The organism is Brachybacterium alimentarium (assembly GCF_002332425.1).
Classification (GTDB): Bacteria; Actinomycetota; Actinomycetes; order Actinomycetales; family Dermabacteraceae; genus Brachybacterium; species Brachybacterium alimentarium.
The window spans coordinates 1-56,885 of sequence record NZ_NRGS01000018.1; the positions used below are offsets into that span (position 1 = coordinate 1).

49 protein-coding genes (1 of these 49 running past the window's edge) are annotated in these 56,885 nt (G+C 70.1%); 29 read left to right on the top strand and 20 right to left on the bottom strand.

Translation table 11 applies throughout. From position 1 onward, the window contains the following. From CIK71_RS11045 to CIK71_RS11055, 3 genes are all read left to right on the top strand, one after another. A partial coding sequence (locus CIK71_RS11045) for a Fe-Mn family superoxide dismutase (RefSeq protein WP_217990167.1) occupies positions 1-145 on the top strand: 145 nt, incomplete at its 5' end. A 98-nt stretch (positions 146-243) separates the two neighbouring features. Beyond that, the gene (locus tag CIK71_RS11050) at positions 244-1,200 is read left to right on the top strand and encodes a sigma-70 family RNA polymerase sigma factor (RefSeq protein ID WP_096165736.1); all 957 of its coding nucleotides are present in this window, start codon (positions 244-246) and stop codon (positions 1,198-1,200) included. An 85-nt stretch (positions 1,201-1,285) separates the two neighbouring features. Beyond that, positions 1,286-2,437, top strand: coding sequence for an NAD(P)/FAD-dependent oxidoreductase (locus tag CIK71_RS11055; protein WP_096165737.1), 1,152 nt, complete (start codon positions 1,286-1,288; stop codon positions 2,435-2,437). A 186-nt stretch (positions 2,438-2,623) separates the two neighbouring features. Here the strand turns inward: CIK71_RS11055 and CIK71_RS11060 are convergent, their stop codons facing one another. After that, complete coding sequence (locus tag CIK71_RS11060; RefSeq protein WP_096165738.1) at positions 2,624-4,108, bottom strand: helix-turn-helix transcriptional regulator; 1,485 nt, start codon at positions 4,106-4,108, stop codon at positions 2,624-2,626. Positions 4,109-4,278: 170 nt separating this feature from the next. On the opposite strand from CIK71_RS11060, the gene aceA reads away from it, so the two are divergent. Together aceA and aceB are read left to right on the top strand one after the other, a co-directional pair. Then, positions 4,279-5,595, top strand: a complete 1,317-nt coding sequence (aceA, locus tag CIK71_RS11065) for an isocitrate lyase (RefSeq protein ID WP_096165739.1) — start codon at positions 4,279-4,281, stop codon at positions 5,593-5,595. Positions 5,596-5,684: 89 nt separating this feature from the next. Beyond that, entirely contained in the window at positions 5,685-7,388 is a 1,704-nt protein-coding gene (gene aceB, locus CIK71_RS11070; RefSeq protein ID WP_096165740.1) for a malate synthase A, read from the top strand. 102 nt (positions 7,389-7,490) lie between these two features. Here the strand turns inward: aceB and pdxT are convergent, their stop codons facing one another. Further along, on the bottom strand, positions 7,491-8,093 hold the full coding sequence (gene pdxT, locus CIK71_RS17875) for a pyridoxal 5'-phosphate synthase glutaminase subunit PdxT (protein ID WP_245857501.1): 603 nt from the start codon (positions 8,091-8,093) through the stop codon (positions 7,491-7,493). Next, a complete protein-coding gene (pdxS, locus tag CIK71_RS17880; protein WP_217990168.1) occupies positions 8,090-9,022 on the bottom strand; it encodes a pyridoxal 5'-phosphate synthase lyase subunit PdxS in 933 nt (310 codons plus the stop codon). The genes pdxT and pdxS overlap by 4 nt, the downstream gene beginning before the upstream one ends. Before the next feature lie 177 nt (positions 9,023-9,199). Between pdxS and CIK71_RS11080 the strand changes: the two genes are divergently transcribed. Further along, the gene (locus CIK71_RS11080) at positions 9,200-10,570 is read left to right on the top strand and encodes an aminotransferase class I/II-fold pyridoxal phosphate-dependent enzyme (RefSeq protein WP_096165741.1); all 1,371 of its coding nucleotides are present in this window, start codon (positions 9,200-9,202) and stop codon (positions 10,568-10,570) included. Positions 10,571-10,583: 13 nt separating this feature from the next. On the opposite strand, the gene CIK71_RS11085 is transcribed toward CIK71_RS11080, so the two are convergent. From CIK71_RS11085 to arfA, 3 genes are read right to left on the bottom strand one after another with little or no spacing between them, the layout of a single operon-like run. Continuing rightward, positions 10,584-11,162: a sugar O-acetyltransferase gene (locus tag CIK71_RS11085; protein ID WP_096165742.1), complete on the bottom strand. Its 579-nt coding sequence runs from the start codon at positions 11,160-11,162 to the stop codon at positions 10,584-10,586. A 30-nt stretch (positions 11,163-11,192) separates the two neighbouring features. Further along, on the bottom strand, positions 11,193-12,380 hold the full coding sequence (locus tag CIK71_RS11090) for a sialidase/neuraminidase family protein (RefSeq protein WP_096165743.1): 1,188 nt from the start codon (positions 12,378-12,380) through the stop codon (positions 11,193-11,195). Positions 12,381-12,386: 6 nt separating this feature from the next. Then, positions 12,387-13,904, bottom strand: a complete 1,518-nt coding sequence (gene arfA / locus CIK71_RS11095; protein ID WP_096165744.1) for an arabinosylfuranosidase ArfA — start codon at positions 13,902-13,904, stop codon at positions 12,387-12,389. Between the two features lie 205 nt (positions 13,905-14,109). Here arfA and CIK71_RS11100 point away from each other — a divergent pair, with 205 nt between their 5' ends. The 8 genes from CIK71_RS11100 (at position 14,110) to CIK71_RS11135 (ending at position 22,129) form a co-directional block, all read left to right on the top strand. Continuing rightward, a complete protein-coding gene (locus CIK71_RS11100) occupies positions 14,110-15,462 on the top strand; it encodes an ABC transporter substrate-binding protein (protein WP_245857504.1) in 1,353 nt (450 codons plus the stop codon). After that, positions 15,459-16,364: a carbohydrate ABC transporter permease gene (locus CIK71_RS11105; protein ID WP_096165745.1), complete on the top strand. Its 906-nt coding sequence runs from the start codon at positions 15,459-15,461 to the stop codon at positions 16,362-16,364. Before CIK71_RS11100 ends, CIK71_RS11105 begins: the two co-directional genes overlap by 4 nt. Positions 16,365-16,374: 10 nt before the next feature. Beyond that, positions 16,375-17,298 carry a carbohydrate ABC transporter permease gene (locus CIK71_RS11110; RefSeq protein WP_096165746.1) on the top strand — a complete coding sequence of 308 codons (924 nt, stop codon included), beginning with the start codon at positions 16,375-16,377 and terminating at the stop codon, positions 17,296-17,298. Between the two features lie 106 nt (positions 17,299-17,404). Then, entirely contained in the window at positions 17,405-18,034 is a 630-nt protein-coding gene (locus CIK71_RS11115) for a DUF624 domain-containing protein (RefSeq protein ID WP_096165747.1), read from the top strand. Beyond that, complete coding sequence (locus CIK71_RS11120) at positions 18,031-19,080, top strand: LacI family DNA-binding transcriptional regulator (protein ID WP_096165748.1); 1,050 nt, start codon at positions 18,031-18,033, stop codon at positions 19,078-19,080. Before CIK71_RS11115 ends, CIK71_RS11120 begins: the two co-directional genes overlap by 4 nt. 102 nt (positions 19,081-19,182) lie before the next feature. Next, on the top strand, positions 19,183-20,178 hold the full coding sequence (locus CIK71_RS11125; RefSeq protein WP_096165749.1) for a Gfo/Idh/MocA family protein: 996 nt from the start codon (positions 19,183-19,185) through the stop codon (positions 20,176-20,178). Then, a complete protein-coding gene (locus CIK71_RS11130; protein ID WP_096165750.1) occupies positions 20,172-21,173 on the top strand; it encodes a Gfo/Idh/MocA family protein in 1,002 nt (333 codons plus the stop codon). Before CIK71_RS11125 ends, CIK71_RS11130 begins: the two co-directional genes overlap by 7 nt. A 260-nt stretch (positions 21,174-21,433) precedes the next feature. Further along, positions 21,434-22,129 carry a GntR family transcriptional regulator gene (locus tag CIK71_RS11135; RefSeq protein WP_096165751.1) on the top strand — a complete coding sequence of 232 codons (696 nt, stop codon included), beginning with the start codon at positions 21,434-21,436 and terminating at the stop codon, positions 22,127-22,129. 22 nt (positions 22,130-22,151) lie between these two features. On the opposite strand, the gene CIK71_RS11140 is transcribed toward CIK71_RS11135, so the two are convergent. The 7 genes from CIK71_RS11140 to CIK71_RS11170 all read right to left on the bottom strand — a co-directional run bounded on the left by CIK71_RS11140 (position 22,152) and on the right by CIK71_RS11170 (position 30,005). Then, entirely contained in the window at positions 22,152-22,985 is an 834-nt protein-coding gene (locus CIK71_RS11140) for a hypothetical protein (RefSeq protein ID WP_158541890.1), read from the bottom strand. Between the two features lie 197 nt (positions 22,986-23,182). Then, positions 23,183-23,953, bottom strand: a complete 771-nt coding sequence (locus CIK71_RS11145) for a triose-phosphate isomerase (protein WP_096165752.1) — start codon at positions 23,951-23,953, stop codon at positions 23,183-23,185. A 92-nt stretch (positions 23,954-24,045) separates the two neighbouring features. After that, positions 24,046-24,516 carry a ribose-5-phosphate isomerase gene (locus CIK71_RS11150; protein WP_096165753.1) on the bottom strand — a complete coding sequence of 157 codons (471 nt, stop codon included), beginning with the start codon at positions 24,514-24,516 and terminating at the stop codon, positions 24,046-24,048. Positions 24,517-24,643: 127 nt separating this feature from the next. Further along, positions 24,644-26,359, bottom strand: a complete 1,716-nt coding sequence (locus CIK71_RS11155; RefSeq protein WP_096165754.1) for a dihydroxyacetone kinase family protein — start codon at positions 26,357-26,359, stop codon at positions 24,644-24,646. A 235-nt stretch (positions 26,360-26,594) separates the two neighbouring features. Next, on the bottom strand, positions 26,595-28,103 hold the full coding sequence (locus CIK71_RS11160; RefSeq protein WP_245857507.1) for a GntT/GntP/DsdX family permease: 1,509 nt from the start codon (positions 28,101-28,103) through the stop codon (positions 26,595-26,597). Between the two features lie 64 nt (positions 28,104-28,167). Next, a complete protein-coding gene (locus CIK71_RS11165) occupies positions 28,168-29,070 on the bottom strand; it encodes a phosphogluconate dehydrogenase C-terminal domain-containing protein (protein ID WP_096165755.1) in 903 nt (300 codons plus the stop codon). 110 nt (positions 29,071-29,180) lie between these two features. Then, on the bottom strand, positions 29,181-30,005 hold the full coding sequence (locus CIK71_RS11170) for a sugar phosphate isomerase/epimerase family protein (RefSeq protein ID WP_096165756.1): 825 nt from the start codon (positions 30,003-30,005) through the stop codon (positions 29,181-29,183). A gap of 326 nt (positions 30,006-30,331) precedes the next feature. Between CIK71_RS11170 and CIK71_RS11175 the strand changes: the two genes are divergently transcribed. From CIK71_RS11175 to CIK71_RS11200, 6 genes are all read left to right on the top strand, one after another. Beyond that, positions 30,332-31,111 (top strand): FadR/GntR family transcriptional regulator, encoded by a 780-nt coding sequence (locus CIK71_RS11175; RefSeq protein WP_096165757.1) that lies wholly within the window; start codon positions 30,332-30,334, stop codon positions 31,109-31,111. A 315-nt stretch (positions 31,112-31,426) separates the two neighbouring features. Further along, complete coding sequence (locus CIK71_RS11180; RefSeq protein ID WP_096165758.1) at positions 31,427-32,347, top strand: sugar phosphate isomerase/epimerase family protein; 921 nt, start codon at positions 31,427-31,429, stop codon at positions 32,345-32,347. Positions 32,348-32,379: 32 nt separating this feature from the next. After that, positions 32,380-33,171 carry an SDR family NAD(P)-dependent oxidoreductase gene (locus CIK71_RS11185; protein ID WP_096165759.1) on the top strand — a complete coding sequence of 264 codons (792 nt, stop codon included), beginning with the start codon at positions 32,380-32,382 and terminating at the stop codon, positions 33,169-33,171. A 95-nt stretch (positions 33,172-33,266) separates the two neighbouring features. Further along, a complete protein-coding gene (locus CIK71_RS11190; RefSeq protein WP_096165760.1) occupies positions 33,267-34,595 on the top strand; it encodes an alpha-hydroxy acid oxidase in 1,329 nt (442 codons plus the stop codon). Next, positions 34,592-35,596 (top strand): NAD(P)-dependent oxidoreductase, encoded by a 1,005-nt coding sequence (locus tag CIK71_RS11195; RefSeq protein WP_096165761.1) that lies wholly within the window; start codon positions 34,592-34,594, stop codon positions 35,594-35,596. The genes CIK71_RS11190 and CIK71_RS11195 overlap by 4 nt, the downstream gene beginning before the upstream one ends. After that, positions 35,593-36,387, top strand: a complete 795-nt coding sequence (locus CIK71_RS11200) for an SDR family NAD(P)-dependent oxidoreductase (protein ID WP_096165762.1) — start codon at positions 35,593-35,595, stop codon at positions 36,385-36,387. Before CIK71_RS11195 ends, CIK71_RS11200 begins: the two co-directional genes overlap by 4 nt. A 569-nt stretch (positions 36,388-36,956) precedes the next feature. On the opposite strand, the gene CIK71_RS11205 is transcribed toward CIK71_RS11200, so the two are convergent. From CIK71_RS11205 to CIK71_RS11230, 6 genes are all read right to left on the bottom strand, one after another. Beyond that, positions 36,957-38,240 carry a TRAP transporter large permease gene (locus CIK71_RS11205; protein WP_096165763.1) on the bottom strand — a complete coding sequence of 428 codons (1,284 nt, stop codon included), beginning with the start codon at positions 38,238-38,240 and terminating at the stop codon, positions 36,957-36,959. A 4-nt stretch (positions 38,241-38,244) separates the two neighbouring features. Next, positions 38,245-38,844 (bottom strand): TRAP transporter small permease, encoded by a 600-nt coding sequence (locus CIK71_RS11210; RefSeq protein ID WP_096165764.1) that lies wholly within the window; start codon positions 38,842-38,844, stop codon positions 38,245-38,247. 2 nt (positions 38,845-38,846) lie between these two features. Continuing rightward, complete coding sequence (locus tag CIK71_RS11215; protein ID WP_096165765.1) at positions 38,847-39,905, bottom strand: DctP family TRAP transporter solute-binding subunit; 1,059 nt, start codon at positions 39,903-39,905, stop codon at positions 38,847-38,849. Between the two features lie 471 nt (positions 39,906-40,376). Further along, positions 40,377-41,624, bottom strand: coding sequence for an MFS transporter (locus tag CIK71_RS11220; RefSeq protein ID WP_096165766.1), 1,248 nt, complete (start codon positions 41,622-41,624; stop codon positions 40,377-40,379). A gap of 10 nt (positions 41,625-41,634) precedes the next feature. Continuing rightward, positions 41,635-42,789 (bottom strand): 2-keto-3-deoxygluconate permease, encoded by a 1,155-nt coding sequence (locus CIK71_RS11225; protein WP_096165767.1) that lies wholly within the window; start codon positions 42,787-42,789, stop codon positions 41,635-41,637. Positions 42,790-42,956: 167 nt separating this feature from the next. Next, a complete protein-coding gene (locus tag CIK71_RS11230) occupies positions 42,957-43,997 on the bottom strand; it encodes a LysR family transcriptional regulator (RefSeq protein ID WP_158542038.1) in 1,041 nt (346 codons plus the stop codon). Positions 43,998-44,347: 350 nt separating this feature from the next. Here CIK71_RS11230 and CIK71_RS11235 point away from each other — a divergent pair, with 350 nt between their 5' ends. From CIK71_RS11235 to CIK71_RS11250, 4 genes are all read left to right on the top strand, one after another. Beyond that, entirely contained in the window at positions 44,348-45,415 is a 1,068-nt protein-coding gene (locus tag CIK71_RS11235; RefSeq protein WP_096165769.1) for a tripartite tricarboxylate transporter substrate binding protein, read from the top strand. Beyond that, positions 45,412-46,062: a tripartite tricarboxylate transporter TctB family protein gene (locus tag CIK71_RS11240; protein WP_096165770.1), complete on the top strand. Its 651-nt coding sequence runs from the start codon at positions 45,412-45,414 to the stop codon at positions 46,060-46,062. The genes CIK71_RS11235 and CIK71_RS11240 overlap by 4 nt, the downstream gene beginning before the upstream one ends. 1 nt (position 46,063) lies before the next feature. Continuing rightward, positions 46,064-47,620: a tripartite tricarboxylate transporter permease gene (locus CIK71_RS11245; protein ID WP_096165771.1), complete on the top strand. Its 1,557-nt coding sequence runs from the start codon at positions 46,064-46,066 to the stop codon at positions 47,618-47,620. A gap of 235 nt (positions 47,621-47,855) precedes the next feature. Beyond that, on the top strand, positions 47,856-49,187 hold the full coding sequence (locus CIK71_RS11250; protein WP_096165772.1) for an ABC transporter substrate-binding protein: 1,332 nt from the start codon (positions 47,856-47,858) through the stop codon (positions 49,185-49,187). Positions 49,188-49,310: 123 nt separating this feature from the next. Here CIK71_RS11250 and CIK71_RS11255 read toward each other — a convergent pair whose 3' ends face one another. Then, positions 49,311-50,099, bottom strand: coding sequence for an SDR family NAD(P)-dependent oxidoreductase (locus CIK71_RS11255; RefSeq protein ID WP_241964169.1), 789 nt, complete (start codon positions 50,097-50,099; stop codon positions 49,311-49,313). Positions 50,100-50,390: 291 nt separating this feature from the next. On the opposite strand from CIK71_RS11255, the gene CIK71_RS11260 reads away from it, so the two are divergent. From CIK71_RS11260 to CIK71_RS11280, 5 genes are all read left to right on the top strand, one after another. Continuing rightward, positions 50,391-51,761 carry an MFS transporter gene (locus CIK71_RS11260; RefSeq protein WP_217990169.1) on the top strand — a complete coding sequence of 457 codons (1,371 nt, stop codon included), beginning with the start codon at positions 50,391-50,393 and terminating at the stop codon, positions 51,759-51,761. 124 nt (positions 51,762-51,885) lie between these two features. Beyond that, complete coding sequence (locus CIK71_RS11265) at positions 51,886-52,932, top strand: zinc-dependent alcohol dehydrogenase (RefSeq protein ID WP_096165774.1); 1,047 nt, start codon at positions 51,886-51,888, stop codon at positions 52,930-52,932. After that, positions 52,929-54,113 carry an L-rhamnonate dehydratase gene (gene rhmD, locus CIK71_RS11270; protein WP_096165775.1) on the top strand — a complete coding sequence of 395 codons (1,185 nt, stop codon included), beginning with the start codon at positions 52,929-52,931 and terminating at the stop codon, positions 54,111-54,113. The genes CIK71_RS11265 and rhmD overlap by 4 nt, the downstream gene beginning before the upstream one ends. 231 nt (positions 54,114-54,344) lie before the next feature. Further along, positions 54,345-55,196 (top strand): fumarylacetoacetate hydrolase family protein, encoded by an 852-nt coding sequence (locus CIK71_RS11275; RefSeq protein ID WP_096165776.1) that lies wholly within the window; start codon positions 54,345-54,347, stop codon positions 55,194-55,196. Positions 55,197-56,056: 860 nt separating this feature from the next. Next, a protein-coding gene (locus CIK71_RS11280; RefSeq protein ID WP_096165777.1) for a 3-hydroxyacyl-CoA dehydrogenase family protein crosses the window boundary here: on the top strand, positions 56,057-56,885 show its 5' portion. It continues 143 nt past the right edge of the window; 829 of the gene's 972 nt are visible here — the first part of the coding sequence; the start codon lies at positions 56,057-56,059; the stop codon falls past the right edge of the window.

Below are 56,885 nucleotides of genomic sequence, written 5' to 3' on the forward strand. Positions count from 1 at the left end.
GGAGCACGCGTTCTACCTGGACTACCAGAACGTGAAGGCCGATTACGTGAAGGCGATCTGGAACATCGTGAACTGGGCGGATGTCCAGGCACGGTTCGAGGCCGCCCGCGCGACGGGCTCCGGTCTGGTCATTCCCCAGGCCTGATCCCTCCGCGACGGACACAGTGATGGACGGCCGGTCCCCCGACGGGGACCGGCCGTTTTTCGCTATCGGAATCGGGCCGCCCTGGTTACGCTCGCCGCGTGAGCGTTCCCCCGGAGGATCTCGACCGGTTCGAAGCAGCCAGGTCCCACCTGGGTGCCGTCGCGTACCGCCTGCTCGGCTCGGCCGGTGACGCCGAGGACGCCGTGCAGGAGACCTATCTGCGTTGGGCCGCCGAGAGACGTGACGACATCGAGGTCCCTCGAGCCTGGCTCACCAGGGTCCTGACCAACCTGTGCCTGGATCAGCTGTCCTCCGCCCGCGCGCGCCGCGAGGACTACGTCGGTCAGTGGCTCCCCGAGCCGCTGCTGGACGGCGACCCTCTGCTGGGACCGGCGGAGACGACGGAGCAGCGCGACTCCGTCTCCCTCGCGCTCCTCGGGCTGCTCGAGGACCTCGCTCCCCAGGAGCGGGCTGTCTTCGTGCTCAAGGAGGCGTTCACCTACCCCCACGCCGAGATCGTCGAGATCCTCGGCACGACGGTCGCCGGCAGCCAGCAGGCCCTCGCGCGTGCGAGGAAGCGCCTCCGCCGGGGAGAACTCGAGGGAGAGCATGGCGCGAGCACCGATCCCGAGTCCGCTCGGGAGCTCGTCGAGGCCTTCCTCGAGGCCGCCACCGGCGGGGACCTCGACCCGCTCATCGGGTTGCTCAGCGAGAACGCGGTGAGCATCGCGGACGGCGGCGGGAAGGTCCCGGCGGCTCGTCGGCCGATCCTCGGGGCGCCGGCGATCGCCAAGCTGCTGCGCGGCGCCTTCCGTCCCACCCTGGCCAAACGGAACTTCCTCGGAGGTCCTCTCGAGCTCTACGCCGACGTCGTCAACGCCAGCCCAGCACTCATCGCCGCGAGCGGCGAACGGCTCGTCGGCATCATCGTCCTGAATCAGGTCGACGGGCTGATCCGGGACATCCGCATCCAGGCGAACCCGGCCAAGCTCGGGCGTGCGAGCGAGCGCTGGGAAACGGCACACCGCGGCGAGCCGCTCTCCAGCGCCTGGTGAGAGACCGGTTCACGCGATCACGTCAGGTTCTGGCGGGCTGTGTCGTCAAGCAGGCACACCCCTCAGGACAGCCAGGAGGCCCGTCATGTCGTATCGCATCCTCATCCTCGGCGCCGGATACGCCGGCGCCATCACCGACGGCATGCTGGCGCGCCGGCTCCGCCCCTCCGACGCGGAGATCACGCTCGTCAATGCCGCACCGCACTTCGTCGAGCGGGTGCGCATGCATCAGCTCGCCGTCGGCCAGCAGATCCCTGAGCGGCCGCTGCACGAGATGTTCGCCAGGACCCACCTGACCGTGGTCATCGACCGGGTGACCGCCCTCGACGTCGACGCCCACCAGGTGTCCCTCGCAGGGGGAGGGGTGCTCGAGTACGACTCCCTGGTGGTGGGGCTGGGCAGCACGCAGGCCCCGCCGGATGTCGAGGTCGCGGGCGACACGGTGCACACCGTCGCCGGCCGCGAGGAGGCCCTGCGGCTGCGTGGCGGCCTGCGCGCCCTCGGGCCCGGTCGCTCCGTGGTCGTCGTCGGCGGCGGGCTGACCGGGCTCGAGACCGCCACCGAGATCGCCGAGTCCCGCCCTGACCTCGACGTCTCCCTGCTGTCGCGGGGAGTGATCGGAAGCGACCTCGTCCCGAGAGGAGCACGGCACGTCCGCCGAGCACTTGATCGCCTCGGCATCACCGTCCGGGAGGGCGTGCGCGCCCAGGAGGTCACTCCCGACGCCGTGGTCACCGCTGATGGTCGCGCCCTGCCGGCGGATCTCGTGGTGTGGACGACGGGCTACGTCACCAACCCGCTCGCGGGGGCGAGCGCGCTGCAGACTCACGCGGACGGCCGCATCGTCGTCGACCGGGCGATGCGCTCGGTCTCCCACCCGGGCGTCTATGCCGTCGGCGACGCGGCACGCGCGATCGGCCACGGCGACAAGCCCCTGCGCATGTCCTGCGCTTCCGGGACCGCCATGGGCTGGCAGGCGGGCGAAGGGCTGCTCGCCGATCTGCGCGGGAAGCGCGCCCCGAAGTTCCCTCTCGCCTACGTCACCCGGTGCATCAGCCTGGGCCGACGGGACGGCCTGATCCAGGTGGTGCGCCCCGATGACACCCCGATCCCCGTGGTGCTGACGGGCCGGATCGGCGCCTGGGACAAGGAGCTCGTGTGCAAGGGCGCCGCGTTCGGGGCCGCGAACCCGACGCTCGGGATACCGATCCCCGCACGCCCCGTGCGATCCTCCTGAACCGCTCATTCCGCGCTGGCCGAATCGGGCGTGCGTTCGAGCGCGGAGCGGAGAGGAGACGAATCTGTGCAGAACCATTGCGCACGACGGAAATGATTCACCGAGAACGCCTCCGGGCCGCCGGGTTATCCCCAGGTGGGGATCGATAGGTGGATAACCGCCCCGGTGGAGACGAGATGACGCCGCTCAGTGCGGGAGCGCCTGATCCGTCGGCTGCTCCTGGGGTGCATGACGGTCGAGGAATTCGAGCATCGCCACCCGGTCGACGCCGGTGAAGGTGCCCGAGGGCATCGCCGCGAGCAGCGAGGCATGCAGTCGCGCCACCGGCCACACGGAGCCTTGCCAACGCTGCTCCTGTGCCGGCTCGGCCTGACGGCAGCAGTCCGGATCAGGGCATGACGAGGCGAAGCGCCGTGTGGTCTCGCGCCCGCGGAACCAGCGGGTGTGCTCGAACCGCGTGCCCACCGAGATGGAGAACTCGCCGCCCGGGCCGGACTCGATGTGGGAGGTGCACCAGTAGGTGCCGCCGGGCTTGTCGGTGTACTGGCAGTAGGGGCTCATGCGGTCCTCGCTCGTGAACACCTGCCGGGCGCTCCACCAGCGGCACACGATCTGGCCCTCCACCGCGCCCAGGGCATCTGTCGGGAAGCGCACCTCGTCGTTCTGATAGGCCTTGACGATTGCTCCGCTGAAATGCGTCTTCAGGAAATGGACGGGCAGCTCGAGATGGCGGGTCACCAGGTTCGTGAAGCGATGGGCGGCGATCTCGTAGCTCACGGAGAACTCGTCGCGCAGGTCCTCCACGGAGAGCTCGCGCTGGGTCTTCGCGGCCCGCAGGAACTGCACGGCGCCCGCCTCGGGCAGGAGCATGGCGCTGGCGAGGTAGTTGACCTCCACGCGCTGCCGCAGCAGGTCGCCGTAGTCGGCGGGCTCCTTCTCCCCGAGCACGTGGGCGGCGATCGCCTGCAGCACCGTCGTGCGCGGATCAGTGGTGCTGCGCTCACGCGGCAGGTAGATCCGCATGTTCTCGGCGTCGGTGATGCTGCGGGTGGAGTGGGGGAGATCCGCGACCGAGTGCAGCGTGAAGCCCAGCTCCGCGGCCAGCAGCGAGACCTTGCGGTGGGACAGCGGCCCGCCGGTGTGGTCGATCCGCGCGAGCAGCTCCTGAGCGGTCGCCTCGAGCTCGGGGTAGTAGTTGCCCGACCGGGCCTGCTCCTCGCGCAGCTGCCCGTTCACGCGCCGCGCCTCCTCGGGGGTCGCGGCCCGCTCGTGGTGCAGGCGCCCCAGCTCGTCGTGGAGGCGCAGGATCGTCTCGATCGCGGCATCGCTGAGAGAGCGGCGCACGGGAAGGTCCGGCAGGTCCAGGCCCTGGTAGAGCGCGCCGGCCTGGGCCTTCTCCAGGGCGATCTCGAGCGCGGCGCGGCGCGAGGGCGGCTCCTGGCGCAACAGATCCTCCTCGGCGACGTCGAGCACGCGGGCGATGCGCCGCAGCTCGCCCAGCCGCAGGTCGCGCCGCCCGTTCTCGATGACGGAGAGCTGGGAGGGGGCACGATCCAGGGCGGCGGCGAGCTCGCGCAGCGACATGCCGCGCTCGAGCCGCCGGGCACGGATGCGCCGGCCGATGGTGAGGCGGTCGGAGGAGTCGTCGGGGTCCACGTCGTCGTGTGCCATGGCGACAGCGTGCCATGCCGGAAGTTCCTCGCGCCAGAAATATGGCCGAAGTTCTCCCGTCGGACCCCTTCGACAGGGGGTTCTGCGCCTCCAGAGTGTGAGGACCCGACGAAGTTCGCCGGCAGCGTTCGATCCCGGAGGTCGGGCGCGGAGCAGCAGAGGAGTCCACCATGGAGCAGTTCATCCCCCGACCCGGTGACCAGAGCGTCACCGCCGACGAGCTCGCCGCCGCGTGGGATCTCGACCCGCGATGGAGCAGCGTGCGCCGTGACCACACCGCGGAGGACGTCGTCGCCCTCGCCGGTCCGGTCCGCGAGGAGCACACCCTCGCCCGGCGCGGATCCGAGACGCTCTGGGACCTCATCCAGCAGAACACCGAGGACCCCACCAGCTGGGTGCGGGCCCTGGGCGCCCTCACCGGCAACCAGGCCGTGCAGCAGGTGCGGGCCGGGCTGAAGGCCATCTACCTCTCCGGCTGGCAGGTCGCAGCGGACGCGAATCTCTCGGGCAAGACCTACCCCGACCAGTCGCTCTACCCGGTCAACTCGGTGCCCTCCGTCGTGCGGCGCATCAACAACGCGCTGCTGCGCGCCGCGCAGATCGAGCACGCCGAGACCGGCACCACCAGCCGGGACTGGACCGCACCGATCGTCGCGGATGCCGAGGCCGGCTTCGGCGGCCCGCTGAACGCCTACGAGCTGATGCTCTCGATGATCGAGGCGGGAGCCGCCGGCGTGCACTGGGAGGACCAGCTGGCCAGCGAGAAGAAGTGCGGCCACATGGGCGGCAAGGTGCTCGTGCCCACCTCGCAGCACGTGCGGACCCTCGGAGCAGCACGGCTAGCGGCCGACGTCGCCGGCGTCCCCTCGGTGATCATCGCCCGCACGGATGCCCTGGCGGCGACCCTGCTGACCAGCGACATCGATGAGCGGGACCGGGTGTTCCTCACCGGTGAGCGCACGGCGGAGGGCTTCTACGAGGTGCGGCCGGGCATCGACGCGGTGATCTCGCGCGGCCTGGCCTACGCGGAGTACGCGGATCTGCTGTGGGTCGAATCCGCGGAGCCGGACCTGGAGCTGGCCCGTGCGTTCGCCGAGCGCATCCACCAGGACTTCCCCGACCAGAAGCTCGCCTACAACTGCTCGCCGAGCTTCAACTGGAAGCGCCACCTCGACGATGCGCAGATCGCCGCGTTCCAGCGGGAGCTCGCCGCGATGGGCTACGCCTTCCAGTTCATCACCCTGGCCGGATTCCACTCCCTCAACCACGCGATGTTCGAGCTGGCGCACGGGTACGAGGAGAGCCAGATGTCGGCCTTCGTCGAACTGCAGGAGGCGGAGTTCGCGGCCGAGGCCTCCGGCTTCACCGCCCATCGCCACCAGGCCGAGGTGGGCACGGGGTACTTCGATCGGGTCTCGACGGCGCTGAACCCCAGCAGCAGCACCCTCGCCCTCGCGGGCTCCACCGAGACGGCACAGTTCCACTGATCCCCGTCCCCACCTCGCCCGTTTCACCGAACCCGCTGAACGCACTGAACCCACTGAACGCACTGAACTCACCGAGCCAGGAGCATCTGATGACTCTCACCCAGTCCACCCAGTCCACCCAGTCCACCCAGTCCGCCCAGTCCGCACGGACCTCGCGATCCGTCCCGGCCGGCCGGGACGGCTCACCGGATCAGAGCATGCGCGGCATGCTCGAGGTCGTCGGCCCGATGCAGGAGCGGTTCGACGAGATCCTCACGCCCGAGGCGCTGGACTTCGTCGCCGGCCTGCACGATCTCTTCGAGCACGACCGCTACCGGCTGCTGCGGGCCCGCAGCATGCGCCGCGAGTCGATCGGCGCCGGGGCGATGTTCGACTTCCTGCCCGAGACCGCCGCGATCCGGGAGGATCCGCACTGGCGGGTCGCCGGCGGCGGGCCCGGTCTGGAGGACCGTCGGGTCGAGATCACCGGTCCCACCGACCGCAAGATGACCGTCAATGCGATGAACTCCGGAGCCCGGGTGTGGCTCGCCGACCACGAGGATGCGCTCAGCCCCACCTGGGACAACATCATCGGCGGGCAGCTGAACCTGCACGACGCGATCCGTCGGCAGATCGACTTCGTCTCCGACCAGGGCAAGGAGTACCGCTTGGGGGAGGAGACCCCGACGATCGTGCTGCGCCCCCGCGGCTGGCACCTCAGCGAGTCCCATCTGCGCTACACCTGCCCGAGCGGACGCAGCGGCCGCGCGGTCGCCGCGCTGGTGGACTTCGGGCTCTACGCCTTCCACAACACCCAGGAGCTGATCGAGCGCGGCGTCGGTCCCTACTTCTACCTGCCGAAGCTCGAGTCCCATCTCGAGGCTCGGCTGTGGGACCAGGTGTTCACCGAGGCCGAGCGGCAGCTGGGCCTCGCCCACGGGACCATCCGCGCCACGGTGCTCATCGAGACCCTGCCCGCGGCGTTCGAGATGGAGGAGATCCTCTACGAGCTGCGCGACCACTGCGCCGGGCTCAATGCCGGGCGCTGGGACTACCTGTTCAGCATCATCAAGATGTTCCGCGACCGGGGCCGGCGGCGGGTGCTGCCGGACCGCTCGGAGCTGACGATGACCGTCCCGTTCATGCGGGCGTACACCGAGCTGCTGGTGAGCACGTGCCACCGTCGCGGCGCCCATGCGATCGGAGGGATGAGCGCCTTCATCCCCGATCGACGCGATCCGGAGGTGACGCGACAGGCGCTCGAGATGGTCTCGGACGACAAGCGCCGCGAGGCGACCGACGGCTTCGACGGCACCTGGGTGGCACACCCCGACCTGGTCCCTGCGGCGCAGGCCGAGTTCGACGCCGTGATGGGCGGATCCCCGCATCAGCTGCACCGACAGCGGGAGGACGTCCGCGTGACCGCCGAGGACCTGCTGGACATGCGGGTCGAGGGCGGGCAGATCACCGAGGCCGGAGTCCGACAGAACGTGCGCGTGGCCATGCGCTACCTGGACAGCTGGCTGCGTGGACAGGGCGCCGCGGCGATCGACCACCTCATGGAGGATGCCGCGACCGCCGAGATCTCCCGCTCCCAGCTGTGGCAGTGGATCAACCAGGGCGTGACCACGCAGGAGGGCATGCCGGTGGTCGCCGAGAAGGTCGAGTACCTGATCGAGCGGTGCGCCGAGGAGATGTCCCGTGAGGAGGGCAGCCGAGCGGAGGACGCCGCGGACCTGCTGAGCGAGGCGGTGCTCGGCGAGGTCTTCCCGGCCTTCCTCACCAATGCCGCCTACGACCGCCACCTCGGGTGAGAGCCAGGGGCGATCAGCGCAGACGGACCGTCGGGGCGAGTGCCCGGGCGGTCCGTCTGCTGTCGCCCCCGTGCCCTGGGGCGAAGGGGACGGAGGCTCGGTTCAGCGGCTCGCGACGCGATCCAGGAAGCGGCGGTGGAAGCGGATCTCGCCGGTGGACTCCGGATGGAAGGCCACCCCCAGCAGGTTCCCCTGCTCGGCGGCGACCACCCGCCCGTCCGCGAGGACGGCGAGGGCCGACGCCCCGGGGCCGACCTGCTCGATCAGCGGAGCGCGGATGAAGGCCGCGCGCACGGGCGGCGGTCCCAGCGCGGGCACCTCGAGATCGGTCTCGAAGGAGGCGATCTGCGCCCCGAAGGCGTTGCGCCGCACCGTCACGTCGAGACCGCCGATCGTCTCCTGACCAGCGGCGCCGTCCGCCAGATGGTCTGCGAGCAGGATCAGTCCGGCGCAGGTGCCCAGCACCGGAAGCCCGTCCGCGATCGCCGCGCGCAGCGGGTCCAGGAGGCCGACGGTGCGGGCGAGCCGGGTGATCGCGGTCGACTCCCCGCCGGGCAAGACGAGTCCGTCGAGCCCGTCGAGCTCCGTCGGCCGCCTCACGAGCGTGACCTGCGCGTCCAGCACCGCGAGCACGTGGGCGTGCTCGCGCACGTCGCCCTGCAGGGACAGGATCCCGATCAGCGGGGAGGCCCCGCCGGAGCTCACCAGCCGCGCTCGGCGAGCCGGTGCGGGGCGGGGAGGTCGGCCACGTTGATGCCGACCATCGCCTCGCCGAGCCCGCGCGAGACCTCGGCGATCACGGACGGATCGTCGTAGAAGGTCGTCGCCCTGACGATCGCGGCGGCGCGCTCGGCCGGGTTGCCGGACTTGAAGATGCCGGAGCCGACGAAGACCCCGTCGGCCCCCAGCTGCATCATCATCGCGGCATCGGCGGGAGTGGCCACGCCACCGGCGGTGAACAGCACCACGGGCAGCGTGCCGGTCTCGGCGACCTCCTTGACCAGCGCGTACGGGGCCTGCAGGTCCTTCGCGGCGAGGTACAGCTCGTCCTCGCTCTTGGCCGCGAGCGCCCGGATCTCCGCGGTGATCGTACGGATGTGCTTGGTGGCCTCGGAGACGTCGCCGGTGCCGGCCTCGCCCTTGGAGCGGATCATGGCCGCCCCCTCGGTGAGGCGCCGCAGGGCCTCGCCGAGGTTCGTCGCGCCGCACACGAAGGGCACGGTGAAGCGGTGCTTGTCGATGTGGTGGACGTAGTCCGCCGGGGAGAGCACCTCGGACTCGTCGATGTAGTCCACGCCCAGCTCCTGCAGCACCTGGGCCTCGACGAAGTGGCCGATCCGGGCCTTGGCCATCACCGGGATCGAGACCGCGTCGATGATCCCGTCGATCATGTCGGGGTCGCTCATGCGGGAGACGCCGCCCTGGGCGCGGATGTCGGCCGGGACGCGCTCGAGGGCCATGACGGCGACCGCGCCGGCGTCCTCGGCGATCTTGGCCTGTTCCGCCGTGACGACGTCCATGATGACGCCGCCCTTCAGCATCTCGGCCATGCCGCGCTTGACCGTGCCCGTCCCGGTGTCCGTGACGGTGCCGGTGGTCGCCGGGGTGCTGGGGGTCTCGGTGGTGGTGTTCATAAGGGTGTCCTTGTCGCTCGCGCGGCGCGGGCCGACGGCATCCGACGCGTCGACCCTCCCTGCACCACATTGGCCTAGGCCAAAAACTAGCATGGCACAGGCCAACACCCGTCGCCCGCTCGCCAGGAGTCCACGATCCGGGACCGTGCAGGGGGATCGACCCTTAGACTCGAGCGGATGAGCACGGACAACGCCCCGGGGATCAGCGGCAGCACCGCCGTCGAGATCGCCGACAGCGTGCGCGCTCTCGTGGACCGCGGCGAGTTGGCGCCCGGCGACCTGCTGCCACCGGTGCGTGCCCTCGCCGAGCAGCTCGGCATCAACCGCAACACCGCCGTCGCCGCGTATCGCCACCTCGCCCGCTCGGGCGTCGTCGTCTCCCAGGGCCGCGCCGGCACCCGGATCGCGCAGCGCGCCGCGGTCGCGCAGGAGGGCTTCGCCGCCGCCGGATCCCTCCGCGACGTGGGCACCGGCAACCCCGATCCGCAGCTGATCCCCGATCTCGGGCCGGCGCTCGCCGCCGCCGGAGGCCGCCCCGTGCTGTACGGCGAGCCCGTCATCGACCGCGACCTCGAGCGGTGGGCGCGGGACTGGATGGCGGCCGACGCCCCCGCCGCCGTGGAGGACGTGCGCCTCACCCTCACCAGCGGTGCCGTCGACGCGGTCGAGCGGCTCCTCGCCCAGGCGCTCCAGCGCGACGACGCCGTCGCCCTCGAGGACCCCTGCTTCCTGGCCAGCATCCACCTCTCCCGTATCGGCGGATATCGTGCCGTGCCTGTCCCGGTCGACGCTGAGGGCATGACCGTCGACGGGCTGCGTCATGCCCTCGACCAGGGAGTCCGCGCCGTCGTCAGCACCCCGCGCGCGCAGAACCCCACCGGTGCCTCGCTCAGCGCCCGCCGTGCCGAGCAGCTGCGCGACGTCCTCGCCGAGCACCCGTACGTGCTGGTCATCCAGGACGACTACTACTCGTTCCTCTCCCAGCAGCCCTTCCACTCGATCATCGGCCCCGAGCATCGGCGCTGGGCGCTGGTGCGGTCCGTCTCGAAGTTCGTGGGCCCGGACATGTGCCTGGCCGTCACCGCGACCGACCCCGACACCGCCGGCCGGCTCGCCCTGCGGCTCAGCCCCGGCACCACCTGGGTCAGCCATCTGCTGCAGCGGATCACGCATGCGGTGATGGCCGCTCCCGAGTCCCTGGAGCTCATCCACCGGGCCGGCGCCCACTACGCCGAGCGGAACGCCGCCTTCGCCGCACACCTGACCGCGCTGGGCCTGCCGGTCGAGGCGGGGGACGGGATGAGCCTGTGGGTCCCCGTCCCGGTGCCCGCGCGCGAGGTCGCGGACCGCCTCATGCGTCGCGGCTGGCTCGTGCGCACGGGGGACGAGTTCCGCCTCGTCGCGACCGGCGCCCCCTCGCACCACCTGCGGCTGACCGTGCACGACCTCTCCGAGGACGACGCCCGGTCGCTCGCCGCCGACGTCGCCGGTGCCGCGGACATCCCCGCCATTGCTGACGTCGCCGGGACCGTCCGGAGCCCGGCGTAGCGCCGCTGCCGGATCAGAGCGCCCGGATCACCCGCGCGGGATTGCCCACGGCGAGCACGTTCGCCGGGATGTCCTTCGTGACCACGGCCGACGCACCGATCACCGAGTTGTCCCCGATCGTGACGCCCGGCAGCACCGTGACGCCGCCGCCGAGCCACACGTTGTCCCCGATCGTGATCGGCTCCGCCCGCTCGAGGCCCTCGCGACGGGGAGCCGGCTCGGTGGGATGGATCGGGGTCAGCAGCTGGACGTTCGGGCCGATCTGGCAGTCGTCCCCGATGGTGATCGTCGCGACGTCCGCCGCCGTGAGGTAGTAGTTCACGAAGGTGCGGGCACCGATCCGCACATTGCTGCCGTAGTCCAGCGACAGCGGCGGCCGCACCACAGTCTCCGCGCCGACCCCGCCCAGGAGCTCGATCAGCAGGTCACGAGCCTCCGGAGCGTCGTCGAGCCACGCTCGGTGGTAGCGATCGGCGAGCTGGGCGGCCTGCAGCTGGAGCGCCCCGAGCTCCTCGTCGGAGAGGTACCAGTCACCGGCGAGCATGCGCTCGTGCTGAGTGCGGTCATCGTCGGGAGCAGAGGTGCTGAGCATGGGATCGAGCGTAGCGGGAGGGGGAGCGGGTCAGCCCAGCGCGCCGAACCACGGGCGGCAGACTCCCTCCTCGGTGGGGGCCGAGGTGATCTCCAGCAGGTGCCCGCTGTCGGTGCGCACGAACGTCGGCGAGTAGTTCGGGCAGTAGTTGTTCCACGGCTCCTCGACAGGCACCGGAGCGGGCTCGGTCACCCAGCGGACCCTGCCGCTCAGCGTCCTGTTCTGGGAGCGGAGCACGACCTGCCCGTTGTCCGGGCCCGGGTCGCCGTCGGGACCGTAGTGCATCTGGGAGCCCAGCACCACCGAGCCGTCGGCGTCGATCGTGAGCGTCGGAGTGTGGCGCGGTTCGGTGCCGTCGGCCGCCCGGATCACCTCGTCCCGGGACGTGACCGGGCCCCAGTCGCGAGGGTCGTCGGCGGTGCGCACGTAGCTGCGGCAGAGGTTTTCGGGACCGCAGATCTCATAGCTCATGGCCCAGCGGCCATCGCGCAGCCGGCGCACATTGGGCATGCCGGGCCGTGCGTCGGGATCCTCCAGCTCGATCGTCGGCGTCGGATCAGTCCAGGTCAGAGCGTCGGTCGAGGTCTGCTGAACGATCTTCTGCGAGTGGTTCTCCCCGTCGGTCTCGTCGCAGTACCAGAGCACCAGGGTGTCGTCGTCGGCCACCGCGAACTCCGGCTCCCACAGACCGCCCTCGTTCTCCGCGACCGCGGTGATCGCGATCCGCTCCCAGCTGCGGCCGAGGTCGGTACTCGCCCAGATCCGGATCGACATCCGTCGGTCCGTGGCGTCGGCGCCGACGGAGGCGCTCCAGAGCAGGGTGCCCTCGGGGAGGTCGCCGAGGGGCCGGGGCAGCTCGAACAGTGTGGCGCAGCACAGGCCCTCCCCGGCCTCGAGCGCTTCATCGGAGACGGTTCCCACCTGCGTGAACGTGGCGCCGCTGTCGGTCGACTCCCAGATCCCGCCATAACCGGAGGGGCCGTCGAAGGAGACCACCGAGGCGAGCAGGCGATCGTTCGCGGTGCGCTGGTGGGCCAGACGGATCACGCGCGGGTAGAGGCCGGTGTCGTCGAGCAGGAGCTGCGGGGGCCGGTCCTGCTGACGGCCGGTGCCACCGCGTCCGGGGCTGCCGGCACCGAGGGCGGGCGCAGCGACTCCGAGAGCGGCAGTGCTGGTCAGCGCTGCGGTCAGGACGGTGGTGAGGGTTCGTCGTCGCATGGTGGGTCACTTCCTGGTCTGCAGCCGGAACATGGCCCAGCTGATCGGGGGCAGAGGCGCGGTGAGGCCGTCCGGGGTGACGGCCGCGCCGTCATGCGGGCGGGGGACGACGGCGTCGGGGTCGTCGGCCGTGTTCACCGCGTGGGGGTCGTCCTCGTGGAGGATCGAGGCGTCCAGGAGCTCGAGATCCCCGAAGCCTCCGAGCGGCACGACGAGGTCAAGCGCCTGGTCGGGGGAGCGGTTCACGGCGAACACCGTGAGCCGCCCGGCGTCCTCGTCCCAGGTGGCCACCGCATCGAGGAGGGTGGCCGTTCCGTGCTTCGCAGTGTCGATCGTGGGCGAGTCGATCGCGGTGCGCAGCACCTGCCCGCTCGCATGCCGGGAGGTCATGGCGAAGGGATGGAAGATCGTCTGCCGCCAGGCCGGGCCGCCCGGGGTGGTGCGGATCGGGCCGAGCACGTTGACCAGCTGCGCCTGCGAGGCCGAGGCCACGCGATCGGTATGCCGCAGCAGGCTGATCAGCAGCGATCCCACCACCACGGCGTCCTGCGCGGTGTAGGTGGATTCGGCGAAGCGGGGCGCCTCCGGCCAGTCGTCGCCGCCCGGCTCCTCGCCGGTGTCGCCGTCGGGATTGGTCACGTTCCACTCGTCGAAGCTGATCTGGAGGCGCTTGTCGCGCTTGAGGGTGGCTCGCACGTGATCGCTCGTGGCCACGACCGCTTCGATATAGGAATCCATGTCGACTGCCGACGCGAGATACGAGGCCGCATCGCCCTCCTCGCCGCGGTAGTACACGTGCGCCGAGAGCATGTCGATGTCGTCGTAGCAGGCCTCGAGCACGGCCTGCTCCCAGGCCCCGAAGGTGGGCATCGAGGAATGGGAGGAGCCGCAGGCCACGAGTTCGAGCTCGGAACCGGTGCGGCGCATCGCCCGGGCGGTCTCCGCAGCGAGCCGGGCGTAGTCCTCGGCGGGGCGGTGACCGATCTGCCAGGGCCCGTCCATCTCGTTGCCCAGGCACCACATACGGATCCCGTACGGCTCGGGATGACCGTTGGCCGCCCGACGATCCGCGAGCTCCGTGCCGACCGGGGCGTTGGCGTACTCGAGCACGTCGAGGGCCTCCTGCACCCCGCGGGTGCCGAGGTTGACGGCGTACATCGGCTCGACGCCCGCCTTCTCCGCCCAGGCCATGAACTCGTCCAGGCCGAAGGCGTTGGTCTCGGTGGAGTGCCAGGCGAGATCGGGACGGCGCGGGCGCTGCTCGGCCGGGCCGACGCCGTCCTCCCAGCGATAGCCGGAGACGAAGTTGCCGCCGGGATAGCGGACGGAGCTCACCCCCAGCTCACCGGTCAGCGCCAGGACGTCCTGGCGGAACCCGTCGGCGTCGGCCGAGGGATGGCCGGGTTCGAAGATCCCGGTGTACACGCAGCGCGCCATGTGCTCGACGAAGCTGCCGAAGGTGCGGCGGCGCACGGGACCGACCCGGTGCGCCGGGTGGAGGTGGACTGTGCCGTGCAGGGTCATCGGTGACTCCTTCGGCCGCGGTGTTCGACGGTGGAGGTGCTCCGCGGCCGGGTGCTTGCCGAGCTTAGTTCAACGATGTACCTTGTGCCACACCTCACAGTGAACTTTCTGGGACGAGGGGTCGGACGGCCGATGGGGGCCTCCCGACGAAGCACCCCGGAACGGCGCGTGCCCACCGGGTGGCCTCGAGGACGAGGCAGATCGGATGACGATGAGACGACGACGTTTCCTCACCGGTGCCGCCGGGGCCGCAGCGGCCGCCGCCGCGGGTGTCACGGCAGGCTGCGGCAACCTTCATTCCTCCGACCCCGACGTTCTGACCTTCATGTTCCGCGGTTCCACCGAGGAGCGCGACGTGTTCTCACGGGCTGTCGCGGTGTTCGAGGAGCGCACCGGCTACGAGGTCCAGATCATCTCTACCTCGGCGGATCAGTACGCCACCAAGCTGCAGACGGCGATCCTCGGGAACTCCGTGCCGGATGTCTTCTACCTCGAGCCGCCTCGCACGATGGCGTACGTGACCAACGGAGTGCTCGCGGACCTCACGCCCTATGTCGAGGCGACCGATCTCCCGGTCGACGACATCTGGACCGCGGGCCTGGACCTCTACCGTTTCGACGGCGAGCAGATCGGGAAGGGCCCGTTGTACGCGATGCCCAAGGACCTCGGCCCCTTCTCCTTCGGCTATAACAAGACCCTCTTCGAGGAGATGGGTGTCGAGCCCCCGGATCCGGACGTGCCGCTGGACTGGGACGAGTTCCTCGAGCGCTGCCAGGCGCTTACGGGGGACCGTGACGGCGACGGCGCCACCGACGCCTGGGGCACCTCGGTGAACATCGGCGCCGAGATCCACTCCTATGTGTGGTCCAACGGCGGGGACTGGCTCAGCGAGGACGCCCGCACCATCACCATCGACACTCCCGAGTTCGCCGAGGCGCTGCAGTACATCGTGGACCTGCGCGAGGTGCACGGCGTGACCCCGTCGATCAACGAGACCGAAGGGATGGACGGATATCAGCGCTGGCTCCGGGGACAGATCGGCTTCTTCCCTGTCGCCCCGTGGGATCTGACCCTGTACCGCACGCTCGACTTCGAATTCGACCTGTGCCCCTACCCGGCCGGTCGCACCGGGGTCTCCGCGACGAACATCGGCTCGCTGGGCATCGGCGTTTCGGCCAAGAGCCTCCGGCCGGACCGGGCCGCCGAGCTCGCGATGTTCCTGGCATGCGACCCCGAGGCACAGGCGATCATCGTCGGCGAGGGCCAGACCATCCCCAACACGCGCTCCCACGCCGCCGAGTGGGTGAAGGACACCTCGATCGAGCCGCGGAACAAGCAGGAGTATCTCGACATCGTCGAGGACTACGGACACTTCGTGCCCAACGCCCTCACGTACACACCGGAGTGGATGGATGCCTTCTTCACCAACATCCAGCCCGTCCTCGAGGCCCGCGCCGACGTCGGTGAGTACCTCGCGGCGACCCAGCCGGTTATGCAGGACTTCCTGGACAGCGCCCGCGAGCAGTTCCGCATCGACCAGGAGGCGAACGCCCGATGAGCGCCACCACGACCACGGGGACCGGCGATCTCCACCGCTCTGAACGGAGGTGGGGGCGTCTGTTCATCGCCCCGCCCGTGATCGGCTTCGCCCTCTTCGCCCTCGCCCCGCTGCTGTTCTCCCTGTACGCGGCGTTCACGCACTGGAACGGGCTCTCCGCCCCGCTGTTCTCCGGGTTCGCGAACTTCCGCACCATGGCCGGCGACCCGCAGTTCTGGCAGTCCCTCGGCAACACCCTCTTCCTCATGATCGGGGTGCCGATCGGCCTGGCGATCTCCCTGATCCTCGCTCTCGCGCTGAACCGGCAGATGCCCGGTCGCGCCGCCTTTCGGGTCATCTACTACCTGCCCGGCGTCTCGTCGGTCGCAGCCATCGCGATCCTGTGGCAGTGGGCGCTGAACGGGGACTTCGGCCTGGTCAACCAGCTGCTGGCCGCCGTCGGCATCGACGGGCCCAACTGGCTCGCCGAGAAGCACTGGGTCAAGCCGGCGCTGATCCTCATGGGGGTCTGGAAGGGCATCGGCTTCTCCACGCTGCTCTACCTCGCCGCGCTGCAGTCCGTGCCGCGCACCCTGCTAGAGGCCGCGATGCTCGACGGAGCCGGCGCCTGGCTGCGCTTCCGCCACGTGATCCTGCCGATGCTCAGCCCGGTCACGTTCTTCCTGGTCGTCACCGGGATCATCGGCGGGGCGCAGATGTTCGCGGAGATCAACATCATGACCCCGACGGGCGGTCCGGAGTTCGGCTCCGCCACCATCGTCTGGTACATCTGGCAGCAGGGCTTCCAGAACCTCCAGCTGGGGTACGCGACCGCCATGAGCCTGGTCCTGGGGCTGATGATCTTCCTGGTCACAGCCGTCCAGTTCTACCTCAACTCCCGCAACATTTTCACGGTGGAATGAGGAGGCCCCCATGGCTACCACCAGCGCCATCCCGACCACGCCCCTGCAGACCTCCGGGGTCGAGCCCGACGCGGTGCGACGCCGACGGCGTCGGAGCGATCGCCGCTTCGGCTCCACGGCCGACGTCGTCATCTTCATCGCCCTGTGCCTGGGCGCCTTCACCATGCTGCTGCCGCTGGCGTGGATGCTCTCCACCTCTCTGAAGACGCAGGAGAATGTCTTCCTCCTGCCGCCGCAGTGGATCCCGCGCCCTGCCGAATGGGGGAACTACCTGCGGATCTGGGAGGCCGGGCCGTTGCTGCGAGGCATCGTCAACTCCTCGATCGTCTCGCTCACGGTGATCACCATCGGCACGATCACCTCCTGCTACGCGGCCTACGGCTTCTCAAAGATGCGGATCCCCGGGAAGAACGGGATCTTCCTGGCCCTGCTGGGCGGCATCATGATCCCCTTCCCAGCGCTCATGATCCCCACCTTCATGCTGTTCTCGACGATCGGCTGGGTGGACACCCTGCTGCCGCTCATCGTGCCCGGCCTGTTCGGCAACCTCATGATGGTGTTCTTCCTGCGCCAGTACTTGATGAGCGTGCCCGATTCGCTCATCGAGGCGGCGGTGATCGACGGAGCCACCCACCCGCAGATCTTCGCCCGTATCGTGCTGCCACTGATCCGCCCCGCGATCGCCGCGCAGCTGATCCTGTGGTTCATGGGCACCTGGAACGACTACCTGGGCCCGATCATCTACCTGAACTCGGAGAACGTGCAGACCCTTCAGCTGGTGATCGCGAACTTCAACGCCACCTACGCGGTCCAGACCGACTATCCGCTGATCATGGCGGCCTCGATCGTGGCACTGCTGCCGGTGCTCGGCGTGTTCCTGCTGTTCCAGCGGCAGATCATCGAGTCCATCGCCCTGACCGGCAACAAGGCGTGAGGCGGTGACGGGGGCGGGGACCGGGATCACGGCGACCGGGCACACGGCTGCCGGAGCGCCCGAACCAGCCGGAGCGGCGGAGGGGTCTTCAGCTGCTGGGGGCGTGATGGCGGCTCTGGCCTGGGTGCCGCGCCTGGTCGCGCTCCACCTGGCATGGGTGGCTCTCGTCCTTCTGGGCGCCGTCGTGGCCGGCATCGCGCCGGCCACGACCACGCTGGTCGCCGTGCTGCGCAGGCGGGACGAGCTCGAGGCGGTCGACGGATCGCGCGGACTCGTGGCCGCCGTGCTGCGTCGCTACCGCGTAGAGTTCATGCCTGCCAATCGCGCGGCAGGCCCCTTTGTGCTGATCGCGCTGGCAGCGGCAGCGAACGTGGCCCTCGGAGTTGCCGGCGCGCTGCCGGAATGGTTCTTCCCGGCAGGGTTCGCCGTGTCGATTCTGCTCGCGGCGGGCATGACGCTCGCGGCCTTCCACGCGATCGCCCTGCACGAGCTGCGGCCGTCGGCCCCGGCACCGACCATCTGGCGCGGTGCGCTCGCCGGTGTGGTGCTGCTCCCGCTCGCCTCGGCATCCTTCACGATCACCGTCCTCGCGGCGCTGACGATCTCGGCAGTCATCCAGCCGCTCGCGCTGTTGGCCGGAGGTGGGATCCTGATCGCCGTGACCAGCTCCCTCCTCGTGCGCTCCTGGCAGATCCGGCTCGATGCCGCCATGCCCCGGCCAGCGGTGGCGCTATGAGCACGCCCCGCCCGCGCAACGTCACCATGCGGGACATCGCCGAGCAGCTCGGCGTGTCGATCAAGACGGTCTCGAACGTGGTCAACGACCGGCCCAATGTCGGGCCGCTCACCCGGGTCCGGGTCCAGGAGGCGATCCGCGTGCTGAACTACCGCCCCCAGGTCGGAGCGCAGCAGATGCGCACCGGCACCAGTGGACTCATCACGCTGGCGATCCCGTCCCTGGCCGGCACGTACTTCTCCGAGCTCGCGCAGGCCTTCGCCGACGAGGCGCAGCGGCGTCGGCGCAGCATCATGCTCCACAGCACCGCAGGCGGTCGCGAGGAGGAGCACAGCGTGCTGGCCGGATTCACGCGGGTGCTCGGCGACGGCGTCGTGTTCAATCCGCTGCTGATCGGCGAGGACAGGCTCGCCCACCTCGGCCGCACCATCCTGCCCACCGTGTTCATCGGTGAGCACGTCGAGGAGGCAGGTCTCCCCGCCGGCAGTGACTACGTGCGCACCGACAATCGCGGCGCCGCGCACGAGGCGACCGCCCACCTGCAGGCCCTGGGGCGACGCCGCATCGCCTATCTCGGCGCCCTCGACTCCTCCGAGGCCCAGCAGGCACACTCCACCAGCCGACTGCGGCTGGACGGGTACGACCGAGCGCTCAAGGCCGCGGGCGGGGTCTCCCCGGTGATCCAGACGGTGCCCGGCTGGAACCAGGAGGGCGGTCTCGAAGCTGTGCGCACCCTCCTGCAAGAGCACCCGGAGGTCGACGCAATCGTGTGCGGCAACGACGACCTCGCCCGGGGTGCCCTGTTGGGCCTGCGCGGGATGGGGATCGACGTGCCCGGCCAGGTCTCGGTGATCGGTCATGACAACATCCTCGAGGCCCCGTTCACCTCGCCGCCGCTGACCACCATCGATCCGGACAAGCGGAACCTGGCCGCGACGGTGCTGGACCTGCTGCTCGAACGCATCGGCGGCCATGACGGGCCGCCCCGCGTTGTCGAGGCCCCTTACAGACTCGTCGAGCGGGGGAGCACAGCAGCGCGCCGGTGAGGCCAGCGGCAACGGCGCGCTCTCTTGACACCGGCGACCAGGCCGGGAAAGATTATGCAAGACGCTTTCGAAATGGGAGCCCGTCCGGCCGAAAGGTGGATCATGACATCGACGTCACCTCCAGCCGCGCCCCTGCGCGTCGGCGTCATCGGGACCGGAGGGATCTCCCGCGCCCACGCGCCCGGGTGGATCGAGACCGGTTCCGACCTGCACTGCTACAGCCTCGAGGGAGCGCAGGAGTTCGCTGAGCAGTTCGGTGCGACCGTCCATGCGAGCCTCGAGGACCTCTTCGCAGCGGTCGACGTCGTGGACGTCTGCACGCCCACCGCGGTCCACGCCGAGATCGTCCATCAGGCCCTCGATGCCGGCAAGGACGTCGTGTGCGAGAAGCCGCTGGCACTGACCACCGAGGACGCCCGCGCCGTCGTCGAGCACGCCGAGCGCGTGGGCCGTTCCCTGTTCCCCGCGCACGTCGTGCGGTACTTCCCGCAGTACGCCGCCGCGCATCGTGCCGTCGGCTCCGGATCGATCGGGCAGCTCGCCGTGCTGCGCTTCGAGCGCACCGGGTCCTTCCCCACCCAGCCCTGGTTCGCCGACGAGTCGCAGTCCGGCGGCATCGTCATGGACCAGATGATCCACGACATCGACCAGGCGATCTGGCTCGCCGGGCCCGTGGAGCGGGTCTACGCGCAGCAGTCCGTCTCGACCGCAGCGGACACCGTGCGCACCGCCCACGCCGTGCTCACCCACACGAGCGGCGCGATCAGCCACTGCCGTGGCCTGTGGGGCCCGCCCGGCACCCGCTTCCGCTACACCTTCGACCTCGCCGGTGACGGCGGCCGCCTGCAGTACGACTCGGCGGGGGACCCGGGTGTCGTCTTCGACGAGGTCGCGACCACGACTCAGCGCAGCGGGGACGGCTTCCTGCCCGACGTGAGCGGCATGCGCAGCCCCTACGCCGAGGAGATCCTCGAGTTCGCGGCGGCGCTCAGGGCCGACGGCCCCACCCGGGTCAGCGCGGCCGACGGCGCCTACGCCGTGGAGATCTCCCGCGCGGCCCTCGAATCCCTGCGCACCGGACGGAGCATCACATGCTGACCGCATCGCCCACCACGGACACGCTGAAGATCGCCCTCATGAGCTGCGCGCACACCCACGCCGGGGCCTACGCCGCACGGCTCGAGGCGCGCGAGGACATCGACCTCGTGGTCGCCAATCCGGACGGCTTCGGCGACGTGCGAGGAGTCAGCGTCGTCGGCTCCTATGACGAGGCGTGGAACGCCTGGCCCGGCGGTCCCGACGCGATCGTCGTGACCAGCGCCAACGCTCACCACCGGGACCTCGTGCTCGAGGCTGCCCGCCGCGGCGTGCACGTGCTGTGCGAGAAGCCGCTGGCCACCACCGTGCCCGACGCGAACGCCATGGTCGCCGCCTGCCGCGAGGCCGGCGTGGTGCTCATGACGGCCTTCCCCGTGCACTTCGCCCCCGCCGTCCAGACCTTGCGTGCCGCGGTCGAGGACGGTGCGCTCGGCGAGGTCATCGGCATCACCGGCACCAACAACGGCAAACTGCCGGACACCCGGGCCTGGTTCACCGACGTCGAGCTCGCCGGCGGCGGCTCCCTCGTGGACCACACCGTGCACATCGCCGAGATCCTCGACTCGATCTTCGGCGAGCCAGCGACCGTCCACGCCACTACCAACCGCATCCTGTGGGCCGACCGGGCCGGCGAGGGCGCGGAGACCGGCGGACTGGTCACGCTCACCTACGCGTCCGGTCTGGTCGCCACGATCGACTGCTCCTGGTCCCAGCCGGCCGAGGCCCCCACCTGGGGCGGCCTGCGCATCCAGGCCGTCGGCACCGGTGGCCAGCTCCAGGTCGACGCCTTCGCCGAGCACGTCGGCGGGCCCGGGCGCTGGCTGCCCTACGGCGTGGATTCTGATGCTGCGCTGCTCGAGGCGTTCCTCGGCGCCGTGCGCGACGGCCGGGCCGTCGAGCCCTCGGGCGACGTGGGCCTGCGCACCGTGCGTGTGGTCGCGGCGGCCCAGGAGTCCGTGCGGACGGGCCAGCCCGTGGAGCTCGCGAGCATCTGAGGGTCTGCAGGCCTGACGGGCTGAGCGCTTGAGGGTCCGCTGGCCAGTAGAGCTGGCGCATCCAGGCATCCAGGCATTCACGACTCATGCGCTGGCGCAGCGGCTCAAGGGGCTGGCGGTGCCGGCCGGCGAGGCCTGCCTGACTTCTCCGTTCGCAGCCGGGCGGCATCAGGGCTGGGTATCCTATGGGAAAACGGATAGCCGGTCCGTGTGGGAATGCGGCGCCGGTCAGCGCATCTGCGCACGAAAGGACTCGCCTCATGGCCATCAGACGACAGGTGCTGCGCGACGAGGTCGAGGAGCTCATGCTCCAGCGGCTGCTCGAATCGCGCTGGGCACCGGGCTCCCGTCTGAGCATCGACGGACTGGCTCGTGACCTCGAGGTCTCCCCCACCCCGGTGCGGGAGGCGATGGTCTCGCTCGAGCGGTCCGGACTGGTGGAGTACGTGGCGCTGCGCGGCTACGTGGTGGCCCCGATGCTCGACGACGAGCAGATCACCGAGCTGCTCGAGGCCCGCAAGATCATCGAGATCGCCGTGCTGGATCGTGCCTTCGAGCACTGGGACGACTTCCTGACGGACCTCGAGGCCGCGCACGCTGCGCACGCCGAGATCATCGCCCGTATCGACGCCGCCGGCGAGGTCGACTACGAGCTGGTGCGCGAGCACTTCCAGGCCGACTGGGGCTTCCACCAGACCCTCTACAAGTACGCGGACAACCGCTACCTCGGCCAGATGTTCGAGAGTCTGCGCACCCACACGCACCGCATGCGGCAGACCTGGGAAGGCGGACCCATGCAGCTCGACGCCCGCGAGGCGTACGAGGAGCACGGAGAGATCCTGGCGAAGGTGCGCCGGCACCACCATGACGCGGCGCTGAAGGCGCTCACCGACCACCTCGACGCGGTGCTGGTGCGCTCGCTCGCTACCGTCGAGCACGGGCCCGCGCAGAGCTGATCGTTGGCCCCGCGACCGGCGATCAGCGCCCCTCGAGCGGGTCGCCTCCCTGATTCGGCAGGCGTAGCCGGAGGAACTCGGAGTGGACGTCGAGCGAACGGCTGACCCTGGCGACGGCGTCGCGCTCGATGCGATCCAGCTCCTCGCTGAGCGAGCCCAGCTGGCGATCGATGCTGTTCAGGTTCGCCACCGCCTCCTCGCGCGCCTCGCCGGCGGCGGGGGCGAGGAACCCGGCCGTGTCCTCGAGGGCGCGCACCAGCTCGGGGACGTAGCGGTCGGCGATCCCCTCGAGCATCAGCATGTCGGCGTCCGAGGTGCGGCGGGACTGCAGCGACGGGGATCCCACCAGGGCGTTCACCCGCTGCAGCAGCAGCTCGGCGCGGTCGAGCACCGGTTTCACCAGGGGGTCGGGCCGGCCGCGTCGCATCCGGGAGAGCCGGCGGTGCTCGTGCTTCGTGGACTTCACCATCTTCTCGAGCACCGGCAGTGTGCCCGCAGGGATGTCGGTGCGGGCCGAGCTCAGCCGGGCCGGCGCATGGCTGCGGTTGCGCAGGAGGAAGGCCGTGCCTCCGCCGACGACGACACCGATCCCCAGCCCCGCCAGCAGGGGCGCCAGGAGGCCGGCGCCGCCGATCAGGCTGCTCACGCCGAGCACCATGAAACTGGTGATGCCGAAGGTTCCGCCCAGGACGGTGGGCACGCCGACGGTCAGCCAGCGGCCACGCCGGCGACGCACGGTGACGGACCGTGAGGCAGGGTCATGGACCGTGCCGACCAGCGGGCGCTGGGCAGGGTTCCAGGAGGGAATGCCGGTCCTGGCCGGCTGGGCACTCGGGGTGCGGCCCTGCTCGCTCATGATCACCCGCCGCTCTCTCGTGGGATGAACCAGGATATCGCGGGCGGCGGTGCATCGCCTGGGGGTTACCCGCCCCCTTCGGAGCGCGGGCAGCCCCACTCCCAGTGCAGGACGTTCGCGCTCAGCGCGCGGCGCGGGTCCTCAGCAGGCAGCGCGGCGTCGACGGGCGCAGCGAGCTCGAGCGGCGCAGTGGCCCTTCAGGCGGCGGTGTGGGCCTCGGCGATGCGCAGCAGCTCGAGGTAGCCGTCGAGCTCCCAGGCGGTACGGCCGACGAACAGGCCGGTGACGTGCTCGATCCCGAGCAGACCTGCAGCGTTGTCGAGGTTCACGGAGCCGCCGTAGAGCAGGCCGGCGACCTTCCCGGTGTACTCCGCACCCAGGGCGGCGAAGGGCTCGACGAGCTCTTCGACGGTGGCGGGCCGGCCCTTCTCCCCGATCGCCCAGATCGGCTCGTAGGCGATCACGACGCGCGAGAGCTCTTCGACGCTCAGACCCTCGAGCGCACCGCGCGCCTGGTCGAGGATGAACTCGCTGGAGCCCCCGGCCTCCTTCACGTCGGCGCTCTCGCCGATGCACAGCAACGGGGTCAGGCCGTGGCGCAGGGCCGCGGCGACCTTGAGACGAGTGGTCTCCACGGTCTCGCCGAAGTGCTCGCGACGCTCGGAATGCCCGATCTCGACGATCTGCGCACCGGCGTCCTTCGCCTGGGGCACGGACACCTCGCCGGTCCAGGCGCCGGCATCCTCCCAGTGCGCGTTCTGCACGCCGAGCAGCACCGGCGAGTCCTCGCCGAGGATCCCGCGCACGGTGGTGGTCGCGGTGAACGACGGGATCACGAAGGGCTGCACCCCCGCCGGTGCCTGCGCCGCGTCGCCGCCGAGCGCCTCGCGCAGGCCCTCCGACCAGGCGCGTGCCTCGTCGAGCGTCTTGGTCATCTTCCAGCTGGTGCCGATCCACAGGGTGCTCATGCGGGGTCCTTCCGGGTCAGGTGAGGCGAGTATGCGTCAAGGCGAAGGCCAGCGGGAGGGCGAGGCCTGGGCTGAGGCGGGGCGTGCGGCGGTCAGGCCTGCTCGAGGGAGCCGTCGTAGGCGCAGATCGCGTCGACCTTCGCGGCGGAGGAGGACTCGGGATCGAACTCGAGGTCCAGCCACACCTTGATCAGCTCCTGGGCGGCCTGCAGACCGATCACGCGCTGACCCATGCACAGCACCTGCGCGTTGTTGGACAGCACCGAGCGCTGCACGGAGTAGAGGTCGTGCGCGGTGACGGCGCGGATGCCGGGGACCTTGTTCGCGGCGATCGCGACGCCGAGGCCGGTGCCGCAGATCAGCAGCGCCCGGTCGGCCTCGCCGGCGGCGACCTTCTCCGCGGCGGCGACCGCGACGTTCGGGTAGTAGGTGCCGTCATCTGCCGATCCGACGCCCACGTCGACGACGGACTCGACGCGGTCGTCGGCCTCGAGCAGGGCCTTGAACTCTTCCTTGTAACCGTAGCCGGCGTTGTCGCCGCCGACGATGATCTTCAGTGCCATGAGAGGTGCTCCTTGGGAACGGGTCGGGTGGGAGGCCGGGTCCACGGGGGATGCCGGGCCCGGGGATCTGGTGGTCAGGTGGATGGTCAGGGAGGCGAGGTGGCCGGGCGGCCAGGGGGCGAGGCGGTCAGCCGAGGTGCAGGCCGAGCTCCGTCATGAGGATCGAGAAGGAGATCGCGCCGGGATCGGGGGTGCCCAGCGACTTGTCGCCGAGCACGCGGGCGCGGCCGAGGGTCGCGGTGATGTCGGCGGTCGCATCGGCCGCCTCGCGGGCCGTGGCGGCGGCCTCGATAATCGCCTCGGAGGCATTGTCCCCCGTGAAGGCCTCGGACAGGCGTGCCCGGAAGGGGACCAGGGCATCGACCATGGTCTTGTCGCCGACCTTCGCGCCGCCCAGGCGCAGCACCGCAGCGATGCCCGCGTCGAGCGCGTCGACGACCGTGCGCGCCGTGCAGCCGGCGTCATCCGCGAAGACGCCGCCGGCGGCGGTGAGCGCGCCGCCCCACAGCGCGCCCGAGGTTCCCCCGGCGGATTCTGCCCAGGCCTCGCCCGCGCGAACCAGCAGGGTGCGGGCCCCGGCGCCGTCCTGCAGCGCGGTCCGAGCGGCGGCCGCGGCGCCCTTGGAGCCGTAGGCCATGCCCTGGCCGTGGTCGCCGTCGCCGGCGATCGCATCGATCCGGCCCAGCTCGGCCTCCTCGCGGGCGCAGACGCGCTCGAACAGGGCGAGCGCATCGGAGACCTGCTCGGCGACGCGGCGGGACTCCTCGGTGGCCTGGGGAGTCTCGTCGGCTCCGGCCTCCCAGAAGGTCTCACGACGGGGCCGGTCGAGCGCCGGCATCGCGCCGCGATGGAAGGCGGGGGTGTCGACGGGGGCCAGCCAGTGCTGCTCGAGCTCGTCGTCCAGGAACACCAGGCTGAGCGACAGTCCGGCCATGTCCAGGCTGGTGATGAACTCGCCGACCTCGGGACGCACCGGGGTGATGCCCGCCGTCTCGAGGAGTTCGGCGGCCTTCGCGTAGACGACGAAGAGCTCCTCGTACTTCACGGTGCCGAGCCCGTTGACGATCACGGCCGCGCGGCCCTGGTAGCCGCCGTCGGTGCGCTCGGGCTGCTCGGCGAGAACGCCCTGGACCAGCAGGGAGGCGATCTCGTCGGCCGTGCCGATCACCTCGTCGCGCACGCCGGGCTCACCGTGGATGCCCAGGCCCACGCCCATCTGGCCGTCCTCGACGTGGAACAGCGGCTCGGAGGCGCCGGGCAGGGTGCAGCCGTCGAAGGCGACGCCGAAGGAGCGGGTGGCGTCGTTCGCCTTCCATGCGATCCGCTCGGCCGTGTCGAGGTCTGCGCCGGCCTCGATCGCGGCACCCGCGATCTTGAAGACGGGCAGGTCACCGGCGATCCCGCGACGGTCCCGGTGGTTCTCGGGAGTGTTGGAGACGATGTCGTCGCTGACGCGGATGATCCGCACGTCGATGCCCTCGGCGCGCAGCTTCTCCGCGGCTGCGCCGAAGTGGAGCACGTCCCCGGCGTAGTTGCCGAAGCCGAGGACCACCCCGCCACCGTTCTCGGCGTTGCGCGCCACCGAGTAGACCTGCGAGGCCGACGGGGAGGCGAAGACGTTCCCGCAGGGTGCGCCGTGGGCCATGCCGGGGCCCACCCAGCCGGCGAAGGCGGGGTAGTGGCCGGAGCCGCCGCCGATCACCAGGGCGGGCTGGCCCTGCGGGGTCTGCGTCGCCCGGACCACGCCGCCGTGCACGACGGCGACGTGGTCGGGGTGGGACAGGGCGAGGCCGCGGACCGCGTCGGTCGCGAAATCGGCCGGATCATTGAAGAGATAGGTCATCGGTGAGATTCCTTCACGGGGCGCTCGATCGGAGGGCCGACGACGCGCGGTCGGTCGCCGTACAGGGGAGTACCCCAGGGCGCTCCCAATATCCTATAGGACATGTTGGAGGATCGGCTGAGGGCTGAGGGCTGAGGGCAGAGGGCAGAGGCCGACGGGCGGACGAGCTGAGGGCCGACGGGCGGACGCACGGAGGCGAGGGCAGGCAGGGAGCAGGGCCCTGCCTGCCCGGGGGTCAGACGACGAGCCAGACGAGGGACACCAGGATCATCGCGCTGAACCCGAGGATCGAGGTCATCACGGTCCACGTGCGCAGGCCGTCGGCCACCGAGAGCCCCAGGAACTTCGTGGCGATCCAGAACCCGGAGTCGTTGATGTGGGACAGCGAGACCGAGCCCAGGCCGATGGCCAGGATGATCAGGGCGACCTGGAGGGAGGAGTAGTCCCCTGCCAGGACCGTGCCCTGGACGATCCCCGCGGCGGAGAGCGTCGCCACCGTGCCGGAGCCCTGGGCGACCTTGAACGCCAGTGCGACCAGGAAGGCGAGCAGCAGGATCGGCACGCCCGCGCTGAGCAGCAGCCCGGAGACCGCATCGCCGACGCCGGTCTCGGTGAGCACCTTCGCGAACACGCCGCCGGCACCGGTGACCAGGATGACGATCGCCGCCGGGCCGAGTGCGCCGTCCATCACCTCGCTGATCTGCTGCTTTCCCCACCCGTGCATGATCCCGAGCAGGTACATGGCGATCAGGGTGGAGACCAGCAGGGCGAGGGCCGGGGCACCGATGAAGGAGAGCACGTTCGCGGCGGAGCTGCCCTCGGGGAAGACGAGGGTGCCCACGGTCCCGCAGGCGATCATGACGATCGGCAGCAGGATCAGCGTGACGACGAGGCCCGCCGGAGGCCGGCTCCCGTCCGTGGCGGCGGCTGTTCCCGCGGCACCCGTTCCGGCTGCGCCGGCGTCCGTCGGGGCCTCCGGCGAGAGGCTGCCCGCCGAGCCCGATGCGGAGCGTCCGCCCGCGGAGGACGCCGCCGCGTCGACGGCGACGCGCTCCGTGCGGTCGAGGTGGGCGGCGCCGGCGCCCGCGTACTTCGTCTGGACCGCCGGGTCGAGCTCGAAGGTCCGGCTGCCGATGATGCGCGTGCCCGTGACATGCACGAGCAGGCCCATCGGGATCGCGAGCGCGATGCCCAGCACCGTGACCAGGCCCATCAGATCCTCGCCCAGCAGGGTCGTCGAACCGACGACGCCCGGATGCGGTGGGACGGTGTTGTGGATGAACACCATGAAGACCGCGATCGGCATGCCGATGGCGATGGGGGCGCGATGGCCCGCAGCCTTGGCGAACGCGAAGATGATCGGCACCAGGATGATGAAGGCGACGTCGAAGAAGATCGGGATCGCGACCAGGCCGGAGGCGATGAGCAGGGCCTGCGCCAGGCGCTTCTCGCCGAGCACTGCGGCGGCGCGGTGCGCGATCACCTCGGCGCCGCCGGTCCTCTCGATGATGCCGCCGAGCATGGCGCCGAGGCCCACCAGCAGCGCGACGCTGCCGAGGGTCCCTCCCATCCCGTCGATCATGAGGGGGACGACGTCCTGGATCGCGATGCCGCCGGCGAGGGCGGTGAGCACGGAGACGACCAGCAGGGAGAGGTACGCGGGCCATTTCAGGAAGATGACCGTGAACAGGAGGATCGCGATCGCGGCGACCGCGATCCCGATGAGGAGCAAGGGGTCCACCATTGGGCCTTTCTCGAGAGGCCGGGGCGACCTGGTCAGGCCGCCCCGGCGAGGTGAAGGGGTCGGCTCAGCGCTCGATCTTGTCGAGGTCGAGCATCGTGGCCAGCACCTTGTCCAGCTCCGCGTCGTCCCAGATCTTGGTCCAGTCCGGGTTGATGATGCTCTCGCGGCCGTAGTCCATGGCGCGCAGGCAGGCGTCGGAGAAGGGGTTCGAGCCGCGCAGCGCATTGGTCAGCGAGATGAAGATGTGCCCGTAGAACAGGGCCTTCACCGCCTTCTCCGGGATCCCGACCTCGTTGATCGCGTGGTCCATGGAGTCCTTGAGGAACTGTCCGATCATGCAGCCGGTGGTCTCGACCAGGGTGGGCTCGAGCTGGGCGAGCTGCTTGACGGTCACCCAGTGCACGTCGATCACGGGGGCGTAGATCGCACGGATCACGGCGGCGGTGCGCTCGCGGATCGCGTCGTCCTCGCCCTCGTAGGCGGCCACGACCTCCTGCGGGGCGGCGATGCCGCCGAAGGTGTCAGCCCACTCCTCCTTGGTGGTGCGCTCGAGGAACACCGACGGGTGGGCAGGATGCGCGCACGCCTGGTGGACGCCCTCGCGCTCGGTGAGCAGCCCGGCGTAGGCGGCGGCCGGATCCAGGGTGAGCAGTACCGAGCCGTCCTTCATGAGCGGGACGACCTGCTCGGAGACCTTCCCGAGGATGACGTCGGGGATCGCGAGGATGACGACGTCCGCCGCCTTCGCGGCGTCCTCGAGCTCGGTGACCTCGCGGCCCAGCTCGGCCAGACGCTGCTGACCGGCCTCGGAGGCCTCGACGTAGTAGACGGGGGCGTCGGTGAGGTTGAGGTTGTTCGAGACGCGGGTGCCCATCTTGCCGGCGGCGCCGACGACGGCCACCGAGATCGACGGATCGAGCTCGACCGTCTTGCCGAAGAGGGGGTTCAGTTCCTTGTTGCTGGTCATCAGGTGACTCCTTCGTGGGTGATGCCCCGGTGGGGCGGTGGATGCGGCCGATGCGGGCCGTTGGTGGGCGGGTGGCGGGTGGCGTGTGGACGCCTGAGGCGTCTGTCGGGTCAGCCGGCGTGGGCGTCGCGCCAGGCGCGCAGCGCCGCGAGGGTGCGATCGGTCCAGGCACGCTCCGTGGCGAGCGTGGTGTCGAGGTCGCCCTGCCAGGGCAGCCAGTGCTCGACGATCGCGCTGGGGGAGCGGCCCTCGCCGTAGACGGCCCCGAGCTCGTGCTCGAGGCCGAGCAGGCCCTCGCCGAGCGGGGCACCGGAGTAGGTGAAGCCCACCCAGCCCTCCTGGCGGGCGAAGGCGAAGTCCTTCACGTGCAGGTTCACGGTGCGGCGCGCACAGGCGTCGACCACCTGCTTGGGGTGCTCGAGCGCCGAGACGCAGTTCGCGGGATCCAGGCAGATCCCCACCCGGGGGGAATCCACCGCCTCGATCACCTCCAGCAGCGTCGACGTCGGCACCTGCTCGTAGGTCTCCAGAGCGAGGGTGACGCCTGCGGCCTCGAGCCGGGGGAGCACGGCGCGCAGTTCTGCTGTCGCGACGTCGGCCCCGTCGGCGATCTCCTGGGACTGGATCATCGAGCGCAGGGTGCGGGCCCCGAGCGCCTCGGCGATCCTGAGGTGCCGCTCGAGATGATCGCGGCCGATGGTGCGCGTGCCGAGCTCGAGCGCGATGCCCAGGATCTCGGCGCGCTCGCGCAGTTCTCGCAGGCCGTCGACGTCCAGCTCCTCGATGCGAGGGTCGTCGCAGATCTGGAACACGTCGCAGTCCAGCTGCGCCGCGCGGTCGATCATCCCGGCGATGTCGAGCGGAGCGGGGTTGTCCTCCTGGAACTCCCAGAACAGGGCGTAGCTACCGATGCCGATCGGGAAATGCTGGGTCATGCGCGGATCACTCCGTCGTGGGGTCGCGGGTCGTCAGGGTCCGAGGTGCTTTTCGGCCGGTACCGGGTCGTTCCGGTCCGACCGTCGCGCCGGACGATGTGACGACACTAAGCGCCCGACGGCAGATTGGTCAACCGGTTGGCCACTTCGCGGTGTGGAGTGGTGCGCAGAGGTAGGGCGGAGTGGAGCGCGCGGTCGTGTGCGGGGTGGACAGCGGAGTGGAGTGCGCGACGGAACGTGGGGTGGGCCGCAGGGAGAGCTTGGGCGGCTGTCGTCGGGCCGGTTCCGGGCAGCGGGTGACCGGTCTGCCGGTACTGTGAGGCGCTGTGAGCACCTCTTCGCAGCCCGAGCCGGTGACCGGCTCCGACGACGCCTCGACTCCACCGCGCTTCGGGCCCGGCCGAGTCGTGCAGTCGGGTCTGAACCGGTCTCCGAGCAGTGCCGTCGCCTATCGCCTGCTCGACCTGCTGCTGGGCGAATCGATGCGCCCCGGCGACCGGCTCCCGGGGGAGCGGGCGCTCGCCGAGGAGCTCGGCGTGGGCCGCAGCGCGGTGCGGGAGGCGATCTCGGCGCTCGAGGTGCTGGGCGTCGTGGAGACCCGCGCCGGCTCCGGCACCTACCTGCGTTCGAACACCTCGGAGCTGCTGCCCAGCACGTTGAGCTGGTCGCTGCTCATGGATCAGGAGCGCACCTCCGAGCTGAGCGTGGTGCGCGGCGCCCTCGAGCGCAGCGCCGCGCAGCTCGCGGCGCTGACGGCGACAGACGCGCAGAAGGCGGAGCTGGCGGGACTCGTCGAGGCCCAGCGCGCCGCGGCCGACGACCCCGAGGGCTATGTCGCGGCCGACGTCGCCTTCCATCGTGTGCTCGCCCAGATCGGCGGGAACGCCCTGGTCGGAGAACTGCTGGCCACCACGCGCACCTTGCTGCGCGTCTGGTTCGACCGCGCTGTCGACCGGCGTGAGGACATCGACCGGGCGATCGCCGAGCACGAGCTGATCGTCGAGGCCATCGCGTCGGGAGATGCTGTCGCTGCCGGCGACGCGATGGAACGGCATATGGCCACGGCGGCCGAGCGCATTCTGCGGGATTCTTCGCCGGAGTCCTGAGCCGCCGACGGGCAGGGTCGTCGCCCGGTGCTCGCCGGGCGCCCCGCCGCGGCGCTGCGCAGCAGGCGGTGCTCCTCGCGGGTCGTTGGCCGTCGGCCGTCGGCCGTCGGCGTCGAGCGCGGGCTCGCCGGCAGCCCACGTGCCGCCTCGTGCCCGCTGCCTTCCGTCCTCCGCGAGGGCTCGCTTCCTGCCGTCCTTCCCGCGGGCCCGTCGGCCCGGAGCTTCCCGCGACGTTCTGCCTGAAGGACTTCCCACGAAGGTCAACGATCCTATAGGATCGAGGGCAAAGATGACCTCACGAAGAGAAGGACAAGGATGTTCACTGCGGAGAACTGGCCGATCGGCGCCAACATGCTGTCGTTCGGCAACACCACGCCGGACGGCACCCCCACCCTCGAGGCCTCGTCGTCGGTCTGGGCCTCTCAGCTGCGCCAGGTCAAGGCGCTCGGCGTCGACCAGATCGACCCCACCGACGCATGGCTGCCGCTCGCGAAGCTGAGCGACGAGCGCGTCGAGGAGTTCCGCAGCGTGCTCGACGGGGAGGGCATGACGCTCTCCTCGATCTCCATGACCCGCAACTCGGTGGTGGACGTGAAGAACGGCGAGCAGAACGTGGCCGATGCGCTGCGCTTCATCGAGCTCGCTCCCAGCTTCGGCGTGCAGGTCGTGAACACCGGCTTCATGCAGGCCACCACCGAAGCGCAGAACAAGGCCATCTGGTTCTGGCTCGCCGACGGGCACGTCGACGACCCGGCGCTGCGCGACCTCGCGATCGAGCGCATCCGCACGCTCGGCGACGCGGCGCGCGACCAGGGCATCGAGGTCAGCCTCGAGATGTACGAGGACACCTATGTCGGCACCGCCGACGAGGCCGTCTCGTTCGTGAAGGACGTGGGCCACGAGTCCGTCGGCCTGAACCCGGACATCGGTAACCTGGTGCGCCTGCACCGCGAGGTCGAGCCGTGGGAGGACATGTTCGAGAAGGTCCTGCCGCACTCGAACTTCTGGCACATCAAGAACTACACCCGTGACTTCGACCCCGCGACCGGCGCCTACTCCTCGGCGCCCATGCCGCTGAAGTACGGCTACATCAACTACCGCAAGGTCATCCTCCGCGCCCTCGAGCTCGGATACTCCGGACCCTTCTGCTGCGAGCACTACGGTTCGGACTCCCTCGGCGTCATCGCCGAGAACGTGCAGTACATCCGCCAGGTGCTGGCCTCGGCCCTCGCCTGATCCGTCTCCCTCCCGAACAAAGGAGTTCACACATGACTCTCGAGATCACCCGCATCCAGCCCTTCCCCGACGAGCGCACCGTGATCGTCACCGGCGCCGGCGCCGAGCGCGGCATCGGCCGCAAGGTGGCCCGCAAGCTGGTGGCCGACGGCTGGAGCGTCGTCGCCGCCGACATCGACGGGCCCGCCGTCGAGTCCTTCGCCGCAGACCTCGCCGCCGAGAGCGGCGCGAAGGTCGTCGGCGTCGGCGTCGACATCTCCGACCAGGCCGCCGTGGACGCCGCCTTCGAGCGCATCGACGCCGAGATGCCCCCGATCGCAGCCCTGGTCAACCTCGCCGGGATCCCCAGCCCCCACTCGATCCTCGAGATCACCTCGGAGATCTGGGACAAGGTCATGGACGTCAACGGCAAGGGCACCCTGCTGATGATTCAGGCCGCGGCCAAGCGCATGATCGACGGCGGCTTCGGCGGACGCATCGTCAACACCGCCTCGATCACCGCCCTCGACGGCGGCGGCACCTTCTCCAAGACCGGCTACGCCGCCGCGAAGGCCGCCGTGCAGGGCCTCACCCGCGGCGCGGCCCGTGAGCTGGGCCAGTACGGCATCACCGCCAACGTGATCCTGCCCGGCCCGATCGACACCGACATCATGGGCGGAACGCTCACCGACGACCGCAAGGAAGGGATGAGCGCCAACATCCCGCTGCAGCGCGTGGGTCAGCCCGAGGAGGTCGCCGGTCTGATCGCGTTCCTGGTCAGCGAGGATTCCAGCTTCGTCAGCGGCACCTCGATCAACGTCGACGGCGGCAAGCACATGCACTGAGACGCGCAGGCCCCGGGGAGGGTTCCCCGGGGCCCCGTCGTCCGTGCACCGTCGCACCGCACTCCCGCAGCACGACCCTCAAAGGAGAGAAATCCATGGCCGACTCGACCCTCTCGGGCGCCCTCGAATTCGCGAAGATGCTCGCCGCCGGCGGCTTCCGTCTGGATCCGATGGAATCCGCCCCGTCCATCGAGGACATCCGTCGCCTCGCGAAGAAGCGCCTGCCCACGATGGCCTTCGACATCATCGATGGCGCCTCGAACCACGAGATCACCCTCGACGCGAACACCCGTGACCTGGCCGAGGTGCGTTTCCGCCCCCGCTGGCTCACCGACATCTCCTCGATCGACATCTCCACCGAGGTCGACGGCATGGCCCTGCAGCGCCCCTACGTGCTGGGCCCCCTCGGGCTGCAGCGGATGATCGGCGGGGAGGGCGAGCTGGGCGCGGTGCGCGCCGCCGGCAAGGCGAACATCCCCTTCACCATCTCCACCGCCTCGAACTGGGCGATGGAGGAGCTCGCGGACGAGGCCACCGGCCCGCTCTGGTACCAGCTGTACATGTACAAGAGCCCGAAGATCGTCTCGAACCTGATCGCCCGGGCGAAGGCCATCGGCGCCGAGGCGCTCGTGGTCACCGTCGACGTGCCGCTGAACGGCAAGCGGTACCGCGATCACCGCAACGGCATGTCGATCCCCCCGAAGATCACCCCGCAGAACGCGCTCCAGGCGATCCGGTACCTCGACTGGACCCGCGCGATCATGAAGCCGCCGACGATCGGCTTCCGCAACCTCGCCGGCGAGGTCCAGGGCAACAACGCCGTCTCCCATCAGGAGTTCGTGAAGCGTTACCTCACGAACCTCACCCTGACCTGGGCAGACATCGAGGACGTGCGGAGTCAGTGGGACGGCCCGGTGTACATCAAGGGCATCCTCACCCCCGAGGACGCGCAGCGCGCCCGGAAGGTCGGCGCCCAGGGCATCTACGTCTCCAACCACGGCGGGCGCCAGCTCGACTCCTCGCCCAGCACCATCAGCGTGCTGCCCTCGATCGTCGATGCGGTGGGCGAGGACATGACCGTCGTGTTCGACTCCGGCGTCCGCACCGGCGACGACATCGCCAAGGCCCTCGCCGTCGGCGCGGACCTCGTCTCCATCGGCCGCGCCTGGGGCTACGGCAACGCCGCCGGCGGCGAGAAGGGTGTGCTGCGCGTGCTCGACATCCTCGACGAGGAGCTCGAGCTGGCCATGGGCCAGCTCGGCGCGATCAGCATCGATGCGCTGGACCGCGGCTTCGTGGACTACCCCGAGGCCTGGCACGGAGAGGGCCTGCACCGCGAGCCCGAGTCCGGCTCGGGCACGACGGAGGCCCCGGGGACGACGGGCGCGCCGGGGGCCACGGGCACGACGGGGGTGACGGCATGAGCGCCGCCTGGAAGCTCGCCGTCACCGCGGACTACGCGAACGCCGACGGCTCGACGATCTACGGCGACATCGGCCTGGGCACGCTCGCCGAGCAGGGGATCGAGTGGTCCCTGGTGGGCGAGGCCGGCCGTGACCTGCGCGGTGAGGAGCTCGAGGGCTTCGATGCCCTCTTCCTGCTGAGCGGCACGCCGTTCGGCTCCGCGCAGCTCGAGGGGGTCACCACCCTGAAGCACGTGGCGCGCTTCGGCGCCGGCTTCGACTCGGTGGACCTCGCCGCCTGCGACGCGGCCGGCATCACCGTCACCAATGCCCCGACCGGGCTGCGCGTGCCGATGGCGCACACGGCGCTCACCTTCCTGTTCGCCCTCGCGCACACCCTGCTGCCCAAGGACCGCCTGGTCCGCGAGGCCGACTGGGACCGCAAGGCCGAGTACCGGGGCCCGGGCCTCGCCACGGCCACGATCGGGATGATCGGGCTGGGCGGGATCGGCCAGGAGACCGTGCGCCAGCTGCGCGCACTGAACCTCGAGGTCATCGCCTGGAACCGGTCCCCGCGGCCGGAGTTCTGCGCCGAGGTGGGCGTGGAGCAGCTCGATTTCGACGAGGTGATCGCCCGCAGCGACTACCTGATCGTCACGGTCGCCGCGAACTCAGGGACCCGCCACCTGATCGGTGCACCGGAGCTCGCTCGGATGAAGGACTCCGCGTTCCTCATCAACATCGCCCGCGGCGCCGTCGTGGACGAGCCCGCACTGATCACAGCGCTGCAGGACGGCACGATCGCCGGCGCCGGGCTCGACGTGTTCGAGGTCGAGCCGCTCCCGGCGAGCAGTCCGCTGATCGGCCTGGAGAACGTGGTGCTGGCCCCGCACTCCCTGTGCTGGACCAAGGACTTCGCGGAGAGCACCGGGGCCGAGGCGCTCGGCGAGGTCATCGCGATCGCGAGCGGGAACAGCCCGCGCAACGTCGTGAACTCGCCGCGCCCGGCGACCGGATCATGAGCGAGCGCTCAGCGGCCGACGAGGCCCGCATCGCGGACCTGACCTGCGTCGTCACCGGCGCCGCGTCCGAGCGGGGCATCGGACGCGGAGTCGCCCTGGCCCTCGCCCGGGAGGGCCGCCCGCTGGCGCTGCTCGATCTCGACCAGGCGGGCCTCGCCACGGCGGCCGACGCCGCCCGCACGGCGGGATCTCCCCACGTGGTCACCGCCCGCGTCGACGTGGCCGACGAGGCCTCGGTCGACGCGGCGGTCTCCGCCGTCGAGCAGGAGCCTGGCGCTCCCGCCATCGGCGCGCTCGTCTGCTGTGCCGGGATCGCGAACCCGACCCCGTTCCTCGAGATGACCAGCGAGAACTTCCTGCGCACGCTCTCCATCAACACGCTGGGCACCTTCCATCTCGCCCAGCGCGTGCTGCCGGGGATGCTCGAGCAGGGCCTGGGTCGGATCGTCGCGATGAGCTCGACCGCCGCGCAGGACGGCGGTGGCAACTTCTCGACCTCCGCCTACGCCGCGTCCAAGGCCGGTGTGGAGGGCCTGATCCGGGGACTCGCGAAGGAGGTCGCCGGCACCGGCGTCACCACCGCAGCGATCGCCCCGGCCAACATCGATACCGACATCATGGGAGGCCGACTCGAGGGGGAGCGACGCGAAGAGTTCGTCGCCCGCACCCCCGTCGGCCGACTGGGCACGACGGAGGAGCTCGGTGAGCTGGTGTCCTTCCTCGTCGGCCCGCACGGCGGCTTCACCACCGGCGCGACCTACAACCTCAACGGCGGTCTCCGCGTGGGCTGAGCCCTGGACCATCAAGGGCGCCAGGCTTGCCGGGCGCCCAGGGGTGCCAGGCCCAGACGTGCCAGGCGATTGGGCACGCCGGAGAGCCTGACGCTCAGCGGCTCGGTTCCTGCGGCGATGTGCGTCCGGTTCTCCTGGCCCGCGGTTCCTGCTGCGGCCTGCTCGACGGTGCCCCACCCCGTCGGATTAGGCGGAATAGCGGTCCACCCCGTCTGAATGGGCGGAATAGAGGCCTCTCACCGCCTATTTCGACGGGGTGGTGGGTCGGGCGCGGAGCATCAGGGGCTGCGTGCGTGGTGCTCGCGTCATGCGGGTCGATTCTCAGCAGGCACCGCGCGCTGGCATGCCCCGGCGCCGCGCGGACGCGCACAGGCACCGCGCGCTGGCACGCACAGGCACCGCGCGCTGGCATGCCCCGGCACCGCGCGGACGCGCACGGACACCGCGGGCTAACACGCACAGGCACGCCCAGGCAGCGCGCTGGCACGCACAGGCAGACGCCGGACGCCGTGCCCCGGTCACCGGACGCCTGACGCCCGGCGCCGGGCGCAGCGCCCCGCCGGCAGCCGTCAGCCCCCTGCCCCGACGAGGCCGGGTAGCCAGGTGCTCAGCAGTGGGAAGAACGTGATCACCAGCAGCACACCGAGCATCGGGACGAAGAACGGCAGCACGCCCTTGATCACGCGGGTCACGGGCACCTTGGTCACCGATGACAGCACGAACAGCACCAGTCCCACCGGCGGGGTCAGCAGGCCGATCATCAGGTTGAAGATCATCATCACGGCGAAGTGCACGGGATCGATGCCGTAGACCTCGGCGATCGGCGCCAGCACGGGCACCAGGATGAGGATCGCGGCCGTCGGCTCCAGCACGGCGCCCACGATCAGCAGCAGGATGTTGATCAGGATCAGGAACACCAGCGGGCGGTCCGTGATCTGCAGGATCAGCTCCGTCATGACCTGCGGGGCCTGCTCGCGGGCCAGCACCCAGCCGAACAGCGAGGCGCTGGTGACGATGATGAGCACGCTGCCGGTCGTCTCCACCGTGGAGGCGGCGATCCGCCCCAGCGACTTGCCGCTCAGGGTGCGGTAGCACAGGGCGAGGATCGCCACGTAGGCGACGCCCATCGCGGAGGCCTCGGTGGGCGTGACGATGCCCGACAGGATGCCGCCGAGGATGATCACGGCGGCCCCCGCGACGGGGAGCGCCTTGGCGACGTCCTTGACGCGCTGTGCCGTCGGCGGCTTCTCCAGGCGCAGGTCGTCGCGCTTGCGGGTCTGGAGCCAGACCATGATGCACAGCGCCACGACCAGCACCAGGGCCGGCACGATGCCGGCCATGAACAGCGAGCTCACGGAGAGCCCGGCGGTCACCGCGTAGATGATCGCGGGGATCGACGGCGGGATCATCGGGGCGATCAGTGAGGAGGCGCCCGTGATGCCGAGCGCGAAGCCCTCGGGGTAGCCGCGCTTCTTCATGGCGGGCACCTGGATGCGCCCCATCGCGGCCGCATCGGAGATCGCCGCGCCGCTCATCCACGAGAACCCGAAGGACGTGGCGATGTTGACGTAGCCGAGCGACCCGCGCACGTGGCCGATCGCGCTGGTGGCGGCGTCGAACAGCCGGTCCGTCGCACCGGAGACGTTGGCCAGGTTGCCCAGCAGGATGAACATCGGCACCGCGAGGAGCGCGAAGTCGAACACGCCCGAGGCGGTCTGCTGGGCGGCGAGGGCCGCCGTGGCGGTGTCGTCCAGGATGATGTAGACGATCGAGGGGATCAGCAGCGCGATCCAGACCGGGACCCGCAGGGCGAGCAGCACCAGCAGCGCTGCGAACATGATCAGCAGAACCATGGGGTCACAGACCTTCCATCGAGGCGGCCTTCTCGACCGCGTCCGGGACCTCGGCAGGGTGCCGCAGGTACATGACGATGTTCAGGATCGTGTGACCCAGGATCATCAGGTAGCCGACGAGCACGGCGCCGTAGAGCAGGGGCATGGGCAGGCCGGTCGCGGTCAGAGCCAGGGGACCGGTCAGCACCATCAGCGAAATGGCGGCGACCACCATGTAGGCGGAGGCCGCCGCGACCACGAGCATCGCGAAGATCTGCGAGACGGTGGCGAGCTTCCTGGGCAGGTAGACAGCGAGGATGTCCACCGCGATATGGGCGTTGCGGCTGGCCACGAAGCCGGCGCCGACGAACGTCAGCCACACCACCAGCAGGCGCGCGACCTCCTCGCTCCAGGGCAGCGGCATGCTCAGCACGTAGCGGGTGAACACCTGGAAGATGATCATGCCGAAGACGGCGATCAGCAGGGCACCGGCCACGAAGCGCTCGGCGTCGACCAGCCAGGCGTACGGCCGGAAGCGCCTCTCGTAGTGGTCGCGCTCGATATAGGTGTCCAGGTCCGGGACCTGGCCGTCATGGGAGCCCTCGACGGGCTGGGGAGACTGCATGCTCACTGGACCGACTCCTGGATCTCGAGGTAGAGGTCGCCCCACGGGACCTTGCTGGGGAACTCGTCCGCGATGAGCTCCTGGAAGGCGTCGACGTCGACCTCGTCGTTGATGGTGATCGTGCCCTCGTCCTCCCACTCCTGGAGCGTCTGCTCCTCGGCCTCGACGATGCAGTCGCGGGTCGCGACGCGAGCCTTCTCCATGGCGTCCTCGACACCGGCCCTCTCGTCGGCCGTGAGGGAGTCCATGAAGTTCTCTGAGGAGACGATGTTGACGGCCTGGACCATGTGTCCGGTGAGGTTCAGGTAGTCCTGGACCTCGTAGAACTTCTGCACGTCGATCGTGGGGATCGGGTTCTCCTGGGCGTCGATCGCGCCCTGCTGGAGCCCCAGGTAGGCCTCCGAGAGCGCCATCGGGGTCGCGCTGCCGTGCATGATCGCGAAGCTCGTGATGTACAGCGGGGCGTCGGGCGTGCGGATCTTCAGCCCGGCGAGGTCGTCCGGCTCGGTGATCGGGACGTTCGCTGTGATGTGGCGGGTGCCGTAGTACCAGGTGCTGTTCACGCGCAGTCCGGTCTCCTCGGCCATCTCGTCGTACACCTCGGCCATGATCGGGCCGTTGGTCGCCTCGTCGAACTGGTCGACGTCGGTGAACAGGTACGGGGCGTCGAGCACCGCGGCATCCGGGTACCAGACGCCGAGGAACGACGGTCCGACGACGCCCAGCTCGAGCCCGCCGGTGGCGATCTGCTCGGTGGTCTCGCCCTCGCCGCCGATCTGGCCGGACGGGTACGTCTCCACGGTGAAGCCGTCGTCCGCCAGCTCGCTGCGCAGCGTGGCCGCGCCGCAGGATTCGACGGGGTGGGCGGGGTCGTACTGATGGGCGAAGCGGATGACCCGGGCATCGGGATCCACCGCCTGCTTCTCGATCTGGCTGGTGTCGACGGGCTCCCACAGCCCGCAGCCGGCGAGGGCGAGGGCCGACAGGGCTGCGGTGAAGAGCGTGGCGCCGCGCCGACGCCGGGTGCGACGGGCGGATGCCCGGGAGGAGAGGTGCGTCATCGCAGTCTCCCTTCTGAGAGGGGTTGGAGGAGGGGCAAGCGGTCAGAGGTGGGATCTATGGACGATGTCGTGATGCTATGGCACCGCGCCGGTCGGCAGCTGGCCGCGCAGCGACAGCTGCTCGTGCGACGCACCCCGGAGGATGAGGGGCGGGTCGGCGTGGGCGTGAGTCGTGCGGTGAAGAGGGTGGTCGTGGGCTGGAGAAGTGCCGGATGAGTCGTGGTGGGTGCGCGGAAGCGGAGTGACGTCATCGTCACGGTCCTTTCTCTGCGTGAGTCTCACAAACTATATAAATCAGACGGCGAAGACAAGGGGGGTTCGGGGCGAGAGATCGGATGTCTGGGGAGCTGTTGAAAGCTGTGAAGAGGGGTCGACGGGTGGATTGGTCGTGGGGTCGTGGGGCCGTGGGGTCGGCGGGTGGACGGGTCGAGGGGCGGACGGGTGGAACGGGCGGAGGGGCGTCGTCGGCGGTCAGGAGGGATCCTTCGCTCGGCGGCGAGTGGTGAGGAGCAGCCCGAGGGCGGCGACGAGCATCAGCGCGCCCAGCGAGGTGAAGGCGAGTCGGAAGTCGTCGAGTCCCGCCGGGCCGTTCGGGGAGAACCGGTCCAGCAGCAGTCCGATCAGCAGCACGGCGAGCAGCGACGACGAGTAGCCGCCGATGTTCACCATCCCGGTGGCGGTGCCGATCGCGCGAGGCGGCACGCCCGTGCGGGCGAGGTCGAAGCCGACCGAGCAGGTCGCCGACCCCACGGAGAGGGCGATGATCAGCGGCAGCAGCTGCCACGCGCTCAGCGGCACCGGGATCAGCAGCGTGATGGTCCAGGCGAGGGCCAGCACGCCTCCTGCGAGGAAGCCGAGCCGCGCGCGCTGGTGGGGGAACCGGCCGGTGAGCACTCCGATCATCGGGCCGATCGCCACCATCACCACGACGTTGACGGTGAGCAGGGTGCCGATCTCGGTGGGGCTCAGGCCGTGGCCGAGCGTCATGTACGGCACGCCCCACAGGAACAGGAACGAGTTCACGCTCAGCAGGGTCAGGGAGTGCAGGAAGAAGCCGGACCACGCCGCACGGGAGGTGAACACGTCGCGCAGCACCTGGCCGGGACGGACCGGGAGCGCCGGCGCGGCATGCGGATCCCCGGCGGGCTCGTCCTGCACGAACGCGATGACCAGCAGCACGCTGAGGACGAGCAGGAAGGCCAGCGAGGCCCAGGCGGGAGCCCAGCCGAAGCCCACCAGCAGCGCCAGGAACGGCACGGCCGCGACCGCCTGCCCGAACTGGCCGATCATCGTGGCGAGCTGGGTGAACACGGGGACCTGTCCGGTGGGGAACCAGGTGGCGATCAGCCGCACCACGCTGATCAGGGTGGCGGCGTCACCCACCCCGGTGAGAAGTCGGGCGATGAGGGCTGTGGGGACCTCCGTGGCCACGGCGAGGACTATCTGCCCGGCGGCCATGGTCACGGCGCCCAGCACCAGCATGCGGCGCGGTCCGATCCGGTCCAGCAGCAGACCGGCCGGGATCTGCGCCGCCGCGTAGGTGCCCAGCTGCACGACGCCGAACAGGCTCAGCACGGCCCCGTCGACCGCGAAGCGTTCCGAGGCCTCGACGCTCGCCACCCCGAAGGCTGCGCGACCGGAGACGGCGCACAGGTAGGCGAAGACCCCGACGGCCCACACGAGGTGGGCGCGGGTGAGGCGCGAGGCGAGAGAGGTCATGGAGGGGAGGTCACCTGGGGGAGGAGCGGGAGGAGTCGGAGTCGTGCGGGCCCGCGGCGCCGGTGGGGCGTTCGTCGGGATCACCCGCGGGACGAGGGGCGGCGTCGCCCCCGGACGACGCCGACGAGGCGCCGACGCCGACCGCGAGCGGTTCTCCGCGCTCGTCGAGCCCGTCCTCGTCCGGATCGCTCAGGGTGCCGTTGCGCCGGAGGAACCAGGCCGCGATGAGTGGCGCCGTGATCGCGGAGATCAGCACGGCCGTGGCGACCTGCACCGTCGCCACGCCCACGTACTGCTCGAAGCGTGGATCGGCCGACGCGATGATCGCCGGGGTGACGATCGAGTTCCCGGCCGTGGTGCCGGCCGCGAACCCGATGCCGGCGCGCTTGCCGCGCCGCAGCAGGAAGCGGTAGGCGAGATAGGTGCAGCCACCGGTGAACGGGGTGACGACCAGGCCCAGCACGATGCCCGTCAGGCCGCCGGTGAGGATCGCGCTGAGATCGATCCCCGTGCCCAGGCCGAAGGCGAAGAAGGGGATCACGATGGTCGGGACCGGACGCATGATCTCGGTCCATCGGTGGTCGATGTTGCCCACGAGGATGCCGAGGATCAGCGGGATGATCGCGGCGGCGAAGGCGTCCAGCGGGATGGCGCCGAGGCCGGCCGCACCGATGAACAGCATGGTGAAGAAGGGGCCGTCGTTGACGGCCGAGGCGACGTACGCGCCGCGGTCGGTCTTGGTGCCGTACTTGCCGGTGAAGGCGAGCCAGATGCCGCCGTTGGAGTTGTCGAAGGTGGCGAGCATGGCCAGGATCGAGATCCCCAGGATCCCGTCGAGGCCCACGGCGAAGCCGAGCGTCACGATGAGCAGGCCCGGCACGAGGGTCTTCCCGAGCAGGATCGCCCCGGTGGTGCCGGCGACGGGGCCGATGCTGCGCGGCGTGATCTGCATGCCGGTCGCGAAGATGACCAGCGCCATCATCGGCATCGGGGTCGCGAACAGCGCGGTCGTGAAGCTGCCGAGCTCGAGGAAGCCCGGTGCGGTGGTGCCGACCACGGCACCCAGGACCAGCGGAATGACCATCGTCCCGCCGGGGATCTTGTCCATCGTGCCGTAGAGCGGCGAGCGGAGCGCGGCGAGGTTCGTCGGGGCTGCGTCGTTCATGGGGACTCCTTGTCGCCTCATCACGAGAAGGGGTGGTGCCGTCGCTCCCGGTCACAAGGGCGTACGGAGGCTGACCGGGGTGGGCGCGGGCGCCGGGTGAGGGGCCCGGAGCGGTACGGCTCGGTGCTCCGGGTGGGCCTATAGGATCTATGACCGAGTGATGTCCGTCAAGGGCGTCCGTCGGGCGCGAGTCGGGTGGGGAGGTCGCCTCGGGCCGGCTGCATCCCCTGCGGAGGCGGGGTCGCGAGGATCGTCCGGTAGACCACGTCGACGCTCGGCGAGGTCGCCGCCCGACGGTCCCGAGTGGCCGCCACCAAGCGACCCTCCGCGACCGTGCCGACGGGGACCACGACCATGCCACAGGTGTCCGAGACCGCTGCGGCCAGGCCGTTCAGCACCCCCACGCCGAGTCCGGCGCGTGCCAGGTTGACCACGGACTGAGGCTGCTCGGACTGCCAGGCGAGAGGGATCTCCAGCCCCCAGGCGCTCAGGGCGCCGCCGGTGTCCGGATCGGCGGCAGCGCCCGGCTGGGCGATGGCGATCACGGGATGCTCGGCGAGGACGCGCGGGGGCAGCCCCTCCTGCGCCATGTCAGCCTGCGGCACAGTTCCCGGCTGCTCCCCGCCGTGGAACCCTTCGTCGGGCCGGTCAGGCATCGCGCGCAGGATCGGATGGTCCGGCGGCACGACCGCCACAAAGCGCTCGGTCCACAGGTGGACGCTCTGCAGATCGTCCGACGGCGGGTCGGCGGCGAGCGAGTGGATGGCGATATGGAATCTCCCGGCGCCGATGCCGGAGACGAGATCGGGGGTGGTGTGCTCGGTGAGCTCCACCCGGACGAACGGATGCTCGGCATGGACCGCCGCGAGCACGGTGGGCAGGAAACCCGCGCTCACGCTGGGGTGACAGCCGATCACGACGCGGCCGCGCGGAGTGCCGGTGTGGGCGTCGACGGCCTCGGCTCCCCGCTCCAGCGCGTCCAGCACGGCGCGGGCGTGGGGGAGGAAGGCGGTGCCCAGCTCTGTGGGTCCGATCGGTCGGTGGCTGCGGTCCACGAGGGTCCCCCCGAGGGCTTTCTCGAGCGAGGCGACGTGGGTGCTCACACGGGACTGGGCCCGGTGCAGCGCACGCGCCGCACCGGAGAAGCTGCCGTGGTCGATGACCGCCACGAAGGTCTCCAGCCAGTCCGTCTGCTCGACGCGGGGCATCCTGTCCTCCTGAGTGCCGGTTCGGGTTCGGGGTGGCGGGGGCTGCCAGCTCGGACGTGATGGGGTCACGATCCGATGTCGGCAGCGCCTGCGGGCAGTGTCATCACCGCTGGTCATCCACGTGTTGTGACACGCCTTACCAATATCGCATATAGGATTTCCGGATCGCGGATCGCCGACGGCGTCTTCGCGGGTCACTCCGTTGGTAGCTTTCGAGACACCTTGATGGCGAGGTCCCGCCGCTCCGGTTCGTCCGGGCACATCGCAGTGCAAGCGGCTCCGCCTCCTCGAGGTGAACCAGTTCTCGACCAGCACGATCCCCTGACCCTCACGATGAAGTGGAGTCCGCCATGACGCGCAGCATCCCGTCCCCCGTCGTCTCATCCCGCCCCTCCCGCCGGCTCCTGTCCGGGATCGCCGGGGTCGCCGCCCTCGCCCTCGTCGCCGCCGGCTGCTCCGGCACAGCCGATGAGGGCGCGCCCGATGACTCCGCTGTCCAGGCCTGCAACGACATCAACGCCGACTACCCCAGCGGGCCGGTCGAGCTCATCGTCCCCTGGGCCGCCGGCGGTGGCACCGATGGCGTCGCCCGCCTCATCGGGGAGCAGCTCTCGACGCAGATGAGCACGAACGTCAACGTCGTCAACCGGACCGGCGGCTCGGGCGTCGTCGGCCATCAGGCGATGGTGGACGCCAACCCCGACGGTCAGACGATCGGCCTGGTCACGGTGGAGATCGGCATGATGCACCACCAGGGCCTGACCGACATCAGCGGCGAGGACCTCACCGCCATCTCGCAGATGAACGAGGACGGCGCCGGCATCACCGTGGCGGCCGATGCCGAGTGGGACACCGCCGAGGAGCTGCTCACCTACATCGAGGAGCACCCGGGCGAGGTGACCGCCTCGGGCACCGGCCAGGGCGGCATCTGGCACCTCGCCCTGCTCGGCATGCTGCTGGACAACGACCTGCCCGTGGACTCTGTGAACTTCGTGCCCTCCGAGGGCGCTGCGCCGGCTCTCCAGGAGCTCGTCGCCGGAGGCATCGACATGACCACCAACGCCCTGGGCGAGTCCAAGACCATGCTCGACTCCGACCGCGCCAAGGCCCTCGGCGTCATGGGCACTGAACGCGACCCCGCCTTCCCCGACGTCGAGACTCTGCAGGAGCAGCTCGGCTCGGAGTACTCCATGACGGTGTGGCGCGGCATCGCCGGCCCCAAGGAGATGGACCCCACCGTCGTCGAGGAGCTCGAGTGCCACCTCGGGCTGATCGCCGAATCCGACTCCTTCGAGGACTTCATGACCAAGTCCGGTCTGGGCGTGAAGTACGCAGGGGCTGAGGATTTCCAGACCCTGATGGCGGAGGACGACGCCACGAAGGGCGAGGTCATGGAGGAAGCGGGACTGGCCAAGTGACCGCTACCGAGACTCCGGGCCCGACGGCAGCCGTCCGGGGGAACCTCGTCATCGCCGCTGCATCCGTCGTGGCCGGAGCCGTCGTGATCCCCTACGGCGCCTCCATGCCGTACATCCGGGAGGGGATCCCGGGGCCCGGTCTGTTCCCGATGATGATCGGCGGGCTGCTGGTCCTGTTCGGCGTGCTTCTCGCCCTCACCAGCATGCTCGGTGCGCGTCGCGCGCGTCGTGATCATGCGGAGCTCGCTGCGGCCACTGCGGCAGCAGGAGCCGGGGCGGGATCCGCGGCCCCCGAGGACGGCCCGCTGTCGATGGCCTCGGCCTCCGTTCCCGATTCCGGAGGCGACACCCCGGAGGACGAGCTGGAGACGGTCGCGGTGATGGACACCGATATCGGGTCCGACGGCGCACGGCGCTGGATCAACGGCGCCATCCTCATGGGAGGAATCGTCTTCTACGTGCTGTTCGCCCAGATCCTCGGCTTCCCGCTGACCATGGCCATCCTGGTCACGGCGATCGTCTGGTCGCTGCGGGCGAAGTGGTGGGTCGCGGTGACGACCGGTGTCCTCGCCTCGCTCGGTCTGTGGGCCATGTTCGAGCTCGGCCTCATGGTGCAGCTTCCCGACGGCTTCATCCAGGGGTTCTGACATGATCGAGAACTTCGGAAGCGCCCTCGAGCTGGTAGCGGATCCCACGACGATCCTCGTCGTGCTGCTGGCCGCACTGTTCGGCCTCGTCATCGGGTCCCTGCCCGGCATGACCGCTACCCTCGCCGCCGCCCTGCTGGTGCCCTTCACCTTCTTCCTGGACCCGGTGCCGGCGATCGCCGCGATCATCACCATGTCCGCGATGGCGATCTTCGCCGGGGACGTCCCCAGTGCACTGCTGCGCATCCCCGGCACCCCGTCGTCGGCCGCCTATACGGAGGACGCCTTCGCGCTGACGCGGAACGGCAAGGGCGCCCTCGGCCTCGGGGTCTCCCTCGTCGCGTCGGTGTTCGGCGGCCTCTTCGGGTCCATCATGCTGATCTTCGTCTCTCCGATCCTGGGTGAATTCGCCCTGAGGTTCACGAGCTACGAGTACTTCTGGGTGGCAGTGCTCGGCCTTACCGCAGCCGTGATCGTCTCCAAGGGCGCCCAGCTCAAGGGCGGGATCGCCCTCATGGTGGGCCTGCTCGTCTCGACCGTCGGCCTCGACGTGACTCTCGGGTTCCCCCGCTTCACCTTCGGCGATGAGCAGCTGTACCGGGGTGTCGACTTCATCGCCGCGATGATCGGTCTGTTCGGGCTCTCCGAGGTGCTGCGGGCCGTCACCGCCAAGCGCGGGGAGTCCATGCCGATCCCCCGGATCGAGGGCGCGGGGACGATCCGCCCCACTTTCCGTGCGATCTGGCGGAACAAGGCGCGCGTCGGTTCCGGGTCCGTCATCGGCGGCGTCGTCGGGGCCCTGCCAGGCGCGGGCGCAGACATCGCGGCGTGGATCGCCTATGCCTTCACCCGTTCCACGAGTCGGATCCGCCCGGGGAAGAACTCTGCGGACGATCAGCGCGTCGAGGCGATCTCGGGGGCATCCAGCGCGAACAACGCGGGCATCGCCTCGGCGTACGTGCCGACGCTCGCCTTCGGCATCCCCGGCGACACCATCACCGCGATCCTCATCGGCGTGCTGCTGGTCAAGGGGATCACTCCGGGACCGGACCTCTTCCTCTACCAGACGGACACGCTGTACGCGCTGTACATCATCTTCATCGTCGCGAACCTGCTGCTGCTCCCCTTGGGCTTCCTGCTGATCCGGGTCTCGGGCTTCGTGCTGCGGATCCCGCGGTCGGTGCTGATGGGGCTGATCGTCGCGATCTCGATCTGCGGTGCCTTCGCCATCAACAACGGCTACCTCGAGGTGGGCCTGATGGTGCTCTTCGGCGTGATCGGCTATCTCTTCGAGAAGGGAGGGATCCCGCTCGCCCCGGTCGTGCTCGGCATCGTGCTGGGTCCCATCGTGGAGCGGACCTTCATGCAGTCGGTCATCAAGACGGATTGGAACCTCGCCGAGTTCTTCACCCGACCGATCAGCGCGGTGCTCATCGTGCTCGTGATCCTCGCGATCGCTTCCTCGCCCTTGATGAGCTGGCTCGGTCGGCGCGCCGAACGGGCCACGGCGCTGCAGGCGGCGAAGGACCGCGGTTCCGCGGCCGACGCCGCCGGGTGAACCCGCCTCATGCATCGCCTCGACGTCGATCGGCTTGGAGCCGACGAGTCGCCTCCCGAGCGCATCTCGCTCCGTCGACGCGAAGGAGGAGCTCGCTGGTTGTGGCGCTCAAGTGCGCGTGACCTGGGTTTTGACCACTCGAAGGCACCCGGCTAGCGTGTGAATCGCGACACGGCGGTGGAAGCGTTCCTCCGCTGATCCAAGACGTCAACGACGACGGGAGGACGCAGTGCCGATGGACAGATTCTCGCGGCGCACCGCGCTGATGGGGTCCAGCGCGGGACTGACCGCCGCGGCTCTCGCCGCTTGCGCACCACCCAATCCTGGGGAGATCAATTCCGAACCGACCATCCCTCGCTCCGACGGTCCCGTCACCGTCACGTACTGGGCCTGGCTGAAGGACCTGCAGAAGGTGGCCGATGTCTTCAACGAGTCCCAGGACCGGATCCGGGTCGAGACCAACTGGATCCCCGGCGGGCCGACGGGTGGCTACGCCAAGATCCTTTCTGCTGTAGCGGCTGGTGGTGGCCCCGATATCGCGCAGGTCGCGTTGCGTCATGTGTCAGAGTTCGCTCTGGCCGGCGCCTTGGTCGATCTGACTCGCTACGAGTTCGACGAGCAGGAACCGTTGTTCGACCCCGGCGCGATCAGCCACGTCCGTATCGGTGATTCGATCTGGGGCGTTCCACAGGACACTGGCCCCGTGGCCACCTTCTACAACCGTGAGGTCCTCGAGGGCGAGCTCGGTCTCTCCGCGCCTGCCACGTGGGATGACTTCTACGAGACCGCGGGCATCGTCCGCGATGCTGGAAAGAATCTGATCAGCCTCGATCCCACCGACGGTGCCCATCCGATGTCTTGGGTGATGCAGTCTGGAGCCACGTGGTTCAGACCCGAGAGGGATGGTTGGATCGTGGACCTGACTGATGATGCCTCGATGCGGGTGGCCGAGTTCTGGGACCGTATCTTCGCCGAGCGTCTCGTCGGCACCGGCTACGGTCCCTACACGACGCCTTGGTTTGCCGCAGCCGGCGATGGTGAGGTTCTCGCGAACATCGGCGGTTCCTGGTCCGACGCGCTGAACGAGACTGTTCCCGGTGGTTCGGGGAAATGGGCTGTGGCCCCCATGCCGACCTGGCCCGACGGCTATGCCTCCGGTGCCCAGGGCGGTTCGAGTGCCGCGGTTCTGTCCACCAGCAACCATCCGGCCGAGGCGCTGGAGTTCTTGACCTGGATGTGTTCTGATCCTGCCGGGATCGACGCCATGATCGAGTTTTCCGGCATTGGGTGGTCCCCGGCCGCCGACTACATCGGTGAGGCACGGCGGGAGCCGTCTGAGTTCTTCTCGGGACAGAGCTACAACGAAGAGGTCATCGTGCCGATGGCCGAGGGGCAGAACCTCGACTGGACCTGGGCGCCGCTGACGCAGAGGGTGGAGAGCCTCATCGGAGACGGCATGACGGCGGCGGTCACCGGTGATATCCCGTTCGTGGATGTGTTCGCTGATGCGCAGAAGGAGATCGTCAAGATCATGCGCGAAATGGGACTGGAAGCGGCGGAGGCGTGATGAGGCCGAGACGACTGCTCCCCGGCTCCCGCCGGCACCGTTCAGGGTGATCGGCAGCGGGTTCTTCGTGGTGGTCGCCGGGGAGCAGGAATCATCCCAGGGGACGACTCGGCGGTGGCAGGCTCAGGACCGCGTGCGCAGATTGGTCATGCCGCCGTCGATCGGCAGCAGCACACCGGTGGTCGAACGGTTGCGCGGCGAGGCCAGGTAGCAGTGCGCCTCGGCGACCTCCTCGGGCTCCACGAGCCGACCATGGGGCTGGCGTGCGTTCAGCGCAGCGCGTTCGGCCACGGGATCCGCGGCCTTCTCCATCAGACGGCCGATCCACGGGGTGTTCGCGGTGCCGGGCACGACCGCGTTCACACGGATGCCCTCGCCCACCCAGTCCGCGGCCATGGCCAGGGTCATCGCCTGGACCGCGCCCTTGGAGGCGGAGTAGAGCACGCGCTCGGGCAGCCCCAGCATCGAGGCGATCGATGCGGTGTTCACCACCGCTGGCGCGGAGGATCTCCGCAGGTGAGGGAGGGCTGCGTTGGTCACGCGGGCCACGGAGACCACGTTGACGTCGAGCACGCGCGCCCATTCGGCATCGTCGTTCGCGTCGACCTGGCCCTGGGCGCCGATGCCGGCGTTGTTGATGACGATGTCGATCCCGCCGAGCTCCGCCGCGGCCCGGTTGACTGCGGTGTGGACCGCCTCGGAATCGGTGACGTCGACCTGGATCTGCAGGGAACCCTCCGGGGCGCCGGAGGGGTCGAGGTCGAGGGCAGCGGTCGTGGCGCCGCGGGACTGCAGCGCGCGGATCGTGGCGGCGCCGATGCCGGCGCCGCCACCGGTCACGATCGCCGTGAGTCCGGCGAATTCTGGTTCCGTCGCAGCAGTCGTGCCCGTGGTGCCGGTCATGCCAGTCATTCGAGTTTCTCCTCATTGAGTGAAGTCGGTGCGGATCCATCATCGCGGTCGGCGCGGATCCCCGCGCGCCCTGACCGAGGATCGGCGCCAGATCATCATATCCATCTTGGATATAGGATTCCCGGAACCCGGATCGCCCAGGTCGCCTCCGATCCTCCCTCGAGCAGTAGCGTCGGAGGGTATCGACCTGGTGAACGCCTGACGGTCGCCGCACGAGGCAGTGCGCTCTCGTCACCGCTGCGCCGCGCCGAGCATCTGATCCCAGATCCTCACCGATGAAGGAGAGCTCTGTTGGCCACCCGCAGAATCCCTCGTGGCACCTCCGTCGCCCCGGGCGAGGAGAAATACACTCCCGCGACCACGTCTGCAACGCGCAAGGCGCTCACGCGCCTCCTGCCGTTCCTGCTGCTGATGTACGTCATCGCGTTCATCGACCGCACGAACATCGGCTTCGCCGAGGAGTCGCTCGAGGTCCATGCGGGGCTCTCCACCGCGGCGTACGCCTTCGGCGCGGGCCTGTTCTTCATCGGCTACGCCGTCTTCGAGGTGCCGTCGAACCTGATCATGCACAAGGTCGGCGCCCGCTGGTGGATGGCGCGGATCATGATCACCTGGGGCATCGTCGCGGTGCTGTTCATGTTCACGTCCGGCCCGACGATGTTCTACATTCTGCGATTCCTCCTCGGAGTGGCCGAGGCCGGGTTCTTCCCGGGCGTGATCCTCTACCTCACCTACTGGTTCCCGCGTCGCCGAAGGGCGCAGGCCACCGCCCTGTTCTACATGGGACTGCCGATCGCCAACATCCTCGGCGGGCCGCTCTCCGGAGCGCTCATGGAGCTCGACGGTTTCCTCGGCATGTGGGGCTTCCAGTGGATGTTCCTCATCGAGGGACTCCTGGCCGTCGTGGTGGGAGTCATCGCCTTCTTCTATCTCACCGACCGGCCGGCCCGCGCGGCCTGGTTGACCGAGCAGGAGCGCACCGAGCTGCAGGCCACCCTCGACGCCGAGGTGGAGGAGAAGCAGCAGGCACGCCACCTCAGCTGGTGGAGAGCCCTGCTGAACGGTCGCATCCTCTACTTCTGCCTCGTCTACTTCACCATCCAGCTGTCCGTCTACGGGCTCACCTTCTTCCTGCCCCGCCAGATCGCCGGCATCGCCGGGCGGGACGTCGGGATCATCGTCGGCCTGCTCTTCGCGATCCCGTGGGTCCTGGGCCTGGCCGCGAACTTCTTCTCCGGTCGGTACGCAGACCGCACCGGCCAGTACCGCAACGCGGCGACGGTGCTGCTCGTCGTCTCCGGGGTCGGCCTGCTGATGACCGGGCTCTTGGGATCCCCGGTCCTGGTGATGCTCGGTCTGTGCCTGGCGGCGATCGGCTTCTGCTCCGCGCAGCCGATCTTCTGGAACATCCCCACCTCGTACCTCTCCGGTGCTGCACTGGCCTCCTCGATCGGCCTGATCAACGGCGTCGGCAACCTCGGAGGATTCGTCGCCCCCAACCTGCGGGTATGGGTGGTCGAGGCCTTCGGCACCGAATCCGCCGGCCTGCTGATGCTCGCAGTCATGCCGCTCCTCGGCGCCCTGTTCCTGGCCGGCACCCGCCTGTTCGACGCCCACGACGCGAAGCGGGAGAGCGCCCGCTCCGCCGATCTGGCGCCCTGACCGGCGGCCCTGCCCCGCGCCGGCCCTTCTGCCCGCCCCCGCCACGACCCGCCCTGCCCGCCACGACCCGCCCTGCCCGTCTCACCTGTCCTGCCCGTCTCACCCGTCCACGAAGGAGTCTCCCGTGCGAGCACTCGTCCTGACCGACTTCCACCGTCTCGACGTCGTGGACCGACCACGACCAGAACCCGGCCCCGGGGAGGTGCTGCTGCGGATCTCCGCCACCGGGATCTGCGGATCCGATGTCCACGGCTACACCGGGGACAACGGGCGCCGCGTCCCCGGGCAGATCATGGGGCACGAATCCTCCGGCACGATCGCCGCGCTCGGCGAGGGGGTCGACCCGTCGGCCCTGCCCGTCGGCGCCCCGGCGACCTTCAACCCCGTCGTCGTGCCTCCCGAGCAGGCCGAGACGTTCCTCGGTCGGGAGCAGCACGCCCCCGGCAAGCAGGTCATCGGGGTGGCGCAGGAGGTGCAGGCCTCGTTCGCCGACTATGTGATCGTCCCGGCCCGCAACGTGCTGCTCCTGGATCCGGAGCTGCCCCTGCACCTCGGCGCACTGATCGAGCCGCTCGCGGTCGCGGTGCACGCCGTCGGCCTGGGTCGCCCTGCTCCCGAGGAGAAGGTGCTGGTCATCGGCGGAGGCCCGATCGGACAGAGCGTCGTCATCGCCCTCCAGCGGGCCGGCGTGCGCGACATCGTGCTCTCCGAGCGCGACCCGGCCCGCCGCGAGCTGGTCACCGCGCTCGGCGTGGTCGCCCTGGACCCGACGTCGGCGCCCCTCGCCGAGCTCGTCGTCGAGGCGCTCGGGGCTCCCGCCGATCTCGCGATCGACGCCGTGGGGCTCAGCCCGACCATGTCCGACGCCCTCACCGCGACCGCGCTCGGCGGCCGCGTGGTCCTGGTCGGGATGGGGTCGCCCCGCCTCGAGCTGCCAGCCTTCGCGATCAGCACCGAGGAGCGCTCGATCGTCGGCTCCTTCACCTACTCCGCGCAGGACTTCGCCGACGCCTCGGCCTGGATCGGCGCGCATGCCGAGCAGGTCGCACCCCTGGTCAGCGCCCTGGTGCCGCCCGAGGAAGCTCAGGAGTCCTTCGCCGCCCTCGCCGCGGGGCAGGGACCCGCCGGCAAGATCCTCGTCCGCTTCGATCAGGAGGACCAGCCCGCATGAGCACCCATCACCGCACCATCGCCCACGTCCGCGCGTACACCGTCACCGGCGGCGGCGCGGATTATCACGACCAGGGCGCCGATCACTGGATCGACGACCACATCTCCACCCCGATGTCCGTCTACCCCGAGTACGCCGACTCCCGGCAGTCCTTCGGGCTGAACGTGCTGGGCACGCTCATGGTCGAGCTCGAGGCCGACGACGGCACCGTGGGCTTCGCCGTGTCCACCGGCGGCGACCTCGGCGCCTGGATCGTCGAGAAGCACCTCGCGCGCTTCCTCGAGGGAGCACGGGTCACCGACATCGAGCGGATCTGGGACCAGATGTACCGCTCCACCCTGTTCTACGGTCGCCGCGGCATCGTCCTGAACACCATCAGCGCCGTCGACCTCGCGCTGTACGACCTGCTGGGGCGCCTGCGCCAGGAGCCCGTGTACTCCCTGCTGGGCGGCCCCGTGCGCGAGGAGCTCACGATGTACGCCACCGGCGCCCGCCCGGACATCGCGAAGGACCTCGGCTTCATCGGCGGCAAGATGCCGCTCCACCACGGTCCGGCCGACGGGGAGGAGGGGATGGACCAGAACATCGCCCTGCTCGCGGACATGCGTGAGCGGGTGGGCGACGACTTCTGGCTCATGTACGACTGCTGGATGTCCCTCGACGTCGACTACGCGACCCGTCTCGCGCACCGCGCCCACGACCACGGACTGCGCTGGCTCGAGGAGGCGCTGATCCCCGACGACTACTGGGGCTACCAGCAGCTGCGCCGCAACGCCCCGAAGGGCATGCTCATCACCACCGGCGAGCACGAAGCCACCCGTTGGGGCTTCCGCCAGCTGCTCGAGATGGGATGCGCCGACATCATCCAGCCCGACGTCGGCTGGTGCGGCGGCATCACGGAGCTGCTCAAGATCTCCGCGCTCGCCGACGCGCACGGCGCGATGGTGGTGCCCCACGGCTCCTCCGTGTACTCGTACCATTTCGTCGTCACCCGCACGAACAGCCCGTTCAGCGAATTCCTCATGATGCATCCGACGGCGGAGGAGATTGTCCCCATGTTCTCCCCGATGCTGATCGGCGAGCCGGTGCCGGAGAACGGGAAGATCCGGGTGCCGGACACCCCAGGTTTCGGCGTCGAGTTCAATCCGGAGATAGCCCGCAGCCGTCCGTTCACGCACTGACCGATACCGCCCGAGAACGCCACCACGCACCAGACATCGGATGTACCGCCCTGCGGTCGGGTCAGCGGGAGCACCCCGACTCCTGGCACTGTGGTGGTGAACCCACCGCGGAGATGCCCGACGCGCTCGCCGGCGGCAGGACGCCGCGGGCAGCGCCGTCGGCACCCCTCGCCGCCGACGGCGGAGACCTCGACCCCCCTCCCGTATCCGCACCCTTCGAAGGAGAAACCCATGGAACTGCGACGACTCGGCCCGATCGGCCAGGAGAAGCCCGCCCTCGTGCAGGACGGCGTCACCTACCGCCTCGAGGGCCTCACGGCCGACATCGACGGGGCCTTCCTGGCCGACGGCGGCCTCGAGAAGGCGGCCCGGGCGTCGGCCGCCGGAGAGCTGCCGGTGTGGGAGGGCGCGGAGTCCGAGCGCGTCGGCGCCCCCATCGCGCGCCCCGAGGCCGTGCTGTGCATCGGCCAGAACTATGCCGAGCATGCGGCGGAGTCCGGCGCGGAGCCGCCCACCACGCCGATCCTGTTCTTCAAGCACCCCAACACTGTGGTGGGCCCGCACGACGAGGTCCCGATCCCGCCCGGCGCCACCAAGGTCGACTGGGAGGTCGAGCTCGGTGTGGTCATCGGGAAGCGGGCCTCCTACCTGAAGGACGAGCAGGAGGCGCTCGACGTCATCGCCGGCTACGTGACCAGCCACGATGTCTCCGAGCGTGACTTCCAGATCGCGGAGTCCGGAGGCCAGTGGTCCAAGGGCAAGTGCGCCGAGAACTTCAACCCCGTCGGCCCGGCCCTGGTGCCGGCGGCCGACGTGGAGCAGCAGAACCTGCGGCTCTGGTCGAACGTGAACGGCGAGGCCCGTCAGGACTCCACCACGGCGGACATGATCTTCTCCGTCGCGCAGCTGGTGCACCACCTGTCGCAGTACATGGTGCTCTCGCCCGGCGACCTCATCAACACCGGCACCCCGCAGGGCGTGGCCCTGTCCGGCCGCTTCCCGTACCTCAGCGACGGCGACGTGGTCGAGCTGGGCATCGCGGGCCTCGGCGAGCAGCGCCAGGTGTTCGCCCAGCGTCGCTGAGGCAGGACCCGGAGGCCCTCGCGGGTCGCCTCGGCAGGGAACAGGCCCCCGGAACCGTGTCACGGTTCCGGGGGCCTGCGCTGTCGGCCGGAGTCCGCCGGCCGGAGCCCGTCGGGGGAGTGCTGTCGGCGGAACGTCGTCCGAGGCCAGCCGTCCCCTGTCAGCGTGCGGCGGCGAGCCCTTCGTCGATCCGGCGCACGGCCTGGCGTTCCGCCACACGAGCACCAGGGCCGGGAGGGAGAACAGCAGCACCCGGCTCATCCGGAACACGGGCGGCAGCACCTTGTGCCAGTTCTTCGGATCCCGCAGCGCCTTGAAGCTCGGGGCGAAGCGCTCCCGGAAGGTGTACGGGTCGACGGTGGAGAACAGTGCCTGCAGGGAACCGAAGAACGCGGCCCGGATCGCGAGCTGGGAGAGGTGCACCAGGACCGGGGAGAGATGAGCTGGCCGCAAGGGCGCGATGGCAGAGCTGTCCATGGATTCCTACAGGATCGCTGACGGGGTGCAGGGGGTCGAGGGAGGGGTCGGAGGGACTGGCCGCGCAGGGTGTGCGCGGCGGGTGTCGACGGAGCCCGCTGCTCGTGCTTACTCGGCGGAAACATCGGTGCAGGTACGCTCGGGCACCGCGCCCCTGGTCCCTCGGTGCCCGGCTGTCGTGCCGCAGCCGGGCTCGTCGGGTCCAGTGGTGATCCTGTCGGATCGGCGACAGGGCAGGGCGACCACCTCTCGCGTAAATCCAATAGGATCTGTATGCTTCTGGGTATCGCGCAGCGCTCGGAGGTCGTGCTCCCCGGCGCCGCGGGCACCACGGCGTCGGCTCCCCTCGGAGACGGCGTCCCTCGACGAAGGAGTCCCTCCGTATGACCATCTCCACCGTGACCATCGTCGGCGCCGGATACATGGGTGGCGGCATCGCCCAGGTCCTCGCCATCGCCGGCTTCGACGTGACCATCGCCGACGTGAGCGTCGAGAACGCGAACGCCTCCCTCGAGCGCCTCCAGAGGGAGGCCCGCGACTTCGAGGAGCAGGGCCTGTACGCCCCGGGCAGCGCCGATCTCGTCGCCCAGAACATCTCCGCCGGCAAGACCCTCGAGGACGCCGTCGCCGACGTCGATTTCATCGAGGAGGCCGTGTTCGAGCGGATCGACGTCAAGCGCGACGTGCTCGGGACGATCTCCCAGCACGCCCGTCCGGACGCGATCATCGGCACCAACACCTCGACCATCCCGGTCAAGGAGCTCGAGAGCGCGGTGACGAACCCCGAGCGGTTCCTCACCGTCCACTTCTCCAACCCCGCCCCCTTCATCCCGGGCGTCGAGCTCGTGGCCGGCAAGGCCACCACGGCCCAGACGGTCGACGCGGTCAAGGAGCTGCTGGAGAAGTCCGGCAACCAGGGCGCGCAGGTCGCCGACACCCCGGGGATGGTCCTGAACCGCCTGCAGTACGCACTGCTGAAGGAGGCCACCTCGATCGTCGAGGAGGGCGTTGCCACCGCGGAGGACGTGGACACGATCGTCCGCACCACCTTCGGCTTCCGACTGGGCTTCTTCGGTCCCTTCGCGATCGCGGACCAGGCCGGCCTGGACGTCTATGCGAACTGCTTCGTGACCTTCGAGGACGCCTTCGGCGATCGCCTGGCCACGCCGCAGATCCTCACCGACTCGGTCGCGGCGGACCGCAAGGGCGTCA

Coding starts and splice junctions, on each gene's coding strand:
- pdxS (WP_217990168.1), bottom strand. CDS start 9,022: ATGAACACCACCACCGAGACCCCCAGCACCCCGGCGACCACCGGCACC.
- CIK71_RS11060 (WP_096165738.1), bottom strand. CDS start 4,108: ATGGCACACGACGACGTGGACCCCGACGACTCCTCCGACCGCCTCACC.
- aceB (WP_096165740.1), top strand. CDS start 5,685: ATGACTCTCACCCAGTCCACCCAGTCCACCCAGTCCACCCAGTCCGCC.
- arfA (WP_096165744.1), bottom strand. CDS start 13,904: ATGACCCTGCACGGCACAGTCCACCTCCACCCGGCGCACCGGGTCGGT.
- CIK71_RS11165 (WP_096165755.1), bottom strand. CDS start 29,070: ATGACCAGCAACAAGGAACTGAACCCCCTCTTCGGCAAGACGGTCGAG.
- CIK71_RS11055 (WP_096165737.1), top strand. CDS start 1,286: ATGTCGTATCGCATCCTCATCCTCGGCGCCGGATACGCCGGCGCCATC.
- CIK71_RS11205 (WP_096165763.1), bottom strand. CDS start 38,240: ATGGTTCTGCTGATCATGTTCGCAGCGCTGCTGGTGCTGCTCGCCCTG.
- CIK71_RS11115 (WP_096165747.1), top strand. CDS start 17,405: ATGGCGGCTCTGGCCTGGGTGCCGCGCCTGGTCGCGCTCCACCTGGCA.
- aceA (WP_096165739.1), top strand. CDS start 4,279: ATGGAGCAGTTCATCCCCCGACCCGGTGACCAGAGCGTCACCGCCGAC.
- CIK71_RS11105 (WP_096165745.1), top strand. CDS start 15,459: ATGAGCGCCACCACGACCACGGGGACCGGCGATCTCCACCGCTCTGAA.
- rhmD (WP_096165775.1), top strand. CDS start 52,929: ATGAGCACCCATCACCGCACCATCGCCCACGTCCGCGCGTACACCGTC.
- CIK71_RS11145 (WP_096165752.1), bottom strand. CDS start 23,953: ATGAGCACCCTGTGGATCGGCACCAGCTGGAAGATGACCAAGACGCTC.
- CIK71_RS11220 (WP_096165766.1), bottom strand. CDS start 41,624: ATGACCTCTCTCGCCTCGCGCCTCACCCGCGCCCACCTCGTGTGGGCC.
- CIK71_RS11225 (WP_096165767.1), bottom strand. CDS start 42,789: ATGAACGACGCAGCCCCGACGAACCTCGCCGCGCTCCGCTCGCCGCTC.
- CIK71_RS11125 (WP_096165749.1), top strand. CDS start 19,183: ATGACATCGACGTCACCTCCAGCCGCGCCCCTGCGCGTCGGCGTCATC.
- CIK71_RS11190 (WP_096165760.1), top strand. CDS start 33,267: ATGGCCGACTCGACCCTCTCGGGCGCCCTCGAATTCGCGAAGATGCTC.
- CIK71_RS11170 (WP_096165756.1), bottom strand. CDS start 30,005: ATGACCCAGCATTTCCCGATCGGCATCGGTAGCTACGCCCTGTTCTGG.
- CIK71_RS11185 (WP_096165759.1), top strand. CDS start 32,380: ATGACTCTCGAGATCACCCGCATCCAGCCCTTCCCCGACGAGCGCACC.
- CIK71_RS11160 (WP_245857507.1), bottom strand. CDS start 28,103: ATGGTGGACCCCTTGCTCCTCATCGGGATCGCGGTCGCCGCGATCGCG.
- CIK71_RS11150 (WP_096165753.1), bottom strand. CDS start 24,516: ATGGCACTGAAGATCATCGTCGGCGGCGACAACGCCGGCTACGGTTAC.
- CIK71_RS11200 (WP_096165762.1), top strand. CDS start 35,593: ATGAGCGAGCGCTCAGCGGCCGACGAGGCCCGCATCGCGGACCTGACC.
- CIK71_RS11250 (WP_096165772.1), top strand. CDS start 47,856: ATGGACAGATTCTCGCGGCGCACCGCGCTGATGGGGTCCAGCGCGGGA.
- CIK71_RS11255 (WP_241964169.1), bottom strand. CDS start 50,099: ATGACTGGCATGACCGGCACCACGGGCACGACTGCTGCGACGGAACCA.
- CIK71_RS11275 (WP_096165776.1), top strand. CDS start 54,345: ATGGAACTGCGACGACTCGGCCCGATCGGCCAGGAGAAGCCCGCCCTC.
- CIK71_RS11110 (WP_096165746.1), top strand. CDS start 16,375: ATGGCTACCACCAGCGCCATCCCGACCACGCCCCTGCAGACCTCCGGG.
- CIK71_RS11180 (WP_096165758.1), top strand. CDS start 31,427: ATGTTCACTGCGGAGAACTGGCCGATCGGCGCCAACATGCTGTCGTTC.
- CIK71_RS11130 (WP_096165750.1), top strand. CDS start 20,172: ATGCTGACCGCATCGCCCACCACGGACACGCTGAAGATCGCCCTCATG.
- CIK71_RS11245 (WP_096165771.1), top strand. CDS start 46,064: ATGATCGAGAACTTCGGAAGCGCCCTCGAGCTGGTAGCGGATCCCACG.
- CIK71_RS11195 (WP_096165761.1), top strand. CDS start 34,592: ATGAGCGCCGCCTGGAAGCTCGCCGTCACCGCGGACTACGCGAACGCC.
- CIK71_RS11085 (WP_096165742.1), bottom strand. CDS start 11,162: ATGCTCAGCACCTCTGCTCCCGACGATGACCGCACTCAGCACGAGCGC.
- CIK71_RS11215 (WP_096165765.1), bottom strand. CDS start 39,905: ATGACGCACCTCTCCTCCCGGGCATCCGCCCGTCGCACCCGGCGTCGG.
- CIK71_RS11210 (WP_096165764.1), bottom strand. CDS start 38,844: ATGCAGTCTCCCCAGCCCGTCGAGGGCTCCCATGACGGCCAGGTCCCG.
- CIK71_RS11090 (WP_096165743.1), bottom strand. CDS start 12,380: ATGCGACGACGAACCCTCACCACCGTCCTGACCGCAGCGCTGACCAGC.
- CIK71_RS11135 (WP_096165751.1), top strand. CDS start 21,434: ATGGCCATCAGACGACAGGTGCTGCGCGACGAGGTCGAGGAGCTCATG.
- CIK71_RS11230 (WP_158542038.1), bottom strand. CDS start 43,997: ATGCCCCGCGTCGAGCAGACGGACTGGCTGGAGACCTTCGTGGCGGTC.
- CIK71_RS11120 (WP_096165748.1), top strand. CDS start 18,031: ATGAGCACGCCCCGCCCGCGCAACGTCACCATGCGGGACATCGCCGAG.
- CIK71_RS11080 (WP_096165741.1), top strand. CDS start 9,200: ATGAGCACGGACAACGCCCCGGGGATCAGCGGCAGCACCGCCGTCGAG.
- CIK71_RS11100 (WP_245857504.1), top strand. CDS start 14,110: ATGACGATGAGACGACGACGTTTCCTCACCGGTGCCGCCGGGGCCGCA.
- CIK71_RS11140 (WP_158541890.1), bottom strand. CDS start 22,985: ATGAGCGAGCAGGGCCGCACCCCGAGTGCCCAGCCGGCCAGGACCGGC.
- CIK71_RS11155 (WP_096165754.1), bottom strand. CDS start 26,359: ATGACCTATCTCTTCAATGATCCGGCCGATTTCGCGACCGACGCGGTC.
- CIK71_RS11235 (WP_096165769.1), top strand. CDS start 44,348: ATGACGCGCAGCATCCCGTCCCCCGTCGTCTCATCCCGCCCCTCCCGC.